At 72.1% G+C, this 55309-nt stretch carries 53 protein-coding genes and 3 pseudogenes (1 of these 56 only partly in view); 28 read left to right on the top strand and 28 right to left on the bottom strand.

Annotated elements, in window-relative coordinates; translation table 11 throughout:
• Nucleotides 1-167 precede the first annotated feature (167 nt).
• From ACH4K1_RS25695 to ACH4K1_RS25705, 3 genes and pseudogenes are all read left to right on the top strand, one after another.
• On the top strand, nt 168-1142 hold the full coding sequence (locus tag ACH4K1_RS25695) for a carbohydrate kinase family protein (protein ID WP_398091823.1): 975 nt from the start codon (nt 168-170) through the stop codon (nt 1140-1142).
• Between the two features lie 105 nt (nt 1143-1247).
• Nucleotides 1248-1373: a hypothetical protein gene (locus ACH4K1_RS25700; RefSeq protein WP_398091824.1), complete on the top strand. Its 126-nt coding sequence runs from the start codon at nt 1248-1250 to the stop codon at nt 1371-1373.
• A 129-nt stretch (nt 1374-1502) separates the two neighbouring features.
• Nucleotides 1503-2250 (top strand): annotated as a pseudogene (locus tag ACH4K1_RS25705) (transposase family protein).
• Between the two features lie 187 nt (nt 2251-2437).
• Here ACH4K1_RS25705 and ACH4K1_RS25710 read toward each other — a convergent pair.
• Complete coding sequence (locus ACH4K1_RS25710) at nt 2438-3472, bottom strand: hypothetical protein (RefSeq protein ID WP_398091826.1); 1035 nt, start codon at nt 3470-3472, stop codon at nt 2438-2440.
• Between the two features lie 335 nt (nt 3473-3807).
• Here ACH4K1_RS25710 and ACH4K1_RS25715 point away from each other — a divergent pair, with 335 nt between their 5' ends.
• From ACH4K1_RS25715 to ACH4K1_RS25725, 3 genes are all read left to right on the top strand, one after another.
• A complete protein-coding gene (locus ACH4K1_RS25715) occupies nt 3808-4056 on the top strand; it encodes a hypothetical protein (RefSeq protein ID WP_398091828.1) in 249 nt (82 codons plus the stop codon).
• Nucleotides 4032-4268, top strand: coding sequence for a hypothetical protein (locus tag ACH4K1_RS25720; RefSeq protein ID WP_398091830.1), 237 nt, complete (start codon nt 4032-4034; stop codon nt 4266-4268). Before ACH4K1_RS25715 ends, ACH4K1_RS25720 begins: the two co-directional genes overlap by 25 nt.
• A gap of 177 nt (nt 4269-4445) precedes the next feature.
• Complete coding sequence (locus tag ACH4K1_RS25725) at nt 4446-5408, top strand: alpha/beta hydrolase (RefSeq protein ID WP_398091832.1); 963 nt, start codon at nt 4446-4448, stop codon at nt 5406-5408.
• Nucleotides 5409-5482: 74 nt separating this feature from the next.
• Here the strand turns inward: ACH4K1_RS25725 and ACH4K1_RS25730 are convergent.
• The 5 genes and pseudogenes from ACH4K1_RS25730 to ACH4K1_RS25750 form a co-directional block, all read right to left on the bottom strand.
• Nucleotides 5483-5824, bottom strand: a pseudogene (locus ACH4K1_RS25730) (leucine zipper domain-containing protein); the annotation flags it as partial.
• Nucleotides 5825-6085: 261 nt separating this feature from the next.
• Entirely contained in the window at nt 6086-6745 is a 660-nt protein-coding gene (locus ACH4K1_RS25735; protein ID WP_398091834.1) for a hypothetical protein, read from the bottom strand.
• Between the two features lie 272 nt (nt 6746-7017).
• Nucleotides 7018-7446, bottom strand: a pseudogene (locus ACH4K1_RS25740) (OsmC family peroxiredoxin).
• A gap of 421 nt (nt 7447-7867) precedes the next feature.
• Nucleotides 7868-10441 (bottom strand): FtsX-like permease family protein, encoded by a 2574-nt coding sequence (locus tag ACH4K1_RS25745; protein ID WP_398091836.1) that lies wholly within the window; start codon nt 10439-10441, stop codon nt 7868-7870.
• The gene (locus ACH4K1_RS25750) at nt 10441-11223 is read right to left on the bottom strand and encodes an ABC transporter ATP-binding protein (RefSeq protein WP_398091838.1); all 783 of its coding nucleotides are present in this window, start codon (nt 11221-11223) and stop codon (nt 10441-10443) included. The genes ACH4K1_RS25745 and ACH4K1_RS25750 overlap by 1 nt, the downstream gene beginning before the upstream one ends.
• Before the next feature lie 269 nt (nt 11224-11492).
• On the opposite strand from ACH4K1_RS25750, the gene ACH4K1_RS25755 reads away from it, so the two are divergent.
• The 3 genes from ACH4K1_RS25755 (at nt 11493) to ACH4K1_RS25765 (ending at nt 13956) form a co-directional block, all read left to right on the top strand.
• Complete coding sequence (locus tag ACH4K1_RS25755; RefSeq protein ID WP_398091840.1) at nt 11493-12794, top strand: sensor histidine kinase; 1302 nt, start codon at nt 11493-11495, stop codon at nt 12792-12794.
• Nucleotides 12766-13452, top strand: a complete 687-nt coding sequence (locus ACH4K1_RS25760) for a response regulator (protein WP_398091842.1) — start codon at nt 12766-12768, stop codon at nt 13450-13452. The genes ACH4K1_RS25755 and ACH4K1_RS25760 overlap by 29 nt, the downstream gene beginning before the upstream one ends.
• Before the next feature lie 204 nt (nt 13453-13656).
• Nucleotides 13657-13956 carry a hypothetical protein gene (locus ACH4K1_RS25765; RefSeq protein ID WP_398091844.1) on the top strand — a complete coding sequence of 100 codons (300 nt, stop codon included), beginning with the start codon at nt 13657-13659 and terminating at the stop codon, nt 13954-13956.
• Nucleotides 13957-14706: 750 nt separating this feature from the next.
• On the opposite strand, the gene ACH4K1_RS25770 is transcribed toward ACH4K1_RS25765, so the two are convergent.
• The gene (locus ACH4K1_RS25770) at nt 14707-15321 is read right to left on the bottom strand and encodes a helix-turn-helix domain-containing protein (RefSeq protein ID WP_398091846.1); all 615 of its coding nucleotides are present in this window, start codon (nt 15319-15321) and stop codon (nt 14707-14709) included.
• Nucleotides 15322-15406: 85 nt separating this feature from the next.
• Here ACH4K1_RS25770 and ACH4K1_RS25775 point away from each other — a divergent pair, with 85 nt between their 5' ends.
• Together ACH4K1_RS25775 and ACH4K1_RS25780 are read left to right on the top strand one after the other, a co-directional pair.
• Nucleotides 15407-16360 (top strand): NAD(P)/FAD-dependent oxidoreductase, encoded by a 954-nt coding sequence (locus ACH4K1_RS25775; protein ID WP_398091848.1) that lies wholly within the window; start codon nt 15407-15409, stop codon nt 16358-16360.
• 460 nt (nt 16361-16820) lie between these two features.
• Entirely contained in the window at nt 16821-17801 is a 981-nt protein-coding gene (locus ACH4K1_RS25780) for a VOC family protein (RefSeq protein WP_398091850.1), read from the top strand.
• Nucleotides 17802-18042: 241 nt separating this feature from the next.
• Here ACH4K1_RS25780 and ACH4K1_RS25785 read toward each other — a convergent pair whose 3' ends face one another.
• On the bottom strand, nt 18043-18732 hold the full coding sequence (locus ACH4K1_RS25785; RefSeq protein WP_398091852.1) for a TetR/AcrR family transcriptional regulator: 690 nt from the start codon (nt 18730-18732) through the stop codon (nt 18043-18045).
• A gap of 245 nt (nt 18733-18977) precedes the next feature.
• Here ACH4K1_RS25785 and ACH4K1_RS25790 point away from each other — a divergent pair, with 245 nt between their 5' ends.
• Together ACH4K1_RS25790 and ACH4K1_RS25795 are read left to right on the top strand one after the other, a co-directional pair.
• The gene (locus ACH4K1_RS25790; RefSeq protein ID WP_398091854.1) at nt 18978-19778 is read left to right on the top strand and encodes an SDR family NAD(P)-dependent oxidoreductase; all 801 of its coding nucleotides are present in this window, start codon (nt 18978-18980) and stop codon (nt 19776-19778) included.
• A 145-nt stretch (nt 19779-19923) separates the two neighbouring features.
• On the top strand, nt 19924-20388 hold the full coding sequence (locus tag ACH4K1_RS25795) for an SRPBCC family protein (RefSeq protein ID WP_398091857.1): 465 nt from the start codon (nt 19924-19926) through the stop codon (nt 20386-20388).
• 186 nt (nt 20389-20574) lie between these two features.
• Here ACH4K1_RS25795 and ACH4K1_RS25800 read toward each other — a convergent pair whose 3' ends face one another.
• From ACH4K1_RS25800 to ACH4K1_RS25825, 6 genes are all read right to left on the bottom strand, one after another.
• Nucleotides 20575-20697, bottom strand: coding sequence for a hypothetical protein (locus ACH4K1_RS25800; RefSeq protein WP_398091859.1), 123 nt, complete (start codon nt 20695-20697; stop codon nt 20575-20577).
• Nucleotides 20698-20978: 281 nt separating this feature from the next.
• Entirely contained in the window at nt 20979-21413 is a 435-nt protein-coding gene (locus tag ACH4K1_RS25805; protein WP_228992807.1) for a protein-tyrosine phosphatase family protein, read from the bottom strand.
• A 62-nt stretch (nt 21414-21475) separates the two neighbouring features.
• Nucleotides 21476-23488, bottom strand: coding sequence for a fructose-specific PTS transporter subunit EIIC (locus ACH4K1_RS25810; RefSeq protein WP_398091861.1), 2013 nt, complete (start codon nt 23486-23488; stop codon nt 21476-21478).
• 118 nt (nt 23489-23606) lie between these two features.
• Nucleotides 23607-24554, bottom strand: coding sequence for a 1-phosphofructokinase (pfkB, locus tag ACH4K1_RS25815; RefSeq protein ID WP_398091863.1), 948 nt, complete (start codon nt 24552-24554; stop codon nt 23607-23609).
• On the bottom strand, nt 24551-25312 hold the full coding sequence (locus ACH4K1_RS25820; RefSeq protein WP_398091865.1) for a DeoR/GlpR family DNA-binding transcription regulator: 762 nt from the start codon (nt 25310-25312) through the stop codon (nt 24551-24553). The genes pfkB and ACH4K1_RS25820 overlap by 4 nt, the downstream gene beginning before the upstream one ends.
• A gap of 270 nt (nt 25313-25582) precedes the next feature.
• Nucleotides 25583-25840, bottom strand: a complete 258-nt coding sequence (locus ACH4K1_RS25825; RefSeq protein WP_398091867.1) for a DUF6296 family protein — start codon at nt 25838-25840, stop codon at nt 25583-25585.
• 169 nt (nt 25841-26009) lie between these two features.
• Between ACH4K1_RS25825 and ACH4K1_RS25830 the strand changes: the two genes are divergently transcribed.
• The gene (locus ACH4K1_RS25830) at nt 26010-26840 is read left to right on the top strand and encodes a PepSY domain-containing protein (protein WP_398091869.1); all 831 of its coding nucleotides are present in this window, start codon (nt 26010-26012) and stop codon (nt 26838-26840) included.
• A gap of 194 nt (nt 26841-27034) precedes the next feature.
• On the opposite strand, the gene ACH4K1_RS25835 is transcribed toward ACH4K1_RS25830, so the two are convergent.
• From ACH4K1_RS25835 to ACH4K1_RS25845, 3 genes are all read right to left on the bottom strand, one after another.
• A complete protein-coding gene (locus ACH4K1_RS25835; RefSeq protein ID WP_398091871.1) occupies nt 27035-27538 on the bottom strand; it encodes a GNAT family N-acetyltransferase in 504 nt (167 codons plus the stop codon).
• A gap of 90 nt (nt 27539-27628) precedes the next feature.
• A complete protein-coding gene (locus tag ACH4K1_RS25840; protein WP_398091873.1) occupies nt 27629-29662 on the bottom strand; it encodes an ATP-binding protein in 2034 nt (677 codons plus the stop codon).
• Nucleotides 29663-29798: 136 nt separating this feature from the next.
• On the bottom strand, nt 29799-30881 hold the full coding sequence (locus ACH4K1_RS25845) for an LLM class flavin-dependent oxidoreductase (RefSeq protein WP_398091875.1): 1083 nt from the start codon (nt 30879-30881) through the stop codon (nt 29799-29801).
• A gap of 238 nt (nt 30882-31119) precedes the next feature.
• On the opposite strand from ACH4K1_RS25845, the gene ACH4K1_RS25850 reads away from it, so the two are divergent.
• The 5 genes from ACH4K1_RS25850 to ACH4K1_RS25870 all read left to right on the top strand — a co-directional run bounded on the left by ACH4K1_RS25850 (nt 31120) and on the right by ACH4K1_RS25870 (nt 34512).
• Complete coding sequence (locus ACH4K1_RS25850) at nt 31120-31824, top strand: alpha/beta fold hydrolase (protein WP_398091877.1); 705 nt, start codon at nt 31120-31122, stop codon at nt 31822-31824.
• 2 nt (nt 31825-31826) lie between these two features.
• Nucleotides 31827-32030, top strand: coding sequence for a hypothetical protein (locus ACH4K1_RS25855; RefSeq protein WP_398091879.1), 204 nt, complete (start codon nt 31827-31829; stop codon nt 32028-32030).
• Between the two features lie 190 nt (nt 32031-32220).
• Nucleotides 32221-32760: a DUF6630 family protein gene (locus tag ACH4K1_RS25860; protein ID WP_398091881.1), complete on the top strand. Its 540-nt coding sequence runs from the start codon at nt 32221-32223 to the stop codon at nt 32758-32760.
• Between the two features lie 173 nt (nt 32761-32933).
• The gene (locus ACH4K1_RS25865) at nt 32934-33095 is read left to right on the top strand and encodes a hypothetical protein (protein ID WP_228992796.1); all 162 of its coding nucleotides are present in this window, start codon (nt 32934-32936) and stop codon (nt 33093-33095) included.
• A gap of 676 nt (nt 33096-33771) precedes the next feature.
• Complete coding sequence (locus tag ACH4K1_RS25870; RefSeq protein WP_398091883.1) at nt 33772-34512, top strand: lysophospholipid acyltransferase family protein; 741 nt, start codon at nt 33772-33774, stop codon at nt 34510-34512.
• On the opposite strand, the gene ACH4K1_RS25875 is transcribed toward ACH4K1_RS25870, so the two are convergent.
• Complete coding sequence (locus tag ACH4K1_RS25875) at nt 34509-35102, bottom strand: DinB family protein (RefSeq protein WP_398091885.1); 594 nt, start codon at nt 35100-35102, stop codon at nt 34509-34511. The two genes, ACH4K1_RS25870 and ACH4K1_RS25875, sit on opposite strands and share 4 nt — an antisense overlap.
• A gap of 296 nt (nt 35103-35398) precedes the next feature.
• On the opposite strand from ACH4K1_RS25875, the gene ACH4K1_RS25880 reads away from it, so the two are divergent.
• Nucleotides 35399-36187: a VOC family protein gene (locus tag ACH4K1_RS25880; protein WP_398091887.1), complete on the top strand. Its 789-nt coding sequence runs from the start codon at nt 35399-35401 to the stop codon at nt 36185-36187.
• A gap of 19 nt (nt 36188-36206) precedes the next feature.
• On the opposite strand, the gene ACH4K1_RS25885 is transcribed toward ACH4K1_RS25880, so the two are convergent.
• From ACH4K1_RS25885 to ACH4K1_RS25895, 3 genes are read right to left on the bottom strand one after another with little or no spacing between them, the layout of a single operon-like run.
• A complete protein-coding gene (locus ACH4K1_RS25885) occupies nt 36207-37067 on the bottom strand; it encodes an endo alpha-1,4 polygalactosaminidase (RefSeq protein WP_398091888.1) in 861 nt (286 codons plus the stop codon).
• A gap of 52 nt (nt 37068-37119) precedes the next feature.
• Nucleotides 37120-38448, bottom strand: a complete 1329-nt coding sequence (locus tag ACH4K1_RS25890) for a sensor histidine kinase (RefSeq protein ID WP_398091890.1) — start codon at nt 38446-38448, stop codon at nt 37120-37122.
• Nucleotides 38448-39122 carry a response regulator transcription factor gene (locus tag ACH4K1_RS25895; protein ID WP_398091892.1) on the bottom strand — a complete coding sequence of 225 codons (675 nt, stop codon included), beginning with the start codon at nt 39120-39122 and terminating at the stop codon, nt 38448-38450. The genes ACH4K1_RS25890 and ACH4K1_RS25895 overlap by 1 nt, the downstream gene beginning before the upstream one ends.
• A 569-nt stretch (nt 39123-39691) precedes the next feature.
• Here ACH4K1_RS25895 and ACH4K1_RS25900 point away from each other — a divergent pair.
• From ACH4K1_RS25900 to ACH4K1_RS25910, 3 genes are all read left to right on the top strand, one after another.
• Nucleotides 39692-40654, top strand: coding sequence for a ScbA/BarX family gamma-butyrolactone biosynthesis protein (locus tag ACH4K1_RS25900; RefSeq protein ID WP_398091894.1), 963 nt, complete (start codon nt 39692-39694; stop codon nt 40652-40654).
• Nucleotides 40651-41499 carry an NAD(P)H-binding protein gene (locus ACH4K1_RS25905; protein WP_398091896.1) on the top strand — a complete coding sequence of 283 codons (849 nt, stop codon included), beginning with the start codon at nt 40651-40653 and terminating at the stop codon, nt 41497-41499. The genes ACH4K1_RS25900 and ACH4K1_RS25905 overlap by 4 nt, the downstream gene beginning before the upstream one ends.
• A gap of 293 nt (nt 41500-41792) precedes the next feature.
• Nucleotides 41793-42491, top strand: a complete 699-nt coding sequence (locus tag ACH4K1_RS25910) for a ScbR family autoregulator-binding transcription factor (RefSeq protein WP_398091898.1) — start codon at nt 41793-41795, stop codon at nt 42489-42491.
• A 182-nt stretch (nt 42492-42673) separates the two neighbouring features.
• On the opposite strand, the gene ACH4K1_RS25915 is transcribed toward ACH4K1_RS25910, so the two are convergent.
• Nucleotides 42674-43603 (bottom strand): helix-turn-helix domain-containing protein, encoded by a 930-nt coding sequence (locus ACH4K1_RS25915; protein WP_398091900.1) that lies wholly within the window; start codon nt 43601-43603, stop codon nt 42674-42676.
• Nucleotides 43604-43763: 160 nt separating this feature from the next.
• Between ACH4K1_RS25915 and ACH4K1_RS25920 the strand changes: the two genes are divergently transcribed.
• Entirely contained in the window at nt 43764-44804 is a 1041-nt protein-coding gene (locus ACH4K1_RS25920; protein ID WP_398091902.1) for an NAD(P)-dependent alcohol dehydrogenase, read from the top strand.
• A 105-nt stretch (nt 44805-44909) separates the two neighbouring features.
• Here ACH4K1_RS25920 and ACH4K1_RS25925 read toward each other — a convergent pair whose 3' ends face one another.
• Nucleotides 44910-45272: an ArsR/SmtB family transcription factor gene (locus ACH4K1_RS25925; RefSeq protein WP_398091904.1), complete on the bottom strand. Its 363-nt coding sequence runs from the start codon at nt 45270-45272 to the stop codon at nt 44910-44912.
• Nucleotides 45273-45406: 134 nt separating this feature from the next.
• On the opposite strand from ACH4K1_RS25925, the gene ACH4K1_RS25930 reads away from it, so the two are divergent.
• Nucleotides 45407-46522 carry an NADH:flavin oxidoreductase/NADH oxidase gene (locus tag ACH4K1_RS25930; RefSeq protein WP_398091906.1) on the top strand — a complete coding sequence of 372 codons (1116 nt, stop codon included), beginning with the start codon at nt 45407-45409 and terminating at the stop codon, nt 46520-46522.
• A gap of 70 nt (nt 46523-46592) precedes the next feature.
• On the opposite strand, the gene ACH4K1_RS25935 is transcribed toward ACH4K1_RS25930, so the two are convergent.
• The 3 genes from ACH4K1_RS25935 to ACH4K1_RS25945 all read right to left on the bottom strand — a co-directional run bounded on the left by ACH4K1_RS25935 (nt 46593) and on the right by ACH4K1_RS25945 (nt 50720).
• On the bottom strand, nt 46593-47711 hold the full coding sequence (locus tag ACH4K1_RS25935; RefSeq protein WP_398091908.1) for an AI-2E family transporter: 1119 nt from the start codon (nt 47709-47711) through the stop codon (nt 46593-46595).
• 100 nt (nt 47712-47811) lie between these two features.
• Nucleotides 47812-50025, bottom strand: a complete 2214-nt coding sequence (locus ACH4K1_RS25940) for a HelD family protein (RefSeq protein ID WP_398091966.1) — start codon at nt 50023-50025, stop codon at nt 47812-47814.
• 200 nt (nt 50026-50225) lie between these two features.
• Nucleotides 50226-50720, bottom strand: a complete 495-nt coding sequence (locus ACH4K1_RS25945; protein WP_398091910.1) for a hypothetical protein — start codon at nt 50718-50720, stop codon at nt 50226-50228.
• Between the two features lie 226 nt (nt 50721-50946).
• On the opposite strand from ACH4K1_RS25945, the gene ACH4K1_RS25950 reads away from it, so the two are divergent.
• The gene (locus ACH4K1_RS25950; protein WP_398091912.1) at nt 50947-51858 is read left to right on the top strand and encodes a LysR family transcriptional regulator; all 912 of its coding nucleotides are present in this window, start codon (nt 50947-50949) and stop codon (nt 51856-51858) included.
• Here the strand turns inward: ACH4K1_RS25950 and ACH4K1_RS25955 are convergent.
• Nucleotides 51847-52902, bottom strand: a complete 1056-nt coding sequence (locus tag ACH4K1_RS25955) for a MerR family transcriptional regulator (protein ID WP_398091968.1) — start codon at nt 52900-52902, stop codon at nt 51847-51849. The two genes, ACH4K1_RS25950 and ACH4K1_RS25955, sit on opposite strands and share 12 nt — an antisense overlap.
• Nucleotides 52903-52995: 93 nt before the next feature.
• On the opposite strand from ACH4K1_RS25955, the gene ACH4K1_RS25960 reads away from it, so the two are divergent.
• Nucleotides 52996-54525 (top strand): alpha/beta fold hydrolase, encoded by a 1530-nt coding sequence (locus tag ACH4K1_RS25960; protein ID WP_398091914.1) that lies wholly within the window; start codon nt 52996-52998, stop codon nt 54523-54525.
• Between the two features lie 72 nt (nt 54526-54597).
• Here the strand turns inward: ACH4K1_RS25960 and ACH4K1_RS25965 are convergent, their stop codons facing one another.
• Entirely contained in the window at nt 54598-55008 is a 411-nt protein-coding gene (locus ACH4K1_RS25965; RefSeq protein WP_398091916.1) for an Ohr family peroxiredoxin, read from the bottom strand.
• Nucleotides 55009-55120: 112 nt separating this feature from the next.
• On the opposite strand from ACH4K1_RS25965, the gene ACH4K1_RS25970 reads away from it, so the two are divergent.
• Nucleotides 55121-55309 carry the beginning of a MarR family winged helix-turn-helix transcriptional regulator gene (locus ACH4K1_RS25970; RefSeq protein WP_398091918.1) on the top strand. Its footprint extends 300 nt past the window's final position, so only the first 189 of its 489 coding nucleotides appear in the window; the start codon lies at nt 55121-55123; its stop codon lies off the right edge, out of view.

A 55309-nucleotide genomic window follows, 5' to 3' on the forward strand; every position in this document is an offset into this window, starting at 1 on the left:
CCCGCCGGGCGGGGGGCGGTCGGGGCGGGGGGTGGGCCCCGGCCGGGGCCCCCGGGGGGGGGGGCGGGGGGGGGGGGGCGCCCCGGGCCCCCCCCCCGCCGGCCAACGCCGCCTTCTCCCTCCCGCGCCGCGTCCACCACCGGCCATAGCTTCGAGGAGCGCCGTCCATGCGTATCGCCGTCACCGGGTCCATCGCGACCGACCATCTGCTGACCTTTCCCGGCCGCTTCTCCGAACAGCTGATCAAGGAACAGCTGGAGCGGGTGTCCCTGTCGTTCCTCGCCGACGCCCTTGAGGTGCGCCGGGGAGGCGTCGGCGCCAACATCTGTTTCGGACTGGGCCTGTTGGGGCTGGAGCCGACTCTCGTCGGCGCAGCAGGAGCGGACTTCGCGGAGTACGGCGCCTGGCTGCGGTCGCACGGCGTGGACACCTCCGCCGTCCGGGTCAGCGAATCCCTGCACACCGCACGGTTCGTCTGCACCACCGACGAGGACCAGAACCAGATCGCCACTTTCTACGCCGGTGCCATGGCCGAAGCCCGCCGGATCGACCTGGCATCTCTCGCGGACCGGCCCGAACTGGTGCTCATCGGCGCCGACGACCCTGAGGCCATGCTCCGACACACCGCCAACGCCCACCGCCTCGGCATCCCGGTGGCGGCCGATCCCTCGCAGCAGCTGGCCCGCCTCGACCGCGACCAGGCCCGTCAACTGGTCGACGGGGCGCGGTGGCTGTTCACCAACGAGTACGAGGAGGCACTGCTCGTCGAACGCACCGGATGGTCCAAGGCCGACCTCCTCGATCGCGTCGGCACCTGGATCACGACCTTGGGCGCGGACGGGGTCGCCCTGGTCCGTGGCGGCGCACCCGCACTGCGGATCCCGGCCGTGCCCGTGGAGCGGGTCGCCGATCCCACGGGGGCGGGGGACGCCTTCCGCTCCGGCTTCCTCGCTGGTACGGCATGGGGGTGGCCGCAGGAACAGGCGGCGCGACTGGGCTGCGCGCTGGCCACCACGGTGCTCGAAGCGATCGGCACCCAGGAGTACAAGCTGGCCCCGACCGATCTGACAGCGCGCATTGAACGCGCCTACGGCCCCGACGCGGCGCGCACCGCGGAACCGCGACTTGCCGAACTCCGCTGACGCGGACAGTCGCCGTCAGCAGCTTGTTGCTATACAGGTATGTATAGTTCTTGTCAGGAGCCTTCCCGTAGCTCGAACCCGAGCCACAACTCAGGGAGATGCCTGATGCGGACACTGCTTCACAAAGCCTGGAACCTGTTGCGGGACATCGCGTACGGCGTCAATGCGGGGCACGCCATCAGGCTGGGGCTGAAGGCTCCCGCCGACAGGCGCTGCGAGACGTCGTCCTGACGGTCGCCCGCCACTGGGCTTCTTCGAGTTGGCCACCGATCGGGTGATGGACCGTGAATCAGAACGGACGAGGCCCCGAGCTGTTGATCGAGATGTTTGACGTCTCAAACACGTTGCTTGGGGGCCTCGTTGGTTATCCATCCTGCCGCACTCGACCTGCCACATGCGCTCGTGGAGTGGGTCACCATGCTGGTTGTCACTCGTGAGGACGACCGGCGCTGCAAGCTCCGTCCGTCTCAGCGGGCGATGGTGGCACTGGTGTACCTACGAGAGCACACCACTCTGGCGAAGATCGCCGCCGGGTTCGGGATCAGCGAGTCCACCGCCCACGCCTACACCCACGCGGTTATCGACCTGCTCGCCGAACGAGCACCAGGTCTGCTCAAGTCGCTGCGCGAGCACGACCCCGACTTCGTCCTGCTCGGCGGTGCCCTCGCCGAGTGTGACCGGGTCGGCGACGGCCAAGCCGACTACTCCCACAAGCACCGGCGCCACGGCGTGAACGTGCAGGTCGTCACCGACTCAGGCGGCCGGCTGCTGTGGATCTCGCCTGCCCTGCCAGGCCGTACCCACGACCTGACCGCCGCCCGTACCCACCGGATCATCCGGATCTGCGAGCGCGAGGGTGTTCCCATCCTGGCCGATCTCGCGCCCCAAGGCGCCGGGCCGTGGCTGACGACCGGCATCGAACGCAAGCCACTGCAGGAACTCATCCCCCGAGAAGACCCTCAACCGGGCACTGGCCGCAGCACGAGCACCCGTGGAACGCGGTGTCGCGAGCCTGAAGTCCTGGCGGATCTTCCCCAGGTCCCGGTGCAGCCCCAACCGCATGACGTCAATCGCCAAGGCCATCCTCACGCTGGAGAGGCAACTCTGAAAGAGCTCAAGGATCCGGTAGGTGAACGGTCCGCACACCGGCCGGCGGGTGGCTGGATCGACTCCGGCCACCATAGAGCTCACACTGCCGGACGGACAGACTGTGCGGGCCCCTCGACGTCATGCCCCTGGAGGGCCCTGCGGGGAGTCGGGGTCCGGCGGCCTCCGGCCCTGCCGTGCCCGCGTCTCTACGGCCGGGCGTCGGGCTCCGGAGGTACGGCGGCCTCCGCCACCGAGCTTGCCCAGCCCACCATGGCGCGGTCCTCAAGGCCGTCGTGATCGGGCTTCAGAGCGTGGGCACAGTCGTGCCCGTCGTGCTGGATCGACACACCGGTCCACGGGAATGCCGGCCACCAGGGCGATTCGTCACCCACCTCGCCCGACACGGACCAGAACGTGACGAGTTCCCGCCTGCTCTCGGTCAGCCACTTGAAGGCGCCGAGGCGGGCGAGAGGACGGCGGCTCTCGGCGATCCGGGTGCCGTCGCAGGTTCTCAGCGCCCGCCCGCTCGGCTGCGGCCAGTCGTCCACCTCGACGCGGTCGGCCCGCGCGACGGCGATGTCCGCCGTGAAGCGCAGCAGATCGAAGCGGTCGAGAGGTGCCTGGGCGCGGAGACTCGTGTGAATCCTCTCGTCGGGGCCGATCCAGGCGTAGTCCTCGCCGACCGGGCTGACCTGGATCGTCTCCGGGGCGCCGTAGTCGGCGAACGGGTTGACCCGGGCGGCAGCGCCGTAGTTCCCGCCGGTGATCCTCCCGTAGTCCAGCTCCTCAGGAGCGACGGGCGACCGGCCGACCGTGACACGGGTTCCACGGACCTCGTAGAGGGAGGTGAGCATTCTGATGGACGTCTTCCCCTTGTTCTCGACCGATACTGAGAGGCTGAACTCGATGTGGTCGCCGGTCCTCTCGACGTCCTCAATGGCGTTCTCGACCGCGACGACGGGCGGGGCGTTGGACGGTTGGTAGTAGGAGGCGTACCAGAACTGGGGGAGGGCGAGTGCCGCCGCGAAGAGAGTCCCGAGCGCGCCGATTCCGCCCGCGAGCAGGGTCGCCCGGACGGGCCTCTCTTCACTCGCCGCGGGGAGCGGCGCCGATTCGGGCCGGGTGAACCCGTCCCCGTACAGCAGGAGCCCGCGAGCACGCCCGCGATGACGACAAAGACGGCGGAGGCGGCCAGGACTGGCTGGAGGACGAAGTTCGACTGGACTCGGTAGGCGATCCACAGCGCGACCGCGAGAGCCGCTCCGTCGGCGCACCGCACCGTCCAGCGGTAGGGCGCGGTGCTCGTCCCGTGTCGCAGTGCGACCGTGCAGCCGACAACGGTGGCGACACCGGCCACCAGCTCGTAAGGCATCGTCATGCCCCGTGCTGAATAGTTCCCTACAACCTCTTCGTCCGTCCGGATCGACCAGTCGGACGATTCGATCACGTATCCGGTCGATGTCGTGCTTTCGCTTCAGCGACCACTGACGGCCGCCTTGCTCCGTGCACTGCGCAGCCACCACGTGATCCCGACGATGAGTCACAACTGGGAATCGAACAGGCCTACAGTTCTCTGTTGCACAGGTTGGGAACGCCCCTCACCATCCTCGACGTGCCCGATCAGCGGTGGAACAACGCCTTCGAGCAACGACTCGGGGCTCACAGCATCATCTCGTCGGTGATGGTGCTCGCCCCCGCGGGGTCGGACTCGGTGCCCCTCCCACTGGCGGACGCCGTGAACGTCATCTGCCGGGACACCCCGCCGAGGGAACCGGCCGGCTGGATCGTGGCGGAGCGGAGATGGATGAGCTGCGCCTGCTGCTGAGCACCACGGGAGAACCGATGAGCCGACGGGCGCTGCAGGACAGGATCACACGACTTGGCGAACGTCTCACTGCCGGTGGCGTGTCCGTCAACTGCATCACTCAGTGGGGACGTACGGCGTTTCTGGGCCTGAAGGACGTCGGCGACGAGGCCCGCGGTAAGGGCATCGACCGCAGGGGCCGGGTTCCGGTGCTCGACGGACCGGCGACTTGACCGCCTCACGCGCACAGACCCCGCCCGTTTCAGAATTCGGCGGTCTCGTAGCGCATATCAGCGTCGATGGACTCAACCCAGACCTTGCCAAGGCAGCAAGGCAGTTTCGTTGTCCGTGCGGGATGCCGCTCATGATGGCCACCTCTGCCCGCCCCTGCCTTCATCCGAGGATCAGCCATGCCTGCCATGACACCGCCGATCGACGCCGAACTCGCCTCCAGGGTCGACCTCGACACCCTGCGTATCACCCTCACCCATGACGTCATCAAGAAACAGCGCAGCCTGAGCGCGGCGGACCCGACCCTCGAAGCACTGCGCGGCGACGGCGCCTTCGTGATCGAGGAGCACCTGGCCTCGGTGGACGTACCCGCAGACAGGCCGGACGTGCCCGTGCTGGTGTGCCGGCCCGCGGCTGCGGCCGGGCGGCTGCCGGTGCTGTACTACCTGCACGGTGGGGGCATGGTCATGGGCCACGCCCGGCAGAACCTCGACTACGTTCTGCAGCTGGCCGCGGAACTCGATGCCGCCGTCGTCTCCGTCGAGTACCGGCTTGCACCCGAGCACCCCCACCCCGCCGCACTCGAAGACTGCCTGACCGGCTTGACCTGGCTCACCGCACACGCCCAAGACCTCGGTGTCGACCCCGAGCGGATCGTCCTGCTGGGCCTCAGCGGCGGGGGAGCCCTGGCCGCCGGCCTGGCCCTGTACCTGCGCGACCACCTCGACCTGCGCCCGCTGGGACACATGCTGGTCTGCCCCATGCTCGATGACCGCAACAACACCCCCTCGTCCACCCAGTTCGCCCACCTGGGCGGCTGGAATCCCGCGACGAACGAGGCCGCATGGAACCACGTACTGGGCGACCGCCGCGCCACAGCCCATGTGCCGGCCTATGCCGCACCCGCCCGCGCCGAAGACCTCTCGGGCCTGCCTCCGGTCTACCTCGAAGTCGGCGCCGTTGAGATGCTCCGCGACGAAATCGTCACCTACGCCACCCGAATCTGGGCAGCCGGAGGCCACGCCGAACTCCACGTATGGCCCGGCGCCTTCCACGGGTTCGACTTCTTCGCCCCCACAGCTGCCCTCTCCCGCCACGCACGCACCGCCCGGCTCCAATGGCTCCAACGCATACTCACCTGACGTGCAGGACTGATTACCACAGGTAAGAGCCCGAACTTCACCTGCGTGGTCGTCGCGCCCCCGTGTTCCGGGGCAAGACCGTTCAGCCCGTGACGAGCCAGAATCCGGTGGACGGTCGAGGCGGGCAGGCCGAGAACCGGGCCGCTCCGCGCGGGTCCGAGCTTGCGCGACCGGCGCAGATCGCAGACGCGGGCCTCGATCGCGGCCGGAGTGCGGTGCGGCGTCGTCCTTGGCCTGCTGGAGCGGTCGGCCAGGCCCGCCTCGCCTTCGGCCCGCCACCGCCGAACCCATGTATGGGTGGTCGCCCGCGAAATGCCCACCTCGGCAGCGACATGGGTGACGGGACGGCCGGACGTGACTCGTTCGACCAGCAGACGCCTCCCGAAGACCGTCAGCCGGGCATTACGGTGGGACACGAAGACCTCCGTGTGGTGCGTTCCTAGACAGCTCCACCACACCGGAGGTCTTCGCCTTTGATCAAGGCTCCCGTGTCAACAACGCGCGTGATCAATACACCTAGACGCCACCTCCGCGGCCACGCCCCTGCCCTCCTTCACGCAAGGGGGCAAGCCGCCGTGAACGGTTCCGGCAACAGCGGCGCCCTGCAATGCACCTGCATTGCACGGCGCCGCTGCTCTCTGGTGGTGGCGCTGCCGACCCTGTGCGAAGTCAGGCGATCACTGATCGTCGACAGCCGGACCCTCGTCCGGTGCCGTCCGCTCGGTGATACGTGTGGCTACGCCCCTTTTCAGAACCACGTCCGCGGCAACCGATCCGCTGTTCGTGCCCCTCTCCAGTTCGTCGAGGGAGCACCGCGTCGTGGCCCTGGTGCTGTACGTGCCGCACAGCACGCCGGCACCGTAGACGCCTGTGCTGTCCGTGACGAAGAACTGCTGGTCCTTCCCGTTCGCGCTCACGATGTACTTGCCCGGTGCCAGGAACTCGATCGTCCCGTTGGTGAAGGAGCCGCTCACGCCACTTGCGACACCGGCAGGACTCCGTCCCGCCGCGAAGTCGTCGCGGGCGGCGCTGTCGTCCCCTGCCGGATTGCCCGCGTCTTCGGCGGGGGCACCCTGATCGGGCGACCCGCCTGGCTCTCCGACGGCCGATTCCCCATCAGCCGGCTTGCCAGCGTCATCAGTGGAAGAATTCCTGTCGGGTGACGTGCTCGTCCTGTCGGCATCGGATTTCTGATCGGCGGACTTGCCGGCCTCGGAAGAGGCCGTGGCGGCGGCCTTCGTCTCCGTGTCGTCCTGTGAGCAAGCCGTGAGACCACATGCTCCGGAAACCAGAATCGCACCGAGCGCGAGTGCGCGCGCACCCCGCGTGTATCGCATGAAGTATCTCCTGTGAGAAAGGGAGCCGGGGCGACGAGTCCGCCCGCTCCGGTATCGGAATGACGCAATTACCATGCGCAGGTCAGTGGAGCCCGAGAGGCCGAGGGGCCTGAGCCATGACTCTTTCGTCACCACTTATGGCTACGCAGCAAATGAAACGGCGCCCTGGAACCGCCACCTCGGCAATGGTCCGGTCACACGGTGACTGCGCATCTGGCGTAGAACACCGTGCCTCTCGAAAGGAGGCACGGCGGTGCTGAACGAGAATCGAATCAGATGGGTATGGCCGACAGCGTGACTGGCGTGCCGGACAGTGCCTGGCTCACCGGGCAATTCACCTTCGCGTCCTCGGCCGTGGTGACGAACGCGTCGTTGTCGACACCTTCGACAGAACCCTCCACGACGAGATGGATACCGGTGATGCCCTTACCCGGTCGGAACGTCACGTCGGCCGAGGTGACGAGCCTGGTGGGCGGCGTGCCCGCTTCGGTGAGGCCGCGCGAGAGGGCCATGGAGAGGCGACTGGAGTGGGCGGCGGCGATCAGTTCCTCGGGACCGGTCCGTCCGTTCGCCTGCCTCCTCGGCGCACGGGCCCCGAGACCGGCTGCTCACCTGTGCCCGACGAGTCGAAGGTTCGCGATGCCGTTGCCCTCGGGCGGATCGCCGTCCCAGACGGTACGTGCGGAACGCTTGATCGCCATACTGAATCCCTTTGTGCCTTGCTGCGCTTGGAAGATCAAATATGCGGACGGACCACAAAGTACGAAGCATTCGCGCCACGAGGCCCGCGAGTTGCCCGAACGAGCAGTTCTTGAACAATGGGTGAGCTGTTGTCAGCTCACAGCCGTCGGGCGACGGCGATGGGTTCGGCGGAAGGAGGCACGCCCCCCTGGCGTCCGAGTCCCGTCGCCTCCGTTCGTCCGTATCGCCACCCGCCCTGGACTCGCCGGCACCCGTGATCGGAATCGCCGAGGCCGCTGGGGATATCCGGGCACACGGCGACGGTCGGACGTCACCTCACGGACGGCTCGGCCTCCTGCCGGACCTGTGCCGCGGAAGCACCGTTGGACGCGCGACGTGTGAACCGGACCGGTTTCGGACCACACGCTCCCGTGCCGCGCTCTACTCCTTCACACCAATGGCGTCCACCGGACGCGCCCGCAGCATCCAACGTGTGGGAAGCATTGTCCCCGCCACGCTCAGCACTGCCGTGGAGCCCAGGACAGCCAGCCAGCCCCACACCGGGACGGTCGGCCACGGGCCACCGGTCAACGCCGTCGCCACCAGGACCAACGGTGGAACGGACAACAGGACGCCCAGAGCGGCGCCGACGACCACCACCGCCAGACTCTCGCGTCGCATCATGCCCAGCATCTGGGAGCGATTCGTGCCGGTCAGCCTGAGCAGAGCGAACTCCCGTCTGCGCGCTGTGGTGTTCATCGCCTGGGTGTTGATGATGGTGATGGCCGTGTAGGCGATGATCAAACCGACCACCAGGTAGTTCACCCACGCCGTCGCCCGCTGCTCCTCGACCTGGTCATCAGCCGCCAAGGCGCCGGTGACGGTGGTCCCCGGGTAGTCGTGTGCGAGGGCGGAGAGCTGTCGACCGATACCCGTGGCGCCGGGCGCCGACCGCACCAGGACGGACTGGTCCACTCGGTCCGTGGTGTGCGAGAGCAGCAGATCGTGGTCGAAGGTGAGGTCGGCGAAACCGAACCCCCTTCCATAGACGGCGATCACCTTGCCTTCGAACGCCGTCCCGTCGCCCAAGCGCAAGTGCGCTTGGGCGCCGACGTCCAACCCCAGCCATGAGGCCGCTGTCGTGCTGATGGCCACCGTCTCCTGCGACAGAGCGGACAGGTCACCCTGGCGTACGTCCAGGTCGAGCGTGTCGGTCAGAGCACGTGGCTGAACCCCTTGAGCGCTCAGTGACACGGTCTCCTGTTCTCCCAACAGCGAGCCCACGCCGACGGCCTTGGTCCGCACCAGACCCGTCGCCGCTGCCACTCCGCGCAACTCGGCTGCCTTATAGGCAAGTTGCGGAGATATTCCGGTCGGACCGGTCAGTACGTGGTCGGCGACAGTACCGGCACGGATCTCATCGGCGGATTCACTCAGCTGGGTGGTCTGGGTGAAGACGACTGTCGCGCCGAAGGAGACCGCCAGGATGAGTGGGGTGACGGCTCCGGCCAACCGGGCCGCGCCACTGCGCGAGTTGACCGCGGCGAGCCATCCGGTGACACCGGTCCGGCTGAGCAGCGGTGCCAGCAGCCCGATCGCCGTACGGGTCAGGGGCGGACCGAGTACGGCTGCGGTGATCGCGAGCAGTAGGACCAGGGAGTTGGCGAGCCCGACGAGGGTCAGGAAGTCGGCCCTGTAGCCCATCCCCAGGCCGAACACGGCCACGGACAGAACGACCAGGACGGCGCCGGTGACGGCACGGCCCCGACCGAGCCGGGTGGGCTCGGCGGCGGACTCACCCAGCGCCTCGGTGGGGCGGATACGCGCTGCGCGCCGGGAGGCGACGAAGGCAGCCGCCACGGCGGTCACAACGGTCGAGGCGACGGCGATCAGGAACGGGAGCGGGCCGATCACGGGCCTGAAGTCGGGCGGAACGATGCCGCGCCCGGCGAACTGCGCACTGAGCCAGTACACGACGCCGGCCCCCAGCGGACAGGCGATGACGCCCGCGACCATACCCGCTGCCGCCGACTCCGAGGCGATCATGCCGTACATCTGACGTGGCGTGGTGCCGATCGCCCGCAACAACGCCAGCTCACGACGCCGGTGGCGGATCGCCAGCGAGGTGGTGGCGCACACGACGAAGACGGCCACCAGCAGGACGTTGCCGCCGATGGCGGTCGCCAGGTCGACCACGTTGGCCGCGCCGACGGCGACGTCGGCGAACTCGGCCCGGCCGCGATCGCCTCCCGTGTAGACGGCGCCGTGCTTGTCCGTCAGGGTGCGTTCGATCGCTGCTGCGACCGAGGACCGTGATGTTCCTGGAGTGGTGAAGACACCGAAGGCGTCCACTCCGTCGGCCGTGGCGGGGATCAGTCGGTCGAGGGCGGCGTCGGCTGCGAACAGTACCGACTGGCGGGGCGTCCGGCCTCCGTCCAAGGTGACCAGCCCGGCCACCTCGAAAGTGACCGGTGCGGAGACCGTCATGAGCCGGACGGACGAGCCGACCTTGAGGCCACTGCGGGCGGCAAGGTCGGAATCCAGTACGACCTCCTGGGCACCGCGAGGCCTGTGACCGGCGGCCAGGCGGAAGCCACCAAGGCCGAGGCCCTCCCAGTTGTGAACCTGGGGCGACGCACCGTTGTGACCGGTCACCGCACGGTCGCCGTCCAGAAGCCGGACCGTAGCGCCCCGGTCGGCCACCACGGAGGCGACCCCGTCCACGGCTGCCAGGTCATCACCGAGGGACGCGGGCAGCCGGAACCGTTCCGGCAGCGGCTGGGAGCTGCGGTAGGTGAAACCGTCTGCGGACTTCACGTCGAGTTCCGCCTTCTGCCCACCGGCGACGATCACCGACGCCTTCTCGTAGCGCTCGGGCGGCAACGCGGAGCGCAGGCCGGATTCGAGAAGCACTCCGCACGCGCTGATCACCGCCGAGGCCAGCATCAGGGCGACGAAACTCGCGGCGAAGGCCCCCCTGCGGGCGCGGAGCGTCGCGAGCGCGAGACTCAGCATCAGTGGGTCCTCCGCAGCTCGGACATCGCATGCTTGACCAGGTCCGCTGTGGGGCAGTCCATGCGGCGCGCCACCCGCCCGTTGGAAAGGAAGACGACCTGGTCGGTGTGGTGCGCCGCGACCGGGTCATGGGTGACCATGACCACTGTCTGATGCAGGTCGGTCACCGCCTGTCGGAGGAGGTGCAGAACCTCCAGGGCGGTGTCGGGGTCCAGCGCACCGGTGGGTTCGTCGGCGAAGATCACTTCGGGCCGGGTGATCAGGGCACGGGCGATGGCCACCCGCTGCTGCTGGCCTCCGGAGAGCTCGGAGGGACGGCGGCGCAGCAGGCCGGAAAGGCCGACCCCCTTCGTGATGCTTTGGACCGAGGCGCTGTCGGCAGCGGTTCCGGCCAGTCTCAGGGGCAGGGTGATGTTCTGCTCGACCGTGAGGGCGGGCAGCAGGTTGAACGCCTGGAAGACGAACCCGATACGGGTCCTGCGGTACTCGGTCAACCGGGTCTCGTCGAGTTCGGCCAGGTCCTGGCCATTGAGCTGCACGATCCCGGACGTGGGCCGGTCGAGACCTGCTGCACACTGCAGGAAGGTGCTCTTGCCTGAGCCGGACGGGCCCATGACAGCACTGAAGGTGCCGGTGGGTATCCCGATGCTGACGTCGTGGAGCGCTACGGCGGCCGACTCCCCGTGACCGTAGCGCTTGGTCACCTGAGTCAGTCGTACGGCGCTGCCGGTCGTGGGGGCAGGGGGGAGAGCCGGTGTCTTCCGGCTGCGTGCTCCGAGCATGGGGTCCTCGCTGGGTGATGCGGTGAGTGGTGCCTCCAGTCCATCGGCGGGCAGGCCTCCGGTCCTCCGCCCTCACGTCGAATCCGCGCCTCCTCCCGTCGGCGGAGGCGGGTGGAGGGTTCGGTCCCCAGGAGGAGCGAACCGGGCTGCTCTCGGGGAACGACCCGTGGTCCTCCTCCTCCAGGAGGGGGCAGCAGGGAGGAGGGTGTGGTGGACGGCTCCACCTCGGGGACGGCGGTACGAGCGACAAGTCGATCTAGTGTTGACGCATGAAAGCGATGAGGTCCCTGGTGGGGCGCGGCCTGCCGGCCGCACTGACCGACATGGGGCTGGCCGTCCTGGCCGCAGGGGGCTGCCTCCTGCTGCCCGAGGTGATCCCGGCGGGCGGCCAGTCCCTGCGGTCCCCCGACACCCAGTGGCTCGTCCTCGTGCTGCTGACAGCGTTGCCCCTGGCGGTGCACCGCAGGCTTCCACTGGCTTGCCTGCTCGTGACGGCGGCGGCTGCGAGCACGCTGCAGGGGCTGTCGTACGTCCCGCAGCTCGCAGGACCGGAAGGCACGTCGATCGGCCCGACCTACCTGGCCGTGGCCACGGCGGTGTTCCTCACGGCCATGCGTCGCGGGCCCTGGGTCACCACCGCCGTGGCAGCGGTGTTCATCCCGCTCGACTCCCTGGTGGAAGCGCTCCTCGCGCCCGGAGGGCACCGGATCGCCGCTTTCCTGACCGTGGCTGTCCTCCTGCTCGCGGCCTGGGCTCTCGGCCGCCTGGCCAGGGCGCGGGGCGCGATCAGGGATGAGGCAGTGGAGCGAGCGGCCGCGCTGGAGCGTGAGCAGGCCGCCAACGCCCGCGCGGCGGTGATGCACGAACGGGCCCGTATCGCCCGGGAACTGCATGACATCGTCGCCCACAACGTGAGCCTCATGGTCGTGCAGACCATCGCCGCCGACCGGGTGCAGGACCGCACCCCCGAGAAGGCCCACGAATTGCATGCGGCGGTCGAACAGACCGGTCGGGACACGGTCACGGAGTTGCGTCGGCTCCTGGACGTTCTGCGTACCGACGAGGAGGCCGAGGCGGACCCTTCCAAGGAACCGCCGCAGCCGACCGTGGACGCCCTCCCCTCACTGATCGAATCGGTACGTGCCACCGGCCTGGACGTCGACTACCGGGTGACGGGCACACCGGTCGCCCTGCCGGCCGGAACCCATTTGACGGCCTACCGTGTCGTCCAGGAGGCACTGACGAACACGATGAAGCACGCCGGCCGGACCCGGGCGCGCGTGAGGGTCGCTTGGGAGGACGGTTCGGAACGCCTCACGATCCGCGTCTGTGACGACGGCCCGGTCGGCACCGCACCTGCCCAAGGCCCTGCGGCGCCCGCATATGGGACCGGCTACGGCCTGGTCGGCATGCGCGAACGCATCGCAGCGGTGGGCGGCAGCTTGCACACCGGCGTACGGCCGGGTGGAGGCTACTGTGTCCATGCCGTCCTGGACCCTGCCCTGACCCCGAAGAGCATCCCGATGAAGGGAACCGAACCGCATGCCGCCCATCAGCGTTCTGCTGGCTGACGACCAGCCCATGATCCGGACCGGTTTTCGGCTCATCCTGGAGGCGGAAGGGGACATCGAGGTCGTGGCGGAGGCATCCGACGGCCGGGAAGCGGTCGCGGAGACCGGGCGGACGGCTCCCGACGTCGTCCTCATGGACATCCGGATGCCACACATGGATGGTGTCGAGGCCACTGAGCTGATCATCCGGAGCAATCCGTCCAGCCGTGTCATCATGCTCACCACCTTCGATCTGGACGCGCACGTGGTCGACGCGCTGAGGGCAGGAGCCAGCGGGTTCCTGGTGAAGGACGGGCCTGCCGATTCCCTGGTGGAGGCGATCCGCACGGTGGCCACCGGCGACGCCGTGCTCGCTCCACGCGTCACACGTCGGCTCCTGGACCGGTTCGCCAACATGCCGTCGGACACCTCACCCGCCGTGCCGCCGCGGCTCGACGCCCTGACAGCGCGCGAGCTGGACGTACTGCGGGCTCTGGCCCGCGGGCTGTCGAACGCGGAGATCGCGCGTGAACTGAGCATCGGCGAGACGACCGTGAAGACCCACGTCGCCCACATCCTGGACAAGTTCCGTCTGCGTGACCGCGTGCAGGCCGTCGTCCTCGCATACGACTGCGGACTGGCGACTCCCAGCTCGACGCCCACGAACGACTCCCGCTGAAGCCGGCCGCCCACCTGCCCCCCTACCCTTCCGTGAACGCCACTCGTGGAGAGCAGCGGTGGGTTGAATGCGAGCTGAAGGTGAGCACTGCTCCGGCCACCGTGGATATGTCCCCTCGATGGGCTGGTGGGACCCTGGACGCGCCAAGCGCTCCTCACTTGCCGACGACTGCGGCGCGTGCGCCACCGATGATTGGGAAAGCCCGTGGACATAACAGTTCTTCTCGCCGTCATCCTGGTCGGCATCGTGACTACCGCAGCGGTGGAGAGCAGGATGGGCCGGCTGGACAGGCGAATCCGCCACCTCGAACGCAAGCTCGACCTCTTGCTGGAGCATTGGCAGGTGCGGGATGACGATCCCCGGCTCGCCGAAGTGACGGCGCTGATGCGGCAGGGACAGGACATCGCCGCGATCAGGAAGTACCGGACGATCACCGGTGCCGACCTGCTGGAGGCAAAGCAAGCGGTGGACAGGATGAACCGGGGACCGGGTGAGGCACAGTAACCGCACCGGTCCGCGACACAGTCCTCGACGGAGGCGGCCCCGGTTCATGGGTGTTTTCATCCCGCCTCAGTCGCTGTGCCACGCGCCTGTTCCCCGTCATCCCCCATGGCCGGGGAGGCTCACGGAACCGTCTTCACGACCGCGGGTTCGCTGTCCTGTGTACCGGGATTCCGGGGCCGCCCATTCGCCCGGCCGGAGACCCTGGCCCTCAGTCGGGAACGCGGCCCCGCGCCTCCCACAGCCAGTCCCGTTCGCGCACCTCGTCGAAGCCCCGCGCCAGGTCCTGAGGGCCCTGCATCGGAATGACCCGGCACCGCAGCAGCGGACTCACAGCAAGGCCGTCGGGGGCGAGTCGGTTGCGCAGATGACGTCCCACGCCTCGGTCACCACCGGGTCGGCCTTCCTCGTGGCGGCGTCGGGAGAATCGACCCGCAGCCAGGCCATGAAGCCCAGCAGTTCGTTCGAGCTGTAGCGCAGCGCTTCAACTTCCGCGAAAGCGGCCAGGAAGGACGATCGTTCAGGCTCAGTGCCGCCGCGCCCGTAGGTGCGTCAGCGTCGGCGCTCCCACCGGGATTCGCTGTACGTACTGGTCGACGTCCTTGCGCGCGGGATACAGGCAGGCCGGGGCGGGTGTGGGATGACCTCGCCACAGGCGGATGCGGAGCAGGCGGGCACCCGGGGCGTGGCACGGCGGTCGCGCGTACGTGATTCCCGGCTTCTGCCCCGCGTACGTCGCTTCCCCGCCCGCTGTCAGTCGTGTGCGGAGTCCGTCTCGACCCCTTTCCAGTCCAGAACGCGCATGCGCTCTCCTTGGGCCCCGAACAGACTCAGGAACTCGGCGGGCTGGTCACCCGCGTTACTGAAGGCATGCGGGAGGCTTGTGTCGAACTCGGCAGCTTCCCCCGCTTTGAGTACGAGTTCCGCCGAGCCCGCGGTGATGCGTAGCCGTCCGTACAGCACGTAGATCCAGTTGAAACCCTGGTGAGTGTTCAGTTCGGGTGCGTCCGCAGCGCGCGGGTCCACCGGCAGAACGTGTTTGTGCGCGTGTGGTCCTCCGTAGTGGCGCACCAGTGGGATGACCGTCCGGCCCCCCTGCCGCAGGGAAGCCGGACGCAGATGGATCCGCGGATCCCCCGTCGGCGGTGCGCCCACCAGTTCGTCCAGCGGGACGTTGTACGCGGCCGCGAGCGGCAGCAGCAGATCGAGGGTGTACTTGCGTTGCCCTGATTCGAGCCGCGAGAGCGTGCTCGGGGAGATGCCACTGATGTCGCTGATGTCGTCCAGAGTGGCGCGGCGCTCATGCCGAAGCGCGCGCAGCCGCTCACCGACCGCGACCAGGATGCTGCCCATCTCTTCGTTCTTCACCCTCACATCTTGCCGCTCCGGCAAGACGCCTTGGAAACCCCCGCGGCCCGACCACACGATCATCAACCGAACGAAAGGACTCACCATGACCGACGAACACTTCGCGTATGACGCCGTCATCATCGGCGGGGGCGCGGCCGGGCTCAACGCAGCACTCACGCTCGGGCGGGCCCGGCGCTCCGTGCTGATCGTCGACGCAGGACAGCAGCGCAACGCGCCCGCACGAGCGATCCACAACTATCTGGGTCACGAGGGCATCGCGCCGCACGATTTCCTGAGCCTCGCAGAGCGCGAGGTCTCACGCTTCGGGGTACGGAAGGTCTCGGGGTCGGTCGTCTCCGCGAAGCGGGAAACAGGCACCCATTTCATCCTCGCCCTCGACAGCGGCGACGTCGTACGCGCACGCAGGCTGCTCCTGGCCACGGGACTCGTGGACGAGCTGCCCGACGTCCCCGGCATCGCCGAACGTTGGGCCCGCGAGGTCTTGCACTGCCCCTACTGCCACGGCTGGGAGGTTCGTGAACAGCCCATCGGCGTCCTTGCGACGGGGCCGGCGGGAGTGGAACAGGCGTTGCTGTGGAGCCAGTGGAGCGACCGGGTCACCCTGTTCGCGCACACGGGGCCTGAACTGGACGCCCACGCGCGGGCACGCCTGGCCGCTCGCTCCGTTCAGGTGGTGGAAGGAGAGGTATCGGCGTTGGACGTGGTGGGCGACAGGTTGGTCGGGGCCCTTCTTGCGGACGGCCGGCGCGTGGATCTCACCCACCTCGTGGTCGCACCTCGCTTCACCGCACGCGTCACAGGGCTGTCCGAGTTGGGTCTGGCGGTTACGGACTGGGAGATGTTCGGGCAGGTGGCAGGGGGCTACGTTGCCGCGGACCCGCAGGGCGCGACCGCCGTGGCCGGCGTCTTCGCTGCGGGCAATGTCACCAGCGTCACCGAGACCGTCATCGGCTCCGCCGCCGGCGGGCTGCGGGCGGCGGCAGGTCTCAACCTGGACCTCATCCGCGAAGACACCCAACGGGCGATGACCGCCTGACGGAGCGCCCGCTCCGGCTTTCGCCGTCGGGGCCGGAAGCCGGAGCACCTTCAAACGCCCCGGTCTCGTCTCGGCACGTTCACGACAGCCATCCTCCGATGACCTGACCCGCGCACGTTCACCCGGGGCCGCCGTCACCGCCTGCCGCTCCTCTGCTCGGGGGAGTGCCACCGCCTCCTCCGTACGGACGGGGCTGGAAGGGGGAGGCGGGGCAGATTTTCCTCCCGGAGGCGCAGCTCCAGGTTCTCACGTGTGGACGTGCGAGGTCGGCGGGGCTCGCCCCCGCACTTCCGCCGCGTTCGACGCGAACGTCCTGGGGCGCCGACCCAGGAACAAGCACCAGCCTGCACGGGAGTCCCCCCGCGTCCGGAACTTCGACGTACTGACACGCTGCCCGGCCATGGAGCCGACTCGCGTCGAACCGCCATGGCCTCATTCACTTCGAGAAGAAGGCGACATCATGTCCGAGATGATCAACGAAGCAGCCGGGGGGTTGCCCTCCTCGTTTTCTCACACCGCTTTGATTGTGGAGAACATCGAAAAATCGGCAGACAGGTTCGGGGAGGTCTTCGGGATCTCCATCGGAAGTGCCCAAGAATACTCCTTCCCGATCGCCCGGATATCCGGCGAGAACACACAGGCAACGTTGCGGATGAGTGCTTCGCTCACCCAGGAGCCCTACTTCGTCCTCATAGAGGCCGTGGACGGGCCGGGGAGTGTGGTCAGCCGGGACCAGGTGGGTTCGCTCGCTTACTGGGGCTGGTGGGAGACCGACACCGCGGAGCGCTTGCGGAAGCTCGGCGCGGAGGGTGTCGGGATCGCCGCGACGTACGCCACTGCGCCGGACTCGCCCCCTGACATGATCCTCACGGAGCCGGATCTCTGCGGAACCCGCATCTGCTATGTGGCGTCGGCGCTGAAGGACCGGATGACCGCGGAAGCCGAGCGCGCGGGGCTCAACGGGCCTCTGCCCGAGTCCTATTACCACGTGGGCATGGTCGTCCCGGACATCGATGCAGCGATCCAGCAATGCGCCAGGGTGCTCGAAGTGCCCTTCACCGCCGCGGCCTGGACCGAATCCCCGCACCAGGAGGAGGGGGACACGGTCCATACGTCGTTCCGGCAGCGCCAGGCGATATCCCGTACCCGCGAGCCGTACGTCGAACTCATCGAAGCCGTCGGTGACGGCGTGTTCGGCCCTGCTCGCGCAGGCACTTTGATGTACTACGCCTGCTGGGAAGCCGACATGAAATCCCGAATCGCAAGGCTCGCTTCCCAGGGCTTCGACATGGACGCAGTGATACGCATGGACGCCGACTCCGATCCGATCGCGGTCATCACCGCGTACGACGGGACCGGAATCAGACTGGAACTGGCCCACCCCGCCGCCAAGCCGGTGATGGAGCATTGGGCGAACACGGGCAAGCTCCCCGAATTCTGATCCCGGATCCGGCACGGTCCGTTTCCGGACCGACGCACGGTCGGCGAACGGAGGGACACACACCTGGGCGGTGATCCTGCCGGCCCGTCGCGAAGGCGCAGGCGGAAGCGACGGGGCCCGCCGGTCGCCAGGTGCCCATCCACTCGACGAATCGGGTTGGGGCATACCCGCAGACGGGCACACGTGGTCGCCGCAGCCGCAGCCGCAGCCGCACGAGCACGTCGCGGCCCGCAGAGCGTCCTCAGGAGACCGTCGGGGGAGGCGTGCCGCCGAAGACGCTGCGGATCCACACCTCGGCGAGTGCGGCGACTCGCTGGTCGTCGGGAACCCGGGGCTCCATGCCGAGGAGAGCTGCGTACAGATTGCGCTCGCTCATCCAGACCAGAGTGGTGGCGAGCGTGGCGGCAGGCGTGCCCGCCGGGGCACGGCCTGTCGCGCGTTCATGTTCGATCCACGCCGTGGCCGGTTTGATGAACAACTCGAGCAGACCGGTGTAGACGCCTTGCAGTTCCGCGTCCGACGCCATGGCATCGGACGCGGCCAGCACCACTGCAGCGTGTTCACGCCAGAGAGCCAGGATCTCGGTGTAGTTGGACTCGAACGTACGCTGGGGCGCCGGGTCCGCCTCGGTGGTGCCGAAGCCCCGCAGTGCAATCTCAAGCTTGTCGTGCATGACCCGTTCGAGGAGCGCGGCGAGCAGGGAGTGCTTCGTGTCGAAGTAGAAATAGAAGGTCGGGCGCGAGATGCCCGCCTTGGCCGCGACCTGCCCGACAGACATCTCCGCGAACGGCTTCTCCGCCAACAGTGTCTCCGCTGCGGTGAGCAGCGCCTCCAGACGCAGATCTCCCCGACTGGCGGAACGCGTCCAACTGCGGGCCCCTGCCTGGGGCGACTCTTGCGACGCGTAGGCGTCGGGACGTCGGGCTACCACGTTCGTTCCTCTCCCTTTGCCGCTCCTGCCGTATGCGAAAAACGGCGTCCGCCGACGTGGAGTCGGTCCAATGGTAGCCAGCGGAGGACGCCACCCCGCCTCCTCCCCGGACCTGTGCCCAAGCGGGGACCTGGGCAGGGAGTGCTCGACATAGGCGAACCAACAGGTGTTGGTTTAAGGTGACACCTGTCGATCGTGCCCGCGCGCAGTGCGCGGGCGCCCACCCCCATGGAAAGAAGCTGCATGTGGCAACCATTCTGATCACCGGCGCGTCCGACGGCCTCGGCCGGGCGCTGGCAGAGGATCTCGCGGCGGACGGACATCGTCTGCTGCTGCACGGCCGCAACCCGCAGCGGCTGGCCCAGGTGGCCGCGGTCACGGGCGGGGAGACGTTCACCGCCGATTTGTCGTCCCTCGCCGCGACGAAACAGCTCGCGGCCGACATCCGGGCCCGGCACCGTGGCCTCGATGTCCTCGTGAACAACGCGGGTGTGGGCTTCGAGGGGGGAAGCACTCTGCGGGAGACGTCGGCGGACGGCTACGAGCTGCGCCTGGCCGTCAACTATCTGGCCCCGGTACTGCTCACCCGCGAGCTGTTGCCCCTCCTGCGCGAGGGGACGGCCGCACGCGTCGTCAACGTGGCCTCGGTCGGCCAGCAACTACTCGACTTCGACGATCCGCAACACGAGCAGCACTTCACCCAGGCCGACGCCTACTGCCGCTCGAAGCTCGCCCTGATCAGCCATACGGTCGACCTCGCGGAAGAACTGGCCGCCTCGGGTATCACGGCGAACGCCGTCCATCCCGCGACCTTCATGGCGACGACGATGACGAGGAAGTCCGGCATGCCGACCCAGGAACCCCTGGAGAAGGGGGTGGCGGCCACGCGGCGGCTCGTGGACGCATCCGAGCTCGCCGGGACGACCGGTGCCTACTTCCACAGCGAAGACGAGGCTCAGCCGTCGGAACCGGACGCCCTCACCACCGCATACCGACAGCGCCTCGCCGCGCTCACCCAGAGCCTGCTCGCAGCCGCCGGCGTCTGATCTCCCCCACACCGCCGCCCCGTGTGCGCCGGCTCACGCGTCGGCCCGGTGGCTCCCATCGCGGCGGCGCCCCCGCGTCTCCGAAACCCAGGGACTGTGCACCATCCGCACACCCCTCATCCGCACACCTCCCGAAGGAGCATTCATGGCCCGCACCTACGTCAGCGCCGTCGTCCCCGCACCCGTCGATGCGGTATGGCAGGTGGTACGCCCCTTCGACACCCTGCCTCAGTGGCACCCGGCCATCGATTCGAGCGTTCTGGAAGGAGACGGGGCCACCACGGTCGGCGCTGTGCGACGCCTGCGCTTCGCCGACGGGGCCACCACCGTGGTCGAGCGTCTGACTGCCCTCGACGACACCGCTCGTAGTTTCACCTACGAACTCGTCGAGCACCCCTTCCCCGTCCGCCGCAGCGTCTCCACGCTGCGCGTTCTTCCCGTGGTGGACACCGACGAGGCGTTCGTCGAGTGGTCGGCCGAATCGGAGGAGGACGCCGTCGAATCCGCCGGCGCGCAGGCCCTCGTGGAGGGGCTGTACGGCAGCGGTCTGGCCGCGCTCCAGCAGCTCTTCACCGCGTCTCCGTCACTCCGGGAGACGTCCGCCGGCTGACCGGAGGACAGAGGCGTCCGAGCACCTGCCCGCCGCTCTGCTCCCCGGCCCTCGGTCCGCCCCACCGCGGGCCGAGGACGGTTCGGGCGGTTCGGGGCCGCGCGGACACCGGGCGCGACCCCGGGCACGCGAGCGCAGCGGGGGTATCACCACCCGCTCAGGCAGGTGCAGAACTTCGGCTTCCCGTCAGAGGTAGCCGAAGTTCTGCGTCCACACCGGCCCGAGCGCGGTGAAATGCACGCCCACGCCGAGCGCCTGGACATCCTTGTTGAGGATGTTCATCCGGTGTGCCCGGGGCTGTTCATCCACGCAGTCATCAGGTGGACGACCAGGCGGCGCGGTGGGGTCCGCCGGTAGTGGGCCGCCGTCGAAACGGCGGCGACCGCATCGCCCGCAAGGGAGCCGAGTCCAGCGAACGGTTCGGACCACCGGCGGTGGGCCGTTGAACGCCCCGTCCCGGCTGACCGGCTACCGCCGCCTCAGCCACCGCTACGAACCAGCCCCCCCGCACCTGCCCGGCCCTCCTCGGCCTCGCCGCAGCCCTCGGCTGCCGTGAACGACTCGCCCGGCCCGCCCCGTGGGGCGCGGTCTCAGCGGGGCGCGAAGTTCCGTACGTAGCGGCGCTGCCAGGGGGTCTCCACCGCCCGCGGGTGGTAGCCGGAGCGGACGAACGCCACCGCCTCGTCGGCCGGGACTCCGTCCAGGACGGCCAGGCAGGCCAGCGCCGTTCCGGTGCGGCCCATCCCGCCGCCGCAGGCCACCTCGACCCGTTCGCCAGCGGCCCGGCTCCACACCTCCTGGAAGAGGTCCCGGGCCGCCGCCCGGTCCGCCGGGAGCCGGAAGTCCGGCCACCGCAGCCACCGGGACTCCCAGGGGACCGCGGGAGGGGTGCGGCCCAGCAGATGGACCGCGAAGTCCGGCCCGGGGCCCGGGGGCAGCGGATGGCGCAGGCCCCTGCCCCGTACCAGCCGCCCGGAGGGGAGGGCCAGGACGCCGGGGTCGGAGGCGTTCCAGAGTTCGGTCACGGGGCTCAACCTAACGGCTCCGGGCAGCGGCTGTGACGCCGTCGCCCGGGGAGGGGGAGACGTCAGGCGGAGACGGCGACCGGGGCGTCGTCGGTACCGGCGGCTTCCGCGCCCGACGCCGTCCGGCGCGCGCCCTTGAGCAGGACGACGAGACCGGCCGCCACCAGCGTCCCGGCGGCGATGGCGAGCAGGTAGAGGAACGGCTCACCGATCAGCGGGACGACGAACACTCCGCCGTGCGGGGCGCGCAGGGTGGCGCCGAACGCCATCGACAGCGCTCCGGTGACCGCGCCGCCCGCCATCACCGACGGGATGACCCGCAGCGGATCGGCGGCCGCGAAGGGGATCGCGCCCTCGGTGATGAACGAAGCGCCCAGCACCCAGGCCGCCCGGCCGTTCTCCCGCTCGGTCTTCGTGAACAGCCGGGCGCGCACGGTGGTGGCGAGCGCCATCGCCAGCGGCGGCACCATCCCGGCCGCCATGACCGCGGCCATCACCTTCAGGCTGCCCGGCGTCGGGTCGGCGAGACCGCCGACCGCGAAGGCGTACGCCACCTTGTTCAGCGGGCCGCCCATGTCGAAGCACATCATCAGCCCGAGCACGATGCCGAGGATCACCGCGTTGGAGCCCGAGAGTCCGTTCAGCCAGTCCGTGAGGGCGTTCTGCAGCGACGCGATGGGCTTGCCGACCACGATGAACATCAGGAAGCCCACGACCGCCGACGCGATCAGCGGGATCACCAGCACCGGCATGATGCCGCGCAGCGTCGCGTGGACCGGAACCCGTTGGACGGCCATCACCACCGCACCGGCCAGCAGACCGGCGACCAGGCCCCCGAGGAACCCGGCGTTCACCGTGAGCGCGATGGCCCCGCCGACGAAACCGGGCACCAGGGCCGGCCGGTCCGCCATCCCGTACGCGATGTACCCGGCCAGCACCGGCACCAGGAAGCCGAAGGCCGCCGAGCCGATCTGGTTCAGCAGCGCGGCCCAGCTGTCCGCCTCGCCCCACACGAAGTGGTCGGCCACCGACGCGGCGTCCGCTATCCCGTAACCGCCGATGGCGAACGACAGGGCGATCAGCAGGCCGCCCGCCGCGACGAACGGCACCATGTAGCTCACGCCGGACATCAGATACGTACGGAGCCGGACGCCGAAGTGCGCGTGGTCCGCGCCGGAGCCGTCCGTCTCCCCGACGTCCTCCCCGCCGTCGCCCTCGGGCCCGGTGGCGGCCTCTCCGCGCTCCGCCTTGCGACGTGCTTCGGCGATCAGTTCGGCGGGCCGGTTGACGCCCGCCTTCACCCCGACGTCCACCAGCGGCTTGCCGCGGAAGCGGGCCTTCTCCCGGACCTCCACGTCATGCGCCCAGATCACCGCGTCCGCGCCCGCGATCACGGCGGGGTCCAGCTTCGTGAAGCCGGCCGACCCCTGGGTCTCCACCGCCACCTCGACCCCCTCGGCGCGGCCTGCCGCGACCAGGGACTCGGCTGCCATGTAGGTGTGCGCGATGCCGGTGGGGCAGGAGGTGACGGCGACGATCCGGAAGGGCGCGTCCTCGGCCGTCCCGGCGGCCTCCGGGTCCCCGGCAGGCTCCGCCCCGCCCTGCTCGGGTTCCTGTCCGGCCGAGGGCGCCGGCTCCTCGCCGCGGATCAGCGCGGCCACCGCCGCCGGGTCCGTTCCGGCGCGCAGGGCGGCGGTGAACTCCGGGTCCATCAGCCTGCGGGCCAGGCCCGACAGGATGGTGAGATGGTCGTCGTCGGCCCCGGCCGGGGCCGCGATCAGGAAGATCAGATCCGCCGGACCGTCGGCCGCACCGAAGTCGATGCCCGCCGGGCTGCGTCCGAAGGCCAGCGTCGGGGCGTTCACATGTTCGCTGCGGCAGTGCGGGATGCCGATGCCCCCGTCCAGGCCGGTCGGCATCTGCGCCTCGCGGGCGGCGACGTCGGCCAGGAAGCCGTCGAGGTCGGTGACGCGGTGCGCGGCCGCCATCCGCTCGGCGAGCGACCTCGCGGCGGCGTCCTTCGTTGCTGCGGCCAGATCGAGGTCGACCAGGTCCGCGGTGATCAGCTCACTCATCGCGGTACTCCTTGCTCGGGGACCGCCGGGCGGCGGTTCGGGGGACGGTGCGGCGACCGTGGACGGGCGGGGCCCGTAACCACGGTGCGACGGCGCGGGGGAGGCGGGGGCAGGAGGGTCATGGGGCGGGTTCCGTCAGCGCCCGATCCAGCGGCACATGGGAGGTCGTCACGACCGAGGGAAGGTCGAGATCGGCCGGGGCGGGCATGAGGCTTCCGGCGAGCTGTACGGCCGCGGCCCCGTGGGCGACGGCGGAGGCCAACGCCACCGGGCCCAGCCCGCCCGCGGCGAGGAAACCGGCCAGGGAGGCGTCCCCGGCGCCGACGTTGCTGCGTACGGCGGCCACCGGTGCGGTGGCGAAATGGGCGCCCCCCGCCTCCACCAGCAGTTGTCCGTCCGCGCCCAGACTCGCCAGTACGGACCGGGCGCCGCGCCCGCGCAGCTCCTCGGCGGCCTCGAGCGCGTCGCCCACGGTCACGAGCGGCCGGCCCACCGCTTCGGCCAGCTCCTGGGCGTTGGGCTTGATCACGTCCGGCTCCTGTGCCAGCGCGGCGGTGAGCGCCGCGCCGGAGGTGTCCAGCGCGATCCGCGTACCGGCCCGGTGGCTCCGCTCGACCAGTTCCGCGTACCACTGCGGCGGCAGCCCGCGCGGCAGGCTTCCGCAGCAGGCGATCCAGTCCGCGGCCGGAGCGTGGACCCGTACCGCGTCGAGGACCTCCTCCGCCTCGGCCGGACTCAGCTCGGGGCCCGCCGCGTTGACCTTGGTGAGCGTGCCGTCGGGTTCGACGAGCGTGACGTTGACCCGGGTGCTCCCCGCGATCGGCACCCCGGCGGCCTCGATGCCGAGTTCACCGAGCAGCCGGGTGAGCAGCGCGCCCTCCGGGCCGCCCACCGGGGCGACCGCAACGGTGCGGCGCCCGGCGGCGGCGACCGCGCGGGAGACGTTGACGCCCTTGCCGCCGGGGTCGACGCGGTCCGCCGTGGCGCGCAGCACGGTGCCGCGGCCCAGGCCGGGCAGTTCGTAGGTGCGGTCCAGGCTGGGGTTGGGGGTGACGGTGAGGATCATGCGCGTACCACTTCCGTGCCCCGGCTCTCGATGGAGCGGGCGTCGTCGGGGCTGAGGCCCGTGTCGGTGATGAGCAGGTCCACATCGGTGAGGTCCCCGAAGCGGGCGAAGTGCTCCTGTCCGAACTTCCCGGAGTCGGCGAGCAGGACGACCCGGCGGGCCGCCCTGATCACCGCCCGCTTCACGGCGGCCTCGGCCAGGTCGGGGGTGGTCAGGCCGCTGCCGGGGGAGAAGCCGTTGGTGGCGAGGAAGACCACGTCGGCGTTGACCTCGGCGTACGCGCCCAGCGCCCACGCGTCGACCGCCGCGCGGGTACGGGGGCGGACCCGGCCGCCCACCAGGTGCAGCGCCACGCCGGGGTGGTCGGCGAGCCGGGCGGCCACCGGCAGTGCGTGCGTCACCACGGTCAGCGCCGTGTCGACGGGGAGCGCGGCGGCGAGCCGCACGGTGGTGGTCCCGGCGTCGACGATCACATTGCCCTCGGCTGGCAGCTCGGCGAGAGCGGCCCGGGCGATGCGGTCCTTCTCGTCGGCGGCGACGGCGTCGCGCTCGGCGAGGTCGGGTTCGAAGCCGAGCCGGCCGGCAGGGATCGCCCCGCCGTGGACACGGCGCAGCAGCCCCGCCCGGTCCAGGGCCTTGAGGTCGCGCCGGACGGTCTCGGCCGTCACCTGGAACTCCTCGGCGAGCGACAGCACGTCGACCCGGCCGCTCTCCTGGGCGAGGCGGAGGATCTCCTGCTGACGCTCCGGTCCGTACATGTGGGTTTGCTTCCGTTCGATGCCCGACTGTGTGGATTCATGCTCACGTTACGGCTGCGGCGCAGGAATGTAAACAGAATCGGGCAGGAATGGGCGTGAACGGAGCGGAGGGGAGGCGCAGGGATGGGGAGCGGCGCGCACACGGCCGGGCGGGGCGCACCGGTGTACGGTGCGCCCCGCCCGGTGCGTACGGTCTCGGGGAGTACGGACCTGTGCGTACGGTCCCGGTGAGTACGGACCTGTGCGTACGGTCCGGCGGGCCCGGACCGGTCAGGGCGTTTCGGGGGCGTCCTCGCTCAGGGGCCGGGCGAGAAGCGGAGCCCCCGGCGCCTGGTGACCGCCGCTGGCGAGCATGCGGACCTCGCCCCGGTCGCTGATCTCGGCGCGGACGATCCCCGTCTCGTCCTCGTACACCGGGAAACCGCCCGCCCCCAGCCGGTCGGTCAGCCGGACGCGGACCACGTCGTCAGCGGCGCCGGACATCTGGAAGATGAGCTCGTAGCGTTCGGTGTGCACCGTGTTTTCCATGACGGCCTCCCGGCCGGACGCGAGACGATACGGCCCTGCCGCCATTGTTCCGCACCCCGGCGCTCCTCGCCTGGGGAGCGACGGCCATCGGGCGGACCGGCCCGGTCGATCGGGTGACTCCGCCCGGTAGGGCAATATGACCGGCGGCTGGGGCGGTAGTCATGCGTGCATGAGACTTGAGCCTCGACGAACGAACAGTGCCTCCTTCCGTTCCCGCACCCTCAAGGCGGTCGGCGCCCTCTCCCTGGCCGCCGCCACGGCCGTTCTGATGACCGGATGCGGCCAGAGCTCGGACAGCTCCACGAGCGCGACCACCTCCGAGGCCGCGAAGGTCGTCCCGCAGAAGCAGACGACGTCGCCCTCGGCCAGCGCCGAGCTGACCGAGGACCAGCAGGAGCGCAAGAAGGCACTCGACGAAACGAAGGTCAGCTTCGAGGACGCCGCCGGGACGGCCGTCGGCGAGGTCGCCGGCGGCAAGCTGGTCGAGCTGGACCTGGAAGGCGTGGACGACGACGACAACGGCCAGAGCCCCAGCCCGTCCGGCTCCGGCAGTCCCACGGGCTCGGCGAGCCCCACGGGCTCGGCCGACCCCAACGGCTCCCCGAGCCCGAACGGGACCGGTTCGCCCAGCCCGAGCCCCGGGGCCGAGGGCCCGGTCTGGGTCGCGGACGTCGCGGAGAAGGACGGCACGATCCACACCGTCCGGATCAACGCGGTCGACGGCAAGGTGATCGAAGCCCGCGTCGACGCGGACCAGGACGCCGACGACAAGAAGCAGACGGCCGACCTGCTGGCGCAGGCCACCCAGACCCCGCAGCAGGCGGCCAAGGTCGCCACCGAGAAGAAGAAGGGGACGGTCACCTCCGTCGGCCTCGACGACAACGACGGCAAGGGCGTCGTCTGGCAGGTCGACGTGGTCGGCTCCGACTGGAAGAAGACGACCTTCGACGTGGACGCCAAGAACGACACCATCGTCCGCGAAGAGACCGACAAGGACTGACCACCGCCCTGCCCGGACGAAGAAGGGGCACGCCGGACGCCCGGCGTGCCCCTTCCTCGCGCTCCCGGCGCTGTGTATGCCCGCAGCGTGCCGGACAGCCGGCTCCTCCGGAGGCCCGGGGCGGACGCCGCGCGGATCACGGTCGGCGGGCAGCCGCCCGACGCGGTCCCCGGACCACTCGTGGAGCCGAGCGCTCAGAGCGCCTGGGAGCAGCCACCGCTCAGGTCCAGGACGTACCGCCGGCCGGGACGGTCACCGAACATGACGTCCTCGACCGGCTCGAACCCCGTACGCGCCAGCACCGCGCGCGAGCCCGCGTTGTCCAGTGTCGTCTCGGCGCGCAGGGAGGTGAGCCCGTACTCCCGGACCGCCAGGACACAGATCTGCCGGACCGCCCAGGTGGCCAGCCCCCGCCCCGCCGCCTTCTCCGCCATCCGGTAGCCCAACTCGGCCGAACCGTCCCGCACCTCGAAGAGGTTGACGCGGCCGAGGACGCCACCGTCCCCGTCCTCGACGACGTGGAAGTGGTGCAGTCCGGCGTCCTGGTCGGCGAGCAGGGCGCGGTGGCGTTCGGCGAACTCGGCGAAGTAGCCGTCGCCCCGGTCGGGGATGGACGCGGCGAAGTAGGCGCGGTTCTCCCGTTCGAAGACGAGCAGAGCCTCGGCGTGATCGGCACGCAGGCGGCTGATGGATGTCATACCGGGATCCTAGGGGTGCTCCGCAGGGCGTGCGAGGCCCGCACGGCGGCCTGCCGGGCGGGCGGACCGGCGGGTGGCGGGGGGCCGGAACTACCCGGGGAGCCCGCGCTCCAGCGCGTGGGCCAGGCCGCGTTCGGCGTCGTCCGCCGATGCGCGCCGGTAGGCCAGCTCGTACGCCGAGTCGCCGGCGGCCTGCCGCGCCCTCAGCTCCCACTGCTCGCGGATCGCCCCGAGCTCCGGGGTGCCCCGGTGCGGGTGGCCGATCATGCGCCAGAACGTGTGCCCCGTACCGGAGGCGCGGGCGGCGGCCACCCCGTTCCCCTGAGCCGCGATGGCCCCGGCCAGCAGGTCGAGACCGAGCGCTATACCGAGGCTGTCGTGCAACTCGTGCTTGCTCGCGAGCATCGCGCGCGCGTGGCTCTCGGCGTGGCGGGGGCGGCCCTGGAGCAGGTGTATGAGGGCGAGTTGGTGATCGGCGTAGGCCCGCGCCCAGTGCTCGCCGAAGCGCAGGCTGATCCGCTGGAGCCGCATGGCCTCCTCGTACGCCTCGTCGAGCCGGCCGAGTGCGGACAGGGCGAAGAGGCGTATCACCCGGCAGCGCAACTGCGAGGGCGCGGCGGCGGGGTCGCCCGGGTGGTCGCGCAGAGCGCGGTCGCTGACGGAGTACGCGGTGAGCGGCCTGCCCATCATGAGATAGGTGAAGCTCACGGAGTGGGTCGCCAGGAGCACCGCCTCGGGATCCCCGTCGCCGTCGGCCGAGACCCGGCACTCCTCGCCGACGCGGCCTGCCGACTCGTGGTCGCCCTGGAGGGTCAGCGTGATGCCCAGGGCCCACAGCGCCCGGGTGCGGTGCGGTCCGGTGGACAGCGGCAGGGCGAGCACCCGCTCCAGGTACGAACGGGCCTGGTGCAGATGGCCGCAGCAGCTCCAGAAGAGACCGGCGCAGCCGGCCATCTCCATCGCCATCTCCGGGTCCTCGGCCAGCAGGTGGTCCAGCGCCGCGCACAGATCCGCGTGGGTGTCGGCGATCCGGTGGTACCAGGTCACCTGCGACGGCCCGAGCCAGCCCGCGTACGCCTGGACGGCGACGTGGGCGAAGTGCCGGGCGTGCCGGTCCGCCATGAGCACGTCCTCGGCCAGCTCGCCCAGCCACATCGCGCCGTACTCGCGCAGCGTGTCCAGCATGCGGTAGCCGTCCCCGGTCCGCCGCAGGACCGACTGGTCGGCCAGGCGTTCCAGCGCCGGGGCGACGGCCGCGGCGACCAACGGCCCGCCCGCGCACACCGCCTCCGCGTCCGCGGGCGTGATGGCCCCGCGGAAGACGGAGAGACGCGCCCACAGCAGCCGCTCCAACGGGGCGCACAGCTCGTGGCTCCAGCCGATCGTGGTGCGCAGGGCGCGGTGGCGGCGGGGCCAGACGGTGTCGTCGGTGAGGTTCTCCATCCGGGAGGCCAGCCGCCCGGTGATCTCCTGAGGACTGCTGCCGCGCAGTTGGACGCAGGCCAGTTCGACGGCGAGCGGTATGCCATCGAGCCGCCGGCAGATCTCGGCGACGGCGGCCGCGTTCTCCGGATCGTCGAGCGAGAGGCCCGGGGCCACGGCGGCCGCACGCTCGTGGAAGAGACGGACGGCGTCGTCGCCCTCGTCCCCCGCGGAGAGCGGCGGCACCTCCACGCACAGCTCGTCGGCCGCGCCCAGCGGCTCCCGGCTGGTGGCCAGCACCCTCAGCCCCGGGGCCGCGTCGAGCAGTTCGGCCACGAGTTGCGCGCAGGGCCCCACGAGCCGCTCACAGCAGTCGAGAACGAGGAGCAGACGACGGTCGGACAGCCATTCGGCCAACGCGGCCACCGGGCGGCGATGGCTGTGGTCCAGGAGGCCCACACCGTCGCAGACCGTGGTCGCCAGCAGTTCCTCGTCGTGCAGAGGGGAGAGATCGGCCCACCAGACGCCGTCCGCGTAGCGCTCCCGGGCACGCTCGGCGGTGCGCAGGGCCAGCCGGCTCTTGCCGACCCCGCCGCTGCCGGTCAGCGTGACCAGCCGGTGATCTCGAAGTGCCCGTTCGACGCTGACCAGTTCACTGTCGCGGCCGACGAAACTGGTTGTCACGACAGGGAGGTTGCCCATCACGGGGACATCCTGCCTCGCCGTGGCCCACCGCCTCCGTTCATAGCGAAAAACAGTCAGAAACGGCCGACAATGAACCCTGGCCTGTCGTCAAGTTGCGTAAGACGACAGGTGGAGAGGGGGGAACGACGACGCCTCAGGGGAGGGTGGGTCCACTGGTACGTGCGGTGCCGCAGCTGTTCGGGTTCCTCGTGGTGCCTGTGGGTTCTGCGGGGCCTGAGGCGCCCCCGGTACCGAGAACCGCGGCCAGCGACTCCAGAGACCCCACCGGATCGGGGCCGACGGGAGCGAGGACGGTGTCGGTGACGCCCGCCGCCCCCAGACCGGCGAGGCGGGCACGGGCCTCCTCGGGGGTTCCGGCCACCGCGAGCCGTGCCACCCAGTCGTCGGGAAGGCGCCGCACGAACTCCTCGCGGCTCGGGCTTCCGGCCCGCAGCGCCGCCAGCTCGTCGGCGAACGGGAGCGGGGCGATGTGCGGGCTCCAGTCGGGCTCGCCGATCCACTCCAGCCCCGGCCGGGCGGCAGCCAGGGCGCCGGCCCGGTCAGGGGCGACGGAGGCGATGTTGTAGGCGACCAGACGGTGGCGGCCGGCGGGGGCGATGTGCCCGAGCGCCGCCCGCGCGTACTCGGGGGAGACCGGCTCCGCGAGGACCGTCCCGTCGGCCACCTCGCCGGAGACGGCGAGGGAGTTGGGGCCCCGGACGCCCGTCAGGATGTCGGGTACCACGGAGGGCAGCGCGCTCGGGTCGAGCCGTACGCCGTCGAGGTGCACGTACCGGCCGTCCCGCCGGGTGAGTTCGCCGCGCAGCAGCGCCCGCAGGGCGTCGACGTACTCGCGGAGGAAGGTGAGCGGGCTCCGGGGCCACTGGCCGACGCTGCGCATCCAGTGGGGCATGCCGTGACCCACCGCGACGTCGACCCGGCCGGGGAAGAGCTGGGCCAGGGACGCGACCTCCAGCGCCGCGAACGCCACGTTGCGGGCCCCGGCGGGCAGCAGCCCGATGCCGACCCGGATCCGGTCGGTGGAGGCCAGGACGGCGGCCGCCTGCGCGACCCCTCCACGGAAACCGAGGTCCTCAACCACCCACAGGGCGTCGAACCCCAGCGCCTCGGCCCGGCGGGCGTACGGGAGGATCCGCTCGGCGGGCAGGTCCCGGGGCAGCAGAACGCCCACGGTCGGTCCGGCCACACGGGCGGCCTCGGCAGCGGGGGAACGCACAGGTGCTCTCCTTCGGTCGGCGGGCCGGTCGGCGGGTGCGCTCACACCCGTCCGCCGACGCCCGTCCCGCGAAGATAGCGAAGCGGCGACGGCTGACGGGACGCGGGGCGTCCGCGGATCCCCAGACCCCGGGAGCACGTCCGAAGGAGGCCGGCACGGTGGTCGGAGAGGCGCGGGACCGCCCCCGCGGCTCGGCGGTCGGAGAGGCGTTGTCGTACCCCTGCGCTACGTTGCCGGCATGACGCAATTCGTACTGGTGGCGGGGGCCTGGCTCGGCGCGTGGGCCTGGCGCGATGTGGTGCCCGACCTGCGCGCGGCCGGGCACGGGGTCCACCCGCTGACCCTCTCCGGCCTCGCGGAGAAACAGGGAGCGGCGGCGGGGCAGCAGACGCACGTCCAGGACGTCGTCGACGAGGTCGAACGCCTCGGCCTCCGCGATGTGGTCCTGGTCGGGCACAGCTACTCCGGCATCCCGGTCGGTCAGGCGGCCGAACGGCTCGGCGACCGCCTCGCCCACGTCGTCTTCGTCGACTCCAACGTCCCGGCCGACGGCGAGTCCTTCGTCTCCGGCTGGCCGGCCGGGCGGGCGGGCGTGGAGGCGTCCATCGCCGCCCACGGCGGTCTCTGGCCGCCGCCCGACCCCGCCGACTGCGCGGGCCAGGGCCTCGGCGACCAACAGATCGCCCGGATGCTCGACGGCGCGACACCTCACCCCGGCGCCACCCTCACCGAACCGGCCGCGCTGAACCGCCCGTTGGGCCTGCTGTCGGCGACGTACGTCATGTGCCTGCTCGACCAGCCCGAGCCGAGCCCCGCCGTCGCCGCGCTGCTGACGAGCGAGCGATGGGAGCTGGTCACCCTGGACACCGGGCACTGGCCGATGTTCTCGCAGCCGCGCGAACTCGCCCGGCTCCTGCTCGACGCCGCGGGAAAGGGGGCCTGACGATGTCGACCTCACCCGGCCCCGAGAGGCCCACGTCGGACGAAGCGGTCACGGACCACCCGGAGATCACCTACATCGGCTGTGCCCGGTGCGGCACCCTGATCGCCGGCCTCGACGGGCGCTACGCCTGTTCGGGCTGCGGCTGGGTCAACGAGTGGACCGAGGGCCACCGGCCGCTGCCCGGCGCCCGGCGCCGCCGCACCTGAGCCTCCTCCCGTCTCGCGCGGCCCGCCCGTCCGCCTCTGCGGCCCGTGCACCGCACGGGTCCTCCACCGCTCCCGGAGCTCCGGCGCGCCGGCGCCGCCTCCACCGCTCCCGCCGCCCCGGCCCGCGCCGGGGCGGCCCCGACCCACGTCCGACCACCGGCGGCCGCCCGGCCGCAGAGGAGAGCACGCCATGTCCGACCCGCGCGACGCCGGGACCATCCGCACCTCCCTGGCCGAGATCGCCTCGCTGCTCGCCCCGGCGCACCCCGACGTGGCCGATGAGGTGCTTCGTGCCCACGACGACCCGAACGGCTATGTGGACGCCTTCGAGGAACGCCTGGGGGAACGGGGCGTCGACGAGCCGGTGGACAACCTCGCCTGGATCGCGCTCATCGACGCGCTCGCCGCCCGCGGTTTGCTCGCGGAGTTCGACTGGAAGGAGGACGCGGAGGAGATCCGGGCCCAGCTGACGTCGCTGGAATCGCGGCCTTCCACGGACCCGTGGCTGCTCTCCGGGCCCGCGGAGACGTCCCTGCCGACCTACGACTTCCTGCACGCCTGCGGCCGCCGCTACCGCGGGATCGGTGCGGCCCTGGCCGTCCTCGACATCGACTCCGACTGCTACCCGGTGGTGGTCCTGAGAGCGGCCCGTGCCGACCGGCTGACCGCGCTCGCCGGCCGGGCCGGCTTCCCCGTGGAGCACCTGGGCGCCGCCGGCCCCGGGCAGTGACGATACGCCGCACCGTCCCGCCGGGGACGGGAGGAAACGCCGTTCCAGCAGGTGCGGCGGGGGCCGGGGCGCCGGAACCGAATCGCGACCGGCGCCGCCCACCACGTACACTCGCCCCCGCCTCCGCCGACCGGCAGAGGCTTCCGCACCCTACCGACGGGGAAACGAACTGTATGAGCTCCGCAGACAGCACCGAAGCACCGATCTACGCCGGACTCGTGGAAGAGCAGGGCGACGTCCCCGCCGAAGTGCGCCGGGTGGCCGAGGAGGTCCTGCGCGAGGCCGGCCGCGCCATCGACTTCGGTACCCCCAGAACGACCGCCGCAGCCCGTTAGGAGACGTCGTGGGGACCACGGCCGGTTCTTCCCCGACCCTGATCGGCGGGGCGCCTCTGGAGCGAGCCGGAACCCCGGCCCCCAGCCGCCCGGGGGCGGAGCCGTTCAGCACCGGACGATGAGCGTCCTGCGACTCCCGTCACATTCTTGCGTTCGCAGCGTGCCGGTCGGCTGAGCGACCGGCGCAAGCGGAAGCGGGTGAGGCCGCGGCAGGCCGGGCGTCCGACGACGCCCGCGGCCACCGCGGCCCCGCGCCCGGAACCGCCGTCGCGACCGCCCCGGCGGCCGTGCTTCGGTGAGCGGTCCACGCAGCAGCGTGGAGAGCGCTCCCAGCCGGCCGCCGCGGGGCGCGGGCCCCGCACGCGCCCCCCGCACCAGCAGATCGCCGCGATCACCGCCCCGCCGTCCGTCCACCGCGTCAGCGGTCCTCGGGCGCGGGCGGCCGAGCACCGGCCGGGCTCGCGCGCCGCCCGGCCGGCGGCCGGCCCGTCCCCGGCGTCCCACCGCCCCGGAACCACTGGGGGATCGCCCCCGCCGACTGAGTACCCGCACTCAGGTCCCGCGCCCCGGCCGCCGCGACGATGAGGGCGCGACGGGTCCGAGCCGAAAGCGGCGGCCCCGCCGCCGTTCCGCCGCCCGCACAGGCGGCCCCGCCCGCCGGACCCCCGGGAGAACCGTGCTCAGCCGTATCGCAGCCGCCGTCGTCCCCTCCCTCGGACACCTCACCGTCACGTCCGACCACGCCACCGCCCCGGCCGCGGGCAGCATCATCGTGGCCAACCACACCTCCCTCGCCGACCCGGGCATCGTGCTCGCCGCCCTGCGCCGCCTGGGCGTCGAGCCCGTGGTCATGGCCGCCGCCGGCCTCTGGCGCATCCCGGTCCTCGGCCGTCTCCTGGAACGCGGCGGCCATGTGCCCGTGCACCGCGGCACCGACCGGGCGGCGGGCGCGCTCTCCACGGCGGCGCTCGCGCTCAGGGACGGCCGCCATCTGCTGATCTACGGCGAAGGGCGGCTGCCCTGCCGCACCGACGCGGCGGAGGCTCCGCCGGAGGGCTTCCGCAGCGGACTCGCCCGCCTCGCGCACGCCTCCGGGGCGCCTGTCGTACCGCTCGGCCAGGCGGGGGCCCGCCGGGTCAGCTCGGGCCCGTGCGTCAAGCAGATCTCCGGCTTCCTCACCGCTCCGGCCCGCCGCCCCCGGCTCCACGTCCACATCGGGGCCCCGCTGCACCTGCCCGCGGAGGTGGGTGCGGCGACCGCCGCGGCCCGCGCCGCCGTCACCGCCGCCTGGCGCACCGCCGCGCACCGGATCGGCGAACCCGTGCCGATCGCGGGCAGCGCAGAACAGCCGCGAGGCCGGGGCCCCTCGTCCGGACCGGGCAGCGGGTCCGGCCCCGCCCGGACGGGCGGCCTTTAGCCCGCAGCCTGCGCCTCCCGTGCCGCCTGCTCCAGACGCTGCCGGTACCCCTCCCACCAGGCGGCGTCCTCCGGAGGCAGGTTGTCGTTGCCGGCCCGCAGCCCGACCGCCCCGCCGATGAGCTCCCGTACGACGTCGGCGTGGCCCGCGTGCCGTTGGAGGTCAGCGATCACATGGACCAGGATCTGGTGCAGCGTCACCCGCGCCCGCTCGTCGGGCCACCACCGGACCCGGCCGACCGTTTCGAGCGGGAGCGCGGCGATCGTGGCGTCCGCGTGCCCGGCGACCCGGCGGTACAGGGCGAGGACGTCCTCGCGCGACTCGTCGGCCTTCGCCCACATGTCCTCGTTGGCCTCGGCATCGTCCGAGAACGCGTGCGGCGTCCCGGGGAACGGGCGGCCGAACGTCTCGCCGAAATACCCGAGCTCCACCCCCGCGGCGTGTTTGACCAGCCCGAGGAGGTTGGTCCCGGTCGGCGTGAGAGGACGGCGGACGTCGTACTCGCTGAGCCCCTCGAGCTTCCACAGCAAGGTCTCGCGGGCGGACCGCAGGTAGCGCTGGAGATCGGCCTTCGACTGCACAGAGATCATGCGGGCAGTCTGCCACCGGCGGCTGACACCGCCCCGGGGCCGCCGGGTGCGCGGCCCGCCCGCGGCCACCGGCGCCGTCTGAAGCCGGCGGGGTGCGCGACCGGCCCGTTCCGGCACCCCGCCCGGGTGGCGGCGGCGGCCCCGGCGGCGTAGGTATGGAGGCGTGCCGCCCCGGAGAGACCGGTGACGTCCCGGAGCGCACCGGCCCGCGAACGGCCGGTGGTCCACCAGCCCCGCCCGCCGGGCCGTCGCCGGGCGCCGGCGGCCGACCGGAGGGGACGAGGAGACCGATCCCGATGACCGCGTCAGAGCAGACCACTCCTGCGCACGGCACGCCGTGCTGGGTCAGCCTCATGACCCGGGACCTGCGGGCCGCCCAGGAGTTCTACGGGACCGTCCTCGGGTGGGCCTTCCGTTCCGGCACCCTCGGCGAGGGGTTCTCGGTCGCCCACCTCGACGCCCTCCCCGTCGCCGGGATCGGCCGGAGCGCCCCCGGCCTGCCCGCCGCCGCCTCCTGGACCCCGTACTTCGCCGTCGCGGACGTCGACACCGCCGCCGCCCGGGTCCGGGAACGAGGCGGCACCATCGCCGTCGGCCCGATCCGGCTGGGCCCCGGCCGGGGTGCGGTGGCCGCCGACCGGGAAGGGGTCGGATTCGGCTTCTGGGAGGGGCGGACCCCGCCCTGGTCGCTCGGGCGCGACAACGCGCCGGCCTCCCTCGAACTGCGGACGAGCCACGCCTTCGACTCCGCGATCTTCTACGCCGAGGTGTTCGACTGGGCGTCCCAGGAGCCCGGGGGCTGCGACGTCGGCTATGCCTACCGGCAGGACGCCGTCGTCGTCCGCCAGGGCGGCCGCACCGTGGCCACCCTGCGCGGCGGCGGGGACGCGTCGTCCGCCGACCCCCGGCTGCGCCCGCGCTGGCACGTCCGCTTCCATGTCGCGGACCTGGAAGCGGCCACCGCGGCGGCCCGCGCCGCCGGCGGATCGGCAGGCCCCCCGGTGGACGCGCCCGACGGCAGGACCGAAGCGGTGATCAGCGACCCCGAGGGCGGCATCTTCACGGTCTGCGCCCACCCGGCGTAGCCCCGCGCTCCGGACGCGCTCAGCAGGTGCGGTGCACGTACCCCGGCCGCCCGGCGGGGACGACGTCGAGGTCCCGGCGCACCACGGAGACCTTCGCCCCCACGGACGAACACGCCTTCGCGAAATCGCGGTCGGCGTACTCGACGACGAACACCCGGTCGTCGTACGCGGTGGCGAAGTCCCCGCACTCGTCGTACCGGCCGCACTCCTCGACGACGGCGAAGTCGAACCCGATCTCCTCCCGCCGCTCCAGCAGATCGGTGGTGTTCTTCTGGCCGATCGCCAGTCCGGCGGCGTGCGCGCGGTCGGCCAGCAGCTTCGCGAACGCCGCGTTGTGCGCCGGGGCCAGCAGGCCGCCGGACCGCTCGTAGGAGTCGAGGTTGTCCGGTTCCACCGCCTGGAAGCCGGAGGCGGCGCAGCCCTCGATCCAGCCGCCGACGATCTCCGCCAGCCGGGTGCGCTTGGCCGCGGTGGAGGTGTCGAGCAGCGCCTCGCCCCACGCGTCGTCCTCGACCGGCTCGCCCTCGCCGTCGCGCAGCAACAGGTCGGGGTGGTGCTCCGTCCACCAGTCCAGCGCGTCCGGCTGGGTCTGGAAGGCGTTGACGTAGCAGACGTTGTAGAGGCCGTCGGCCGGCTCGGCGCCGCGGTCGCGGGAGACGGCCCCGACCCCGGCGGGCGGGGTGTACGCGCCGCCGAGCTGGTAGTCGAAGGGCACCTGCGCCGTGGGCGGCACGACCTCGGGCACGGCCCCGGCCGGAGGGTCCGCGGCGGAGGCGTGGGACAGGAGCAGCCCCGCCCCCGCCGCGACCGCGACCGCGCACGCCAGGGCGGCGAGGGCGCCTGTGCGGCGGAACGGAGGGCGGACGGCGTGGTGGGGCATGCGTACTCCCGGACGTGGGTTTCGAACCATCCCCCGCATCATGGACGGTCGATCATGAGCGAATCGTGAGGACCGCCCCGCGACGCCGTTCGCGCCGGGAGGGAGCGGGTGCGAGGCGCAGGACGAACTCCGCGCCGCCCCCGGGGCGGGCCCGGACGGTGAGCGTTCCCCGGTGCGCCTCCGCCACCCGCCGCACCAGGGAGAGGCCGATGCCCGTCCCCCCGCCCGGCGAGCTGAACCGCTCCGTCAGCTCCGGCAACCGTGCCGGATCCACCCCCGGGCCCCGGTCGGCCACCACCACCTCGGGCCCGCACACCGCCACCAGCAGCCCGCCCCCGTCCCGTGCGTCGGAGGCGCGCCCGTGCCGGACGGCGTTGTCCAGCAGGTTCCGTACGGCGACCCGCACCAGGGCCGCGTCGGCCTCCACCACCGACTCCACCGTCCGCAGGCGCGGGCGGGGCACGCTCTGCGGCAGCTCCGCGCACATCTCCTCGACGAGCTGGTCCAGCCGCAGCGGCTCCGCCCGTACGGCGTCCACGGCCGCCTCCAGCCGCCCCCGGGCCAGCAGGTTCTCCACGACGTCGGCCATCCGGTCCGCCGCCCGCCGGATCCGGGGCAGATGCGCGTCGAGGGCCCCCGGGGCGCCGGCCGCCATCTCCACCGAACCGCGCATCACCGCGACCGGGGTCCGCAGCTCGTGCGCCGCGTCGGCCAGCAGCCTCTCCTGCTGCTCCAACGCCTCCCAGGCCGGCCGCATGCTGCGCCCCGAGAGGACGTGGCCGCTCAGCGCGGCCAGAGCCGTCAGCGCCCCGGCCCCGGCGACCAGGGAGAGGACCAGGCTGCGGTGCTCGGCCGCCCCGTGCTCCGGGTCGCCGACCGCGACGGCCGCACCCGCCACCTCGTCGGTGGTGTCGTGGTAGAAGGGCACGCCCAGCAGGCGCACCGGTTCTCCCGAGCGGTCGCGCGCCCCGGCTTCCACCGGCCCCTCCTCGGCCATCGCCGCCCGCACGACCGCCGCGACCGGCGCGGCCGGGACGTCGAACTGCGCGGCGCGGCCCCGGAACACGGCGACCGGGCCCCGGCCCGGCCGCTCCTCCACCACCAGGACCTGCGGGGTTCCCGCGGTCGCCTCGTCGTCCTGGAGGCCGTCCAACCGGATCCGGCCGTCCTCGTAGTAGACGAGCGAGGCGGCCACGGAGGCCCGGCGGCGCATCTCGTCGTACTCGGCGTCCTGCCGCGCCCGGTCGTCGGTACGGATCACCAGCCAGGACAGGCAGGCCAGTCCGGCGACGGTGATCAGGGCGTACGCGGCGGTCAGCCGCAGCTGGAGCCGGCGCAGCCGCCGCCGGGCCGGGGAACGGGGCCGTACGGACTTCGCCATCAGGAGGCCCCCGGCCGCGCCGACAGCGAAAAGCCCTGCCCGCGCACGGTGTGCACCAGAGCGGGCGGGCCGAGCTTGCGCCGCAGGCCCGCGACGACGGCGTCCACCACGTTGGACACCGGGTCGGCCATCTCGTCCCAGCAGTGCTCCAGCAGTCCGGTACGGGTGACGACGGCATCCCGGTGGACGAGGAGCTGCTGGAGCACCGCGTACTCCTTCGGGCTCAGCGACAGCAGCACCCCGGCGCGCCGCACCTCGTGGCGTGCCACGTCCATGACCACGTCCGCGCAGCTCAGGAAGGAAGGCAGCCGGGCCGGCGCCCGGCGGCTCAGGGACCGGACGCGCAGCACCAGCTCGCGCAGGGCGAACGGCTTGGCCAGATAGTCGTCCGCCCCGCTCTCCAGCCCCCGCAGCCGCTCGTCCAGGGAGTCCAGGGCGGTGAGGCACAGCACGGGCACCGACCAGCCGGCCCGGCGCCCGGCCTCCAACGGGACGAGGGTGTCGCCGTAGGGGACCATCCGGTCCAGCACCACACAGTCGTACGCGGTGACGTGCAGCAATACGTCGGCCTCCGGCCAGTCCGACGCGCAGTCCACGGCGAAGCCGCCGTCCCGCAGCCCGGCCGCGATCATCTCCCTCAGATCCTCGTCGTCCTCCACCAGCAGCACACGCACGGGGAGGACGCCTCCGATTTCTTTGTCCGGGACAGCCCCGCGCCGGGGGCGGGGGAGACCCGCCATCCTAGGCGGTCCGGCCCGGCCGACGGGATCGAGGGGGGAAGGGGCCCGGTCCGCTCCGGCAGGGCGAGGGGGCAGGCCGGCAGACGGTTGCCGAAGCGCTCCCACCGGTCGGTTCCCGGGGGCCGGGCCACTGTCCCGGATCGGCCCGGGGCGGTTCCCGGAACGCGGCGCATGTCGAGTGGGAGAAATTCCCCGACGGGAAAGGAGAAAAGCGAGCACATTTCATGGTGCCCGCGCTTTTCGGAATTCCGGTGTGCGTCGCGGCTCGATAGCCGTATTTCTCGAATTCCCGTGCCGCTGCCACCAGGATTGTCCTGCGGGTGCTGGCCGCCCGCTCCTGTCCGGCCGGCCCGTCTCCTTTGCTGGACAGGGGCCCGGAAGCGACCGTGAGAGGTGGGGCGGGGCCCGGTCGAGGATAGAAAAAAAACCGCTTAGTCTGTATCTTATCAACGCACGTGCATCGCAGGAACGGCTCGCCATTCACATGACCCCTGGGGGGAGTTATGCCCGAAGCAGCAGTCTTGACCGATCCGGTGCCGGCCATGGACGCGGAGGCCGATGCGGCGCGTCCCGTGGGGATCGACATGGTGCACCGGACCCGGCCCGAGGACGCCTTTCCGCGCGACTGGGTGCGCCTGGCGCACGACCGGTTCGCGGTGACGGCTGTCCTTCCGCACGATCACGCGTTCTTCGCCCCGGTGGACGGCGACCGGCACGACCCGCTGTTGGTCGCGGAAGTGATGCGGCAGGCGGCGATGCTCGCCTTCCACGCCGGGTACGGCGTACCGCTGGGCCACCACTTCCTGCTGTCGGGCCTGGACTTCGCGTGCCACCAGGAGCACCTGAGGGTCGGCGGCGCCCCCGCCGAAGTCGACGTGGAGGTGTACTGCTCCGACCTGAAGTGGCGCGGCGGGCTGCCGGTGGCGGGGCGCGTGGCGTGGACGGTGCACCGCGACGGGGGGCTGGCGGCGACGGGCGTGGGGGTGACCCGCTTCACGAGCCCCGAGGTCTACCGGCGGATGCGCGGCGACGCCGCCGCCGAGAACATATCGATACCGGACGCGGCGCCGGTCCGCGCCGCCCTGGCGGGCCGGAGCAGGACCGAGGACGTGGTGCTGTCGGCGACCGGTCGGGACGGGCTGTGGGAGCTGCGGGTGGACACCCGGCACCCGACGCTGTTCCAGCGCCCCAACGACCACGTTCCCGGCATGCTGCTGCTGGAGGCGGCCCGCCAGGCCGCCTGGCTGGCGGTGGGACGCGGCGGAATCGTTCCGACGGAGGCCGTCAGCCGGTTCCACCGGTATGCCGAGTTCGGCAGCCCGTGCCGGATCGGGGCGGTGGTTCTGCCCGGAACGGCCGAGGATGCGGTGGCGGTCCAGGTGACCGGGTGGCAGAACGGCGAAACGGTGTTCACCGCGGTCCTGTCCGGCCTCCGGGCCCGCGGCCGAGAGGGGGCGCACACGTGATTCTCGTGACGGGCGCCACCGGAGCGGTGGGCCGCGAGGTCGCCGCGCGGTTGGCGGCGGCCGGACCCGTGCGGATTCTCGCGCGCCGTCCCGAGCGGCTCGGGGTGGCCGGGGACGGGGTCGAGGTCGTCGAGGGGGCGTACGCGGACCGGACCGCCCTCGACCGGGCGCTGCGGGGCGTGGCCTCGGTCTTCCTGGTGACGAACAGCCCCACCGAGCCCGACGACGAGCGGGTCGCCGCGGCGGCCGCCGCGGCGGGCGTGCGCCACCTGGTCAAGCTGTCCATGCTGGCGGTGGAGGAGCCGGACGCCGCCGACTTCATCACCCGGCGCCAGCGGGAGAACGAGCGGGCGATCCGGGAATCGGGCGTCCCCTGGACCTTCGTCCGCCCCAGGACGTTCATGTCCAACACGCTGTCCTGGGCGCCCGGTATCCGGTCGCGGGGTGTGGTGCGCGCCCTGTACGGCGACGCGCCGGTCGCCTGCGTCGACCCGCGCGACGTCGCCGCGGTCGCCGTCGCCGCCCTCACCGGCACGGGGCACGAGGGCAAGGCGTACGCCGTCTCGGGGCCGGAGGCGATCACCGCGCGGGAGCAGACGGCCCAGCTCTCCCGGGCTCTGGGACGACCGCTGCGCTTCGAGGAGCTGGGCGTGGACGCCGCGCGGGCCGCCCTGCTGGCGAAGTACCCGCGGGCCGTCGCCGAGGCGTTCCTGGAGAGCGCCGAGCGGCAGCGGGCGGGCGCCAAGGCGGGGGTCGCGCCCACGGTCCAGGAGCTGACGGGCCGGCCGGCCCGGCCCTACCGCCTCTGGGCGGCCGAGCACGCGGACGTCTTCGCCGCGGGATAGGGCCGATTCGCGCGGAGCGGGAGGTGGAAGGCGCCGTGAACCACCAGGGACCGCGGATAAGTCGGGTGATGCGTGTTTTTCTTTTCCGTTCCATGGACGGAGCGCAGGGCCGATGTGGCCGGAAAGCGGCCTGGGTTACCCGTCGCATTCCCCCCTTCCCTGGAAAACCTACCGACTAGTTGGTTGGATAACTCCATGACACCGTCCTGCCGCTCCGGGGTGGAGCCCTCGACCGGTTCCGGTTCCCTTTCCGGTCCCGTATCCGACCGCCTCTCCCTGGCGGGGAGGGTCCGGTGACCAAACAGGAGCGCGCCGCCCGTACGCGCCAGGCGCTGATCCGCTCCGCCGCCGCCGTCTTCGAGCGGCACGGTTACGCACAGGCGCGGCTGGTGCTGATCAGCTCGGGAGCGGGCGTCAGCACGGGGGCGCTGCACTTCCACTTCGAGAACAAGGCCGCCGTGGCACAGGCCGTGGTGGAGGAGGCCTCCCGCGGGCTGCACGACCTCTCGGCCGCGATCCGGCGCAGGACGGACAACGCCGTGCAAGCACTGGTCGACACCTCGCACGCCCTGGTGGAACGGCTGCGGGACGATCCGGTGAGCCGGGCCGGGTTCCGGCTCAGCTGTGACGGGGAGAACGCCGGAGTCCCGGACCTGCGGCTGGAGTGGCACCACCGGGTACGGCAGCTGCTGGACGAGGCGGCCCTCGCCGGCACGCTCGCCGACGGTGTCTCGCGCGCGGACGCGGCGGCCGCCACCGTCGCCGTGACGACCGGATTCGAGGCGCTCGGCCGGGACGACTCCGCCTGGCTTTCCCCGCACATGCTCACCGGTTTCTGGCAGTTACTGCTGCCCCGGCTCGTCGCCGCGGAGACTCTGGCGCTCATGGACCCGGCCGGCACCGGCGCGGTGGCCCCGGGCCGGGGGACCGCCCTCACGGTGCTCATCGGGGGCACGGCGGAGGCGGCGGTGGAGCGGGCCGGGACCGACTGACCGGCCGGCGGAGGCCCGCGACCACGCGGTGAAGACTCCCTCCCGTACCGCCGGCGTACCCGAGAGCCGGGCCCCTCCCGGAGCGGCCGGCCCCCCCCGGAGCTCCGGAGCGCCCCGGCGCCTTCCGCACACGGCCGGCGCGATGCCGGCGAGCCCCCGGCCGACCCGGGAGGAACACGTCTTCACCGCCCGGCGTCCGGACCCCGGCCCGCCGCGTCGAACAGATCCGCCCGGCCCGCGTCCGCACCCCAGCTCGCCAGCAGGCGCAGGCCCTCGGCCGACTCCGAGCCCGGCTCCGCGTGGTAGGTCACCAGATGCTGCTCCTCGTCGTCGGGGAGGTTCAGCGTCTCGTACGCCAGGGTCAGGTCCCCGGCGAGCGGGTGCCGGATGAGCTTGGTGCCGTGGCCCTTCTCCTTGACGTTGTGGGTGGCCCACAGCCGCCGGAACTCGTCGCTCTTCACCGAGAGTTCGCCCACCAGGGCCGACAGCTCCGGGTCGTCGGGGTGGCAGCCCGCGTACAGGCGCAGATAGCTGACCATGTCCGACGCCTTGGAACCCCAGTCCACGAAGAGGTCCCGGTAGCCGGGGGAGAGGAACACCAGACGCGCCCAGTTGCGCTCGGCGGGCGGCAGTGCGCCCCAGTCGCCGAACACCGCCGCCGCCATCGGGTTCCAGGCGAGGATGTCCGAGCGCGCCCCGGTCACGTACGCGGGGATGCCCTCCATGCTGCCGAGGAGGTACAGCAACCCGGTCCGCACCCGCTGCGCCCTCGCCGGACGGCGCTTCTTCCCGTGCCGCGCCGGCCGCGCCAGGTGCGTCAGGTGCGCCTGCTCGGCATCCGTGAGCCGCAGCGCACCCGCGATCGCGTCCAGCACCTCCGCCGACACGTTCCGCCCGTTGCCCTGCTCCAGACGCGTGTAGTACGCCACGGACACCCCGGCCAGCTGAGCCAGCTCCTCGCGGCGCAGGCCCGGCACCCGGCGGTGGCGGCCGAACTCCGGCAGCCCCACGTCCTGCGGCTGGAGCCTGGCCCTGCGGGTCCGCAGGAACTCGCTGAGCTCGGCGCGCCGGTCCAGCGGTTCGGGGGAGGCGGCCTCCGGCTGATCGTCCATGGCTCCATTATTCCGCCGATGCGCGGTCGTGGGCCGCCGAGCCTGTCCCCGCCGGTGGTAGGACCGCTGGACGTAGGCGGAGCGGGGGGCTGGGCGGCCGCCGCCCGCGGTGTGACGCTCGAGGGCGTACCCACCGCACCACCAGAGGAGAACCTCCGGCATGACCACCGTTGCCGCCTACGCCGCTCCCCGTGCCAAGGCCCCGCTGGAGCGCACCACGATCGAGCGCCGTCCGGTGGGCGAGTTCGACGTCCTGATCGACATCAAGTTCGCCGGCATCTGCCACTCCGACATCCACCAGGCCCGCGACGGCTGGGGCGAGGGCATCTTCCCGATGGTGCCCGGCCACGAGATCGCCGGGATCGTCGCCGAGACCGGACCCGGCGTGACCGGGTTCAAGGTCGGCGACCGCGTCGGCGTCGGGTGCATGGTCGACTCCTGCGGACGGTGCGACGCCTGCCGCGCGGGCCGCGAGCAGCACTGCGCCGAAGGGAACACCCAGACCTACAACGCGCTCGACCGGAGCGGCGAGCCGACGTACGGCGGCTACTCGACGCACATCGTCGTGCGCGACGCGTTCGTGGTGTCCATCCCGGAGGGCATCGCCCTCGATGAGGCCGCGCCCCTGCTGTGCGCGGGCATCACCACGTACTCCCCGCTCAAGCGCTGGGGCGTGGGCCCGGGCAAGAAGGTCGCCGTCGTCGGTCTGGGCGGCCTCGGCCACATGGCGGTCAAGATCGCCCACGCCCTCGGCGCGGAGGTCACCGTCCTCTCCCAGACGCTGCGGAAGAAGGACGACGGGCTCAAGCTGGGCGCTGACCACTACTACGCGACCGGCGACCCCGGGACCTTCGAGGAGCTGGCCGGAGCCTTCGACGTCGTCCTCTCCACGGTCTCGGCCCCGCTGGACTTCGGCGCCTACCTCGGCCTGCTGCGGACCGACGGAACCCTGGTCAACGTCGGGGCCCCCGAGGAGCCGATCTCGCTCAACCTGTTCTCGCTGATCGGCGGTGACAAGGCGATCGCGGGCTCCATGATCGGCGGCATCAGGGAGACCCAGGAGATGCTGGACTTCTGTGCCGCGCACGGGCTGGGCGCGGAGATCGAGGTGATCGAGGCGAGCCGGGTCAACGAGGCGTACGAGCGGGTGCTCGCGAGCGACGTCCGCTACCGCTTCGTGATCGACACCGCCACCATCTGAAACGGCGTCACGGCCGGCTGGCGGGCGCCCCGTCCCTCCGGGCCGCCCCGTGCGCCGTACCCGCGTCCGCCCCGAGCCCTCGAACCGCTCGGGGCGGAGGCGTACTCAGGCCGGCTCCCGCGTCCCGGCCGACCGTCGCGCCCCTTCCAGGACGGCGGCCAGCAGCCCGGGGAAGAGTGTTTCCAGTTCGTCCTCGCGCAGCCGGCTCAGACGGGAGGTCCCGTCGTAGTGCTGGCGGATGACGCCCGCCTCGCGCAGCACCTTGAAGTGGTGGGTGGTGGTGGACTTGCTCACCGGCAGGTCGAACGCGATACAGGCCATGTCCTCGTGCCCGTCCGCCAGCTCCCGTGCGATGCGCAGCCGGACCGGGTCGGCCAGCGCGTGCAGGACCGCTTCCAGGCGGATCTCCTCCAACTGCGGGTGGGCGATGTGCCGTCCGGACGCGGCGGCGCGCTCGGTGGTGGACATGGGTGGCCTCCTCGGGTCCGGCCTCCAAAGTACGAATATCGGCGTAGTTTGACAACTGGCGTACTACGATGCCTATCGTTGTTTCCTCGGCGCCGCCCTCCGGCGGCCACCCCCCGATCCGAGGAGACATACCGGTGAGTGCCCTGTTCACACCCCTGACCCTGCGGTCCCTGGAGATTCCCAACCGTGTCTGGATGTCTCCGATGTGCATGTACTCCGCCGCCCACGAAGGGCCGGAGACGGGTGTTCCCACGGACTTCCACCTCACCCATCTCGCGGGCCGGGCCGCCGGCGGCGCCGGGCTCGTGATGGCGGAGGCCACCGGGGTCCGCCCGGACGGCCGGATCAGCCCCTGGGACCTGGGCCTGTGGAACGACCGCCAGCAGGAGGCGTTCACCCGCATCGCGGCGGCGATCGCCTCCCACGGTTCGGTCCCCGCGATCCAGCTCGCCCATGCCGGGCGCAAGGCGTCCACCGACCGGCCCTGGGTCGCCGACCGCTCCGTACCGCAGGAGGAGGGCGGCTGGAGCGCCGTCGCCCCCAGCGCCGTCGCGTTCGACGGCCTGCCCGTGCCGCACGAACTGACCGAGGACGAGATCCGGCAGCTGGTGCGCGACTTCGCCGCGGCCGCGGAGCGCGCCCTCGCCGCCGGCTTCCGCGTCGTCGAGATCCACGGCGCGCACGGCTACCTGATCAACTCCTTCCTCTCCCCGGCCGCCAACCACCGCACCGACGCCTACGGCGGCAGCTGGGAGAACCGGCTGCGCTTCCCGCTCCAGGTGGTGGACGCCGTCCGGGCGGTATGGCCCGACGAGCTGCCGGTCCTCTTCCGCACCTCGGCGACCGACTGGCTGAGCGAGAACCCCGAGGACCCGCGCGAGGGGTGGACCGGCGACGACACCGTACGCCTCGCCGGGGAACTGGCCGCCCACGGCGTCGATCTGCTGGACGTCTCCTCCGGCGGCCTCGTCCGCGACGCGGCGATCTCCGCGCACCCGGGCTACCAGGTGCCCTTCGCCGACCGGGTCAGGCGCACCGCCGGCCTTCCCACCTCCGCCGTGGGGCTGATCCTGGACGCCGCACAGGCCGAGGAGATCGTCGCCACGGGACAGGCCGACGCGGTCATGATCGGCCGCGAGATGCTGCGCGACCCGCACTGGGCCCACCACGCCGCCGCCGCCCTCGCGACCGGACCGCGCTGGCCCCGGCAGTACGGCTACGCCCTGGCCCGCCGGGCGGCCGACGCCTGACCGGTCCGGCCGCACCGCCCTGAACCCCCGCCCGGCCCCTCCCGGGGCCGGGCCGGTGACGGCCCCCGGCCTACGACGGGACGGGCGAACTCCCCGTCCCGTCGGCCGGGTCCGCGGCCTGCGGCACTTCCTCGGCGAGCTGCTCGCGGAGGTACTTCCAGACCACCCCGATCAGCGCCGCCGCAGGCACCGCGAGCAGGCTGCCCACCACACCGGCCAGACTGCCGCCCAGCGTCACCGCGAGCAGGACGACCGCGGCGTGCAGGCCGAGGCCCCGGCTCTGGATCATGGGCTGGAAGACGTTGCCCTCCAACTGCTGCACCACGATGATGATCGCGAGCACCAGCAGGGCGTCCATCAGCCCGTTCGAGACCAGCGCGATGACCACCGCCACGAACCCGGCGAACAGCGCCCCGATGATCGGCACGAACGCCGAGACGAAGGTCAGCACCGCCAGCGGAAGCACCAGCGGAACCCCCAGGATCCACAGCCCGAGTCCGATGAAGACGGCGTCCAGCAGGCCGACGGCCGCCTGCGACCGGACGAACGAGCCCAGCGTGTCCCAACCGCGCGAGGCCACCTCGGGGACGTCCACGGCGAGCCGGCCGGGCAGCTGGCGGGTCAGCCACGGCAGGAAGCGCGGGCCGTCCTTGAGGAAGAAGAACATCAGGAAGACCGAGAGGACCGCGGTGACCAGCCCGTTGACCACGGTGCTCACCCCGGTGACGGCGGTGGTGACCACACTGCCGACGCTGTCCTGCAGCTTGGCGGTCGCGCTGTCGAGCGCACCGGTGATCTGGTCGTCACCGATGTTCAGCGGCGGCCCGGCCGCCCACTCGCGGAGCTTGTCGATGCCCGCGACCACCCGCTCGGCCAGCTCGCCGGACTGATCGGCCACCGGTACGGCGATCAGGGCCACGATGCCCGCCCCCACCAGCAGGGCGAACACCGTCACCGCCGACGCCGCGAGTGCCGGACGCCACCTGTGCGCGCGCAGGAAACGGGCCAGCGGCCAGGTCAGCGTGGTGAGGAACAGAGCGACTATCAGCGGCCACACGACCGACCACATGCGGCCCAGCACCCACAGCGCGACCCCTGCCGCCACCAGGACCAGCAGCACCTCCGCGGAGGCCCGTGCCGATGTGCGGAGGGCGGCCGCGGTCTTTGTCGAACTCAATGGCGAAGACATGGCGTCACCCTATGGGTTCGGCCACCGCGCTCCGGACACCCCGGGGGCCGGCCGGCGCCGGCCGCGCGCGAGAAGCGCGCGAACGGGGCCGCCGGGCCGGTCAGCGCAGGGCCGCGGGCAGTTCTTCCCGGTGGACGATGCCCAGCCGCTGGGTGGCACGGGTGAGCGCCACGTACAGATCGCTCGTGCCGAACCGGCCCGGTTCCACCACCAGCACATGGTCGAACTCGAGCCCCTTGGCCTGACGCGGATCGAGCAGCACCACCGTGCGCGTGAGATCGGGGTCCCCGCCCGCCGTGATCCCGTCCAGCAGGGCGGCGATCCTCTCGTGCAGGCACCGCGGCGCGATCACCGCGAGGCGCCCCTCCCGGGGCGTCAGCTCCGCCACGGCGTCGGCCACCGCGGCCGCCAGATCCGCCCCGGACTCCCGCGTCCACGGCTTCTCACCCGTCGACCGCACCGAGACCGGCGCGGTGAAGGAGGGGTCCTTCTCCCTCAGCACCCCGGCGGCCAGCTCCATGATCTCGGCGGGCGTACGGTAGTTGACCCCCAGCGTGACGTGGTCGAAGCGGTCGCCCACGTAGGGGGAGAGGATCTTCTCCCAGGATCCGACCCCCGCCTCCTCGGAGGTCTGCGCCGGGTCGCCCACCAGGGTCATCGAGCGGGTCGGGGACCGCCGCATCAGCAGCCGCCACGCCATCGGCGACAGCTCCTGGGCCTCGTCCACGATGATGTGCCCGAACGCCCAGGTCCGGTCGGCGGCGGCCCGCTCGGCGGCGGTGCGGTGGTCGGCCTCCTCGTGCCGCTCCGCCATCCGCTCCGCGTCGATGATGTCGTGCGCGGCGAGCACCTCGGACTCCTCGTCCTCGAACTCGTAGCTCTCCGACCCCCGCGACAGCTCCAGCACCCCCTGCGCGTATCCGACCCGTTCCTGCCGGGCGGCCTCGGCGGCGGCCCGCTCCGCGCTGTCGTCCACCCCGAGCAGTTCGGCCGCCTCGTCGAGCAGCGGTACGTCGGCGGGGGTCCACGCCCCGTCGCCGGGCGGGCGGCGGATCGCGTCGGCGTCCGCCTCCGGCACGTACACCGGATCGGCCAGGTAGTCCGCGAGGAAGCCCTCGGGAGTCAGCGGCGGCCACAGCTCCCGGACGGCGTTGCGCACCTCGTTGCTCAGCGCCACGTCCCGGCCGAGCTGGGCCACGTCGTCGGGGCCGAGGAAGTTGGGCCCGCCGTAGGGGTCCGCGCCGATCCGTTCGACGAGTTGCGCGGTGAGCGCGTCGATGACCCGGAAGGCGAAGTACGGGCGGGCGAGATTGTGCGGCAGACGCGTGTCGCGGGCCGCCTGACGGGCCTCGTAGGCGATCTCCCAGTCCAGGATCAACTCCCCGCCGTCCTCGTGCGGGATCACCATCGGCGCACCGGGCTCCGGAAGCAGTTGCCGGTCGCGTACGGCCAGGGCGAGGGCCTCCGCCATCGCCCCGCCGCCCTTGACGGTCGCGGCGCGCGGGGTGTCCGTCCCGGTGGCGTGCACCCCGGGGAACAACTCCGCCTGCGTCGCGAGGAGTACCCCGGTCTCCCCGAGGGAGGGCAGCACCTCCGCGATGTAGCGCAGGAACGCCGGGTTGGGGCCCACGATGAGCACGGCGCGCTTGGCCAGCAGCTCGCGGTGCTCGTACAGCAGGAAGGCGGCCCGGTGGAGCGCCACGGCCGTCTTGCCGGTGCCGGGTCCGCCCTCCACGACGAGGACGCCGCGGTGCGGGGCCCGGATGATGCCGTCCTGCTCGGCCTGGATGGTGCGCACGATGTCGCCCATGCGCCCGGTGCGCGCGGAGTTCAGCGCCGCGAGCAGCACCGCGTCGCCGTTGGGGTCCTCGAAACCGGTGCGGGCCTCGTCCCCGAGATCGAGGATCTCGTCATGGAGTTCGGTGACCGTACGGCCCTCGGTGGTGATGTGGCGGCGCCGGCGCAGCCCCATCGGCGTGTGCCCCGTGGCGAGATAGAAAGGACGCGCCACCGGAGCACGCCAGTCGATCAGAACGGGAGTGTGCTCGGTGTCGTCCTCCCGGATTCCGATACGGCCGATATGGTGCGCGATTCCGTCCGAGCGGTCGATGCGGCCGAAACACAGGGATCCGTCCACCGCGTCGAGCGCGGCCAGCAGGCCCGAGCGCTCCGCGACCCGGATGTCGCGTTCCAGGCGCGCCTGCTGGCCGGTCCCCACCGGCGTCAACGCCTGCTCCACGCCCTCGGCGGCCACACCGCGCAGGGCGTCGACCCGGGCATGGAGCCGGTCGATGAATTCCTGCTCTTCCCGCAATTCGTCGCTTTCCCGGTTTGACAAAACGGCTCCCTGCCAGATATGTTCGTCTCCATAAGGCCCCCGAGCGGGGCCTTTCTGCGTGAGCGCAGAAGATTCCAATATACGCGCGACAAACCCCGGACCGCAATTGCGGTCCGGGGTTTGTCATGCGGCAGAGGCGCATGGCGCATCTACTCCGGCGGTGACCGGGCCGGCCCTTACTCCAGGCCGTTGCGCGCGGCGAGCTTCACCAGGACCTCGACCAGAGCGGGTTCGAGACCCAAGGCGATGAAGGTGAGAGGCGGACCGCCCCGCCGTTCCAGCTCCACGCGGTGGAACGCCATGAGGAGGGACGCGTTGCTCATCCTGCGCAGACCGGTGACCTCCCGCCACGCCACCGCGCCCCGTATCCCGCCGAACGGGCCGGTGACGGCCACGCCCCCCTGGTGCAATCGGCACTGGTTGCCGCCGCGCCGCGCCGTGACGAAGCGCCATGCCAGCCGCAGCCCGAACAGGACGACCACCACGGCCGCGGCCACGGAGCTCTTGAGCAGTGTGGAGTTCGGCCTGACCCACACCAGCGCGACGATCATGACGAGAACCAGCAGCGTGATGGTCCGCAGCGCCGCCTGGCCGAGCGCGCCCGCGATCCCCACGGCGTGGTACGTGCCGATCCGCCGCCCCAACTCCGGCCCGCTTCCGGTCTGTCGCACGATGAACCGCCTTTTCGGGATCGCAGCCGCCAGGACCCCCGCGAACCCGGGTGAGCGGCGGGGCCCGGCGACGGCGCATCCACCCTGCGCCGCCGCCGGGCCCTGACGTTAGGGCCGCCCGGAGCAGGGCACCAGCGACCGCATCGCATGGAACCCATGCGCGGGCGGAATGCGATCGGCGATGATGCCGGTGTCCGGGCGACGAGCGCTGCGGCAGGGGGAAGACATGTGGGAGAACGAGTCGCTCCGGCTGCTCGTCACCGTGGCCGAGACCGGGTCGTTCACCCGGGCGGCGGCCCGGCTCAACTACACGCAGTCCGCGGTGTCCCGGCGGATCGCGGCGCTGGAGGCCCGAGCCGGCGGGCCGTTGCTCGAGCGCCTGCCGCGGGGCGTACGGCTCACTCCCGCGGGCCGGGTGCTGCACCGGCACGCCGTGGAGGTGCTCGACCGGCTCGCCCGTGCCGAGCGAGACCTGGCCGTCCTGCACACCGGAGACGGGGGACCGCTGCACGTGGGCGCGTTCGCCACCGCCAACATCACACTCCTGCCGGCCGCCCTGCGAGCCCTCGAGGACGCCCGGCCGGGGATCGAGATGGCGGTCGTCGAGGGCCCGACCGACACACTGATGCGGCATCTCACGGACGGGACGCTGGACCTCGCCGTCGTCAGCGACTACCCGTACGGCCTGCCCTCCGCCGAGGGGATCACGACGACCGTGCTGTGCGAGGACGAACTGCTCGTCGCCCTCCCGCGCCGCCACCCCTTGGCCGGGGCCGAAACCGTCGACCTGTACGAACTCCGCGACGAGACCTGGATCCAGAACGCGTACGGCGACCGTCCCACCATGCTCGCCGACGCCTGCGCCCGAGCGGGCTTCACCCCGGGACGGATCATGCGGATCGCCGGGTGGGCGGGCAAGTTCGGCTACGCCGCCGCCGGCCTCGGCGTGGCCCTGGTCCCCTCACTGGCGGCTCGCGCGGTCCCCGCCGAACTCGTCCTGCGCCCCCTCACCGACTCCGCCCTGTGCCGGACCGTCCACGTGGCACTGCCCGACAGACCGCTCCCGGCGGCCCTCATCCTGCGGGAGGTCCTGCTCGGCGCGGTCGCAGAGCACGTACGGCCCCGCTCACCGGGCTGAGACGCCCCCCGCCCCGTCCGAGACGGGGGAGGGGGCGGCGGTCCGCCCCCCGCCCGCCCGGACACCGGCACGGCCACCGCCCGCCGCCTCCACCTCCGCGTCCAGGGCCGCCAGCAGCCAGTCGTGCGCGGTCCCCGGCGTCGGCTCGGGGTGGTCGCCGGGAACGCTGATCACCTCGGCCGCCAGCTCCCAGTACCGGTCGAGGCGCGGATCGGCCGCGAGCCGCCCGGCCAGCACACGGCGGAACACGGGCGTGTCGTCGGCGCCGTACGTCCGCGCGTAGGCGTCCACGAACCCGTCCAACGCCTCCCCGGGGGCCGGGTCGGCCCGACGGCGCATCTCCCCGCCCGCCAGTTCGTACGCCTCGGCGAGACCCGCGTACAGCACGGCCGGGGCGCGGGCTCCCCCCACGGCGTGCGCCCGGGGCTGGGTGGCGTCGCGCGTCCCGTCGCCGCACGGGCGGGAGACGAAGGCGTGCAACCGGGCGAAGGCGAGCATCTGGTCCGGCCGGGGGTCCTCGGGCGGGCTCGGCACCGCCGCCTCCAGGAACGCGGCGACGGACCGGGCGGGCATGCGCGGCGGCAGCCAGCCACGCCAGAAACGTGCCAGCGGGTCGGTGCTCGGCGGGGCGGTGACGGCCCCGACCAGCCGGAGCCGCCCGGCCCGTTCGGCCGGCGGGCACTCCTGCACCGACCGGAGCGCCGCCTCCCGCCAGCGCAGCGCGGCGAGTTCGGACCCCAGGGCCCGCAACCGGCCGGCCACCGCCTCCTCCAGCACGCCGCCCGCCGCGGCCCCCTCGTCCCGCTCGTCCAGCTCGTCGAGAATCCGGCGCACTTCGGAAACCGGCAGATCGAGGCCGCGCAGGGAACGGATCATGCCCAGCCGTTCCACGGCCTCCGGTGCGTATCTGCGGTGTCCGCCGGCGCTGCGGGACGTCTCCGGCAGCAGCCCCCGGTCCGAGTAGAAGCGGACGGTCTTGACGCTGAGGCCCGTGCGTTCGGCCAGCTCGCCGATGGTGCACAGCCCGTCGTACGACGAGAACACTTGAACCTCCACCAGGGGGAGTTCCTACCGTACCGGCGGGCGCTGCCGGGGGACCGGGCCGGTGCGCCGGAGAGAGCGTGACGAGGAGGGACCATGACCGTATTCATCCTGGTGGCGGGGGCGTTCACCGGACCGTACGTGTGGCGGGACACCGCGGCCCGGCTGACCGCGGAGGGGGCCGAGGTGCGGACGGTGGCGCTCACCGGCCTCGGCGGGGGCCCCGGCGGACCCGCCGGGGCCGTCGACCTGGAGACGCACATCGCGGACGTCCTCGCGGTGATCGACTCGGTGGCGGCGGAGCCCGGCCGGGAGATCGTGCTCGTCGGCCACGACTACGGCATCCACCCGGTGTACGGCGCGGCCGACCGGCGGGCGGGAGCGATCGCGCGGATCGTGCACCTGGACGCCGGGATGGTCCAGGACGGCGTCCCCGCCCTGGCCGCCGTGCCCGACCGGCAACTGCGCGAGGAAGCGGCGGAGCCGGCCGCGGTGAGCGGGGGAGGGAGGACCGGCGGCGAGCTGCCACCCCCCACCCGGGAAGCGTGGTCCCGCTGGGGGAGCACCGCGGACCTCACCGAGGCGGCGCTGGAGGGACTCACCGCCCTCGCGGCGCCGCAGCCGCTGGGCACCCTGCTCCAGCCGCTGCGCCTCACCGGAGCGGTGGCCGCCGTACCCGTGACCGGCGTGCTGTGCACCGGCAACGGGCCCGGCGTCGAGATGCTCCAGATCATGGTGGACGTCGGCGACCCCGCGCTCCGGGCCCTGGCCGACGCCGAGGTGCCCTTCCTCGAACTGCCCACGGGCCACTGGCCGATGCTCTCCCGCCCCACCGAACTGGCGAAGGCCCTGACCGAGGCCGCATCGGGCGGGGGACGCCGACTGACCCCGCCCGGCGCCGCCCACCGGCCCGCCCACCTGCGGCCGTTCCTCCTCGACGTACCCGAAAGGCCGCGCGAGCGGACCGGGAACACCGACCTGTACCTGCCGGACGGTCCTGGTCCGCACCCGGCCGTGGTGTTGGTGCACGGCGGCCCGGTACCGGCCGGGGCGCGGCCCACCCCCCGGGACTGGCCGACCCTGACGGGGTACGCGCGCCTGGTCGCCGGGCAGGGGGCGGTGGGAGTGACCCTCGACCACCGGCTGCACGCCGTGACGGACTACGGGCAGGCCGCGGCGGACGTGGCCCGAGCGGTGGAACGGGTGCGCGCCGACCCCCGGGTGGACGCGGACCGGGTCGCCCTGTGGTTCTTCTCGGGCGGGGGACCGATCATGGCGGACTGGCTGACGCAGCCTCCGCCGTGGCTGCGGTGCGTGGCCGCGAACTACCCGATCCTCGCGCCGCTGCCGAGCTGGGGGCTGGCCCACTCCCGCTTCCATCCGGTCCGAGCCCTCTCCGGCGTCGGAGACCTGCCCCTCGTGCTGGTCCGCGCGGGCCGCGAGAGCGCCGAGATCGCCGCGACGGTCGAGGAGTTCGTGGCCGAGGCGGCCCGCTGCGCGGCGGACGTCGAGATCGTCGACGTACCGGAGGGGCGCCACGGCTTCGAGACGCTCGACCCGACCGACGCGGTGCGCGAGGCCGTACGCCGGGCGGTGGCCGCGGTACTGGCCCGCCTGAGCGGATGACCACCGGCCCCACGACGGACGGGGCCGGCCGGGGGCGTTCCGCGGCCGGCCCCGCCCCGGCGGGTGGTGCGGTTACTCGATGACCAGCTCGACGTCGATGTTGCCCCGGGTCGCCTTGGAGTACGGGCAGTAGGCGTGGGTGGCCTCCACCAGCTTCCGCCCGGTCTCGCCCGCGAGGGAGTCCGGCAGCTCCACCCGCATGACCACCGCGAGCCCGAAACCGGCGTCGTCCTTGCCGATGGAGACCTCGGCGGTCACGGAGGCGTCCTTGGTGTCGATCTTCATCTCGCGCCCGACCGCGGCCATCGCACTGGCGAAACAGGCCGCGTACCCGGCGGCGAAGAGCTGCTCGGGGTTGGTGCCCTTGCCGTCGCCGCCGAGGGCCGGAGGCATGGCCAGGGGGAGATCGAGCTGACCGTCCGAGCTCACGGCACGGCCCTCGCGACCGTTGGCGGTGGCGGCGGCGGTGTACAACGCGTCCATGGGTGACCCTCCTCTTCGGCTCCGTCCGGGTCGGCCGGAGCCATGGAGATAAAGGTTGCACACAATTAAGTTGTGCACAACTCATGTGTGGGGGCGGCGGTACGCTGGTGCCATGACCACCGCTCCGGGCGCCACGCCCGACCTCCCCGCCGTCCCCGACGCGGAACTGCTGCGGCTGGACCACCAGGTCTGCTTCTCGCTGCACGCCGCGTCGCGGGCGTTCGGCGGCTACTACCGGCAGGCGCTGAAGGGTCTCGGGCTCACCTACCCGCAGTACCTGGTCATGCTGGTGCTGTGGGAG

This window comes from Streptomyces sp. NPDC017448, from assembly GCF_044330565.1.
GTDB lineage: Bacteria > Actinomycetota > Actinomycetes > Streptomycetales > Streptomycetaceae > Streptomyces.

Coding starts and splice junctions, on each gene's coding strand:
- ACH4K1_RS25960 (WP_398091914.1), top strand. CDS start 52,996: ATGACCGTATTCATCCTGGTGGCGGGGGCGTTCACCGGACCGTACGTG.
- ACH4K1_RS25760 (WP_398091842.1), top strand. CDS start 12,766: ATGCCGCCCATCAGCGTTCTGCTGGCTGACGACCAGCCCATGATCCGG.
- ACH4K1_RS25890 (WP_398091890.1), bottom strand. CDS start 38,448: ATGGCGAAGTCCGTACGGCCCCGTTCCCCGGCCCGGCGGCGGCTGCGC.
- ACH4K1_RS25875 (WP_398091885.1), bottom strand. CDS start 35,102: ATGATCTCTGTGCAGTCGAAGGCCGATCTCCAGCGCTACCTGCGGTCC.
- ACH4K1_RS25820 (WP_398091865.1), bottom strand. CDS start 25,312: ATGTACGGACCGGAGCGTCAGCAGGAGATCCTCCGCCTCGCCCAGGAG.
- ACH4K1_RS25830 (WP_398091869.1), top strand. CDS start 26,010: ATGAGACTTGAGCCTCGACGAACGAACAGTGCCTCCTTCCGTTCCCGC.
- ACH4K1_RS25835 (WP_398091871.1), bottom strand. CDS start 27,538: ATGACATCCATCAGCCGCCTGCGTGCCGATCACGCCGAGGCTCTGCTC.
- ACH4K1_RS25750 (WP_398091838.1), bottom strand. CDS start 11,223: ATGCTCGGAGCACGCAGCCGGAAGACACCGGCTCTCCCCCCTGCCCCC.
- ACH4K1_RS25840 (WP_398091873.1), bottom strand. CDS start 29,662: ATGGGCAACCTCCCTGTCGTGACAACCAGTTTCGTCGGCCGCGACAGT.
- ACH4K1_RS25825 (WP_398091867.1), bottom strand. CDS start 25,840: ATGGAAAACACGGTGCACACCGAACGCTACGAGCTCATCTTCCAGATG.
- ACH4K1_RS25850 (WP_398091877.1), top strand. CDS start 31,120: ATGACGCAATTCGTACTGGTGGCGGGGGCCTGGCTCGGCGCGTGGGCC.
- ACH4K1_RS25920 (WP_398091902.1), top strand. CDS start 43,764: ATGACCACCGTTGCCGCCTACGCCGCTCCCCGTGCCAAGGCCCCGCTG.
- ACH4K1_RS25865 (WP_228992796.1), top strand. CDS start 32,934: ATGAGCTCCGCAGACAGCACCGAAGCACCGATCTACGCCGGACTCGTG.
- ACH4K1_RS25775 (WP_398091848.1), top strand. CDS start 15,407: ATGACCGACGAACACTTCGCGTATGACGCCGTCATCATCGGCGGGGGC.
- ACH4K1_RS25795 (WP_398091857.1), top strand. CDS start 19,924: ATGGCCCGCACCTACGTCAGCGCCGTCGTCCCCGCACCCGTCGATGCG.
- ACH4K1_RS25755 (WP_398091840.1), top strand. CDS start 11,493: ATGAAAGCGATGAGGTCCCTGGTGGGGCGCGGCCTGCCGGCCGCACTG.
- ACH4K1_RS25725 (WP_398091832.1), top strand. CDS start 4,446: ATGCCTGCCATGACACCGCCGATCGACGCCGAACTCGCCTCCAGGGTC.
- ACH4K1_RS25935 (WP_398091908.1), bottom strand. CDS start 47,711: ATGTCTTCGCCATTGAGTTCGACAAAGACCGCGGCCGCCCTCCGCACA.
- ACH4K1_RS25780 (WP_398091850.1), top strand. CDS start 16,821: ATGTCCGAGATGATCAACGAAGCAGCCGGGGGGTTGCCCTCCTCGTTT.
- ACH4K1_RS25745 (WP_398091836.1), bottom strand. CDS start 10,441: ATGCTGAGTCTCGCGCTCGCGACGCTCCGCGCCCGCAGGGGGGCCTTC.
- ACH4K1_RS25810 (WP_398091861.1), bottom strand. CDS start 23,488: ATGAGTGAGCTGATCACCGCGGACCTGGTCGACCTCGATCTGGCCGCA.
- ACH4K1_RS25885 (WP_398091888.1), bottom strand. CDS start 37,067: ATGCCCCACCACGCCGTCCGCCCTCCGTTCCGCCGCACAGGCGCCCTC.
- pfkB (WP_398091863.1), bottom strand. CDS start 24,554: ATGATCCTCACCGTCACCCCCAACCCCAGCCTGGACCGCACCTACGAA.
- ACH4K1_RS25880 (WP_398091887.1), top strand. CDS start 35,399: ATGACCGCGTCAGAGCAGACCACTCCTGCGCACGGCACGCCGTGCTGG.
- ACH4K1_RS25855 (WP_398091879.1), top strand. CDS start 31,827: ATGTCGACCTCACCCGGCCCCGAGAGGCCCACGTCGGACGAAGCGGTC.
- ACH4K1_RS25735 (WP_398091834.1), bottom strand. CDS start 6,745: ATGCGATACACGCGGGGTGCGCGCGCACTCGCGCTCGGTGCGATTCTG.
- ACH4K1_RS25720 (WP_398091830.1), top strand. CDS start 4,032: ATGGATGAGCTGCGCCTGCTGCTGAGCACCACGGGAGAACCGATGAGC.
- ACH4K1_RS25965 (WP_398091916.1), bottom strand. CDS start 55,008: ATGGACGCGTTGTACACCGCCGCCGCCACCGCCAACGGTCGCGAGGGC.
- ACH4K1_RS25950 (WP_398091912.1), top strand. CDS start 50,947: ATGTGGGAGAACGAGTCGCTCCGGCTGCTCGTCACCGTGGCCGAGACC.
- ACH4K1_RS25695 (WP_398091823.1), top strand. CDS start 168: ATGCGTATCGCCGTCACCGGGTCCATCGCGACCGACCATCTGCTGACC.
- ACH4K1_RS25700 (WP_398091824.1), top strand. CDS start 1,248: ATGCGGACACTGCTTCACAAAGCCTGGAACCTGTTGCGGGACATCGCG.
- ACH4K1_RS25915 (WP_398091900.1), bottom strand. CDS start 43,603: ATGGACGATCAGCCGGAGGCCGCCTCCCCCGAACCGCTGGACCGGCGC.
- ACH4K1_RS25900 (WP_398091894.1), top strand. CDS start 39,692: ATGCCCGAAGCAGCAGTCTTGACCGATCCGGTGCCGGCCATGGACGCG.
- ACH4K1_RS25860 (WP_398091881.1), top strand. CDS start 32,221: ATGTCCGACCCGCGCGACGCCGGGACCATCCGCACCTCCCTGGCCGAG.
- ACH4K1_RS25925 (WP_398091904.1), bottom strand. CDS start 45,272: ATGTCCACCACCGAGCGCGCCGCCGCGTCCGGACGGCACATCGCCCAC.